We start from the raw sequence: 55661 nt of genomic DNA on the forward strand, positions 1-55661 counted from the left end.
GAGCGGGGGTATGCCACGCGTTGGCAGCGCATCCGACGCGCCTACCTGTACCGGAACCCGTGGTGCTTGCTGTGTGGTCGTCAGGCCACGGTGGCCGACCATTTCCCGTTGTCTCGACGCCAGTTGGTCGCTCAGGGCGTGGCCGATCCGGACGCGTGGCACAGGCTTCGGCCGCTGTGTACTCAGTGTCACAACCGAGAGACCGCGAGGCATCAACCAGGTGGCTGGGCGGCCGAGAGGATCAAGCCCACCCGTTCCTAATGTCCGATTTAGACCAAGGGGGTACCCCCCACCCCTCCCCGCGCTGATCGGCAGGGAGATGAAGAGCCCGCGCCGGGGCTGCGGGCGTTTTTGGAAAGCCGTTGCAGGATCCCACCGACAGAAAGCGAGAACGGATGGCCGATAGATACAGACCTAAACCTGCTTTTCAGCGGGTCCGCGAAGGGGATCCATCGAAAACTACCGTTCGAGAAGGCGTGATCGTGCCACGTGCGATCCTCGCCGAACCGGATTGGTCCGGGGTATTCAAGCACTCGCCCGACCCCACCGTTGAAGCAGCCAACATCAGATGTCGGGAAGTGGCATCAGCGGAGTGGTGTCGCGTCGTGCCTGTCCTAGAAGTCGCAGTTGGCGTCGGCGAAGTGGACCACGCGACCGTCAAGGACTTGTGCGTGTGTGTCGCCCGCATTGACCAGGCCGAGCGGGATCTATCGGAACGCGGACTGATGGTGACCGCCGAGCGTGGGACTGTGAAGAACGGGGCCGCCACGATCGCCGGCCAGTACCGCACACAGCTTGCCCGGTACATCCGGGAGCTGGGCCTATCGCCAAGCGCCCGAGCTGGATTTCAGCCGCCGGATGACGCAGACGCCAGCTCGGATATCTGGGACTGAATCCCAAGACTCAGGTTCGCCTTTATAAAGGAGAAAAATCCATGACTCTTACCCTTGCTGAATCCGCAAAGCTGTCCACGGACATGCTCCAGCGCGGCGTGATTGAGGTGTTCGTTCAGGAATCCCCGATCCTTGACCGGCTGCCGCTAATTCAGATCCAGGGCAACGCCTACAAGTACAACGAGGAGTCCACGCTTCCCGGGGTCTCCTTCCGCGCTGTGAACGAGGCGTACCCGGAGAGCACGGGCACGCTGAACCAGCGCATTGAAACGCTGGCAATCCTCGGCGGCGACGCGGACGTGGACAAGTTCATCGTCCAGACCCGGGGCAACCTCAACGATCAGCGCGCCATTCAGACCGAACTCAAGGTCAAGGCTGCGTCGGTTCACTTCGCCGACCAGTTCTTCAACGGTGACGTGGAGGTCAACCCCAAGGGCTTTGACGGTCTGCGCAAGCGACTGCTGGGCACTCAGGTGCTGGACGCCAAGGGTGTCGGGCCGGTCGCCAATGGCCACGACTTTTTCGACCTGCTGGACGCGCTGACCGCACAGGTGCGCGGCATCAGCGGCGCCAATGGCGCGCTGTACATGAATGCCGCTCTCCGGGCCAAGGTTGAGTCCGGGTTCCGTCGGCTCGGTGGCGGCGAGTTGCTGCGTGAGGAGATCGCGGGCAAGCGTAGTGTCACGTGGAAGGGCATCCCGCTGCTGGACGCCGGGCAGAAGCTGGACGGAAGCGATGTCTTGCCCCTCACCGCAGGCACGGGCGGGAAGCAGACCGGCGACATCTACGCGGTGCGCTTCGGAACCAGCGAGGCCGATGCCGGGGTGTCCGGGCTGACCAACGGCGGCGTCCAGGCCACCGATCTGGGTGAGTCCCACGACAAGCCCGTCTACCGAACCCGTATCGACTTCTACTGCGGCCTTGCCCTGTTCGGCGGCAAGGCTGCCGCCCGCCTGACCAACGTTCTCGTCGGCTGACCTGCCCAAATCCCCGAGCCTCCGCCCTTGCTGGTCGGCGGCTCGGGGATTTTCGCGTATCCCCGTGCAGCACTTGCGTTCGATCTAGAGTCCACTCGACGCCGGTCAGGGCGTAGCGTCGGGCACATGGCGAATGAGCACCTGGGCGATCGCGTGGGCAGGCTTCGCAGGATGGCTGACCTGACGCAGGAGGGTTTGGCCGAGCGGTCGGGCGTGTCGGTGGATGTCGTGCGGAAGCTGGAGCAGAGGCGGAAGCACTCGGCGCGGTTGCCGACGCTGCATGCGTTGGCCAAGGGGCTGGGGGTGGAGGTCACTACCTTGTTGGGTGATCCGCCGGGGGTTCCGTCCACGGGAGAGGCTGATCCGCCCGCGCTGGTGGCGGTGCGGCGCGCCATCATGCCGCCTCTGTTCGCTGCGCCGCCTGAGCCGGATGGGGTGGAGTCTCTGTCGCTGGAGTTGCTGCGGGACGAGATCGCGGCAGCGTGGACCCTGTACCACGCGGCGGACTTCGCACGGCTGATGGAGAGCCTGCCGGGGGTTATCGCAGATGCACGCTTCGCCGCCGCCGTGGGTGGCAATGATGAACGCGATGCCGGACAGGGGGCTTTGGCCAAAGCGCTGCAATTGGGTGGTCATCTGGCCATCCGACTGGGCAAGACCGACCTTGCCCTGTCGTCTCTCGAACGGGCGCTGACTTCTGCCGAAGCGGCAGCGGATCCGCTGCTGCCCGCGATGATCTGCAACTCCGTGGCCTGGGCGTACCAGCGTCAGAACCGGCTGGACGACGCCGAGAACCTGGCGGTGCATGCCGCCGATGGAGTTGAACGCCGCCACACGCACAGCGCTGAGGGCGTCCGTGTGTGGGGCGGGCTGCTGATGTCGGCCGCGACCAGCGCCGCCCGCTCCGGCGACTACGACACGGCCAACGACATGATGCGCACGGCGGAGCAGGCAGCCGGCCGACTGGCCACCATGCCTCCAGCCGTCAACGGCAAGCTCGTCAGCGTCTTCAGCAAGTCGTCCGTCCGCATCGAGCGCGTCCGCCTGGCCGTACAGCACGCACGCCCCGAGGAAGCGCTACGCCTGGCCCGCGGAATGCGGCTCAGCGCGGACACTCCGCCCTCCTGGCGAACCTGGCTCCTGCTGGACGTCGCCCGCGCTTACGCGGACGTCGGGGACACGGAGGGAGCTGTCAGAACCCTTGAGAAGCTGCGCCGTGTGGCCCCGGCGTGGATGCGGCATCACACCCTCGCCGTCGCCATCGTCAGCGATCTGTGGGCCCGCCCTGCCCGCCCCCCCGGCCTGCGCCGACTCGCAGAGCTGCTTGGAGTCGCCAACTAGCGCTCGAAAACTGGGACGTTGCGTCCCTGTGGCCTCACTGGCATGGGCGGCAGTCTTCCGGCATGGCCAACAGCGAGCAGCCGTCGCTTCTGGACAAGGGGACCGCCCTGATGACCCTGCGGGTGAGCAGGGACAGCGGACGGACCTACGGCGGCATACGCGCAGTCCGTGTGGGGGATCCGATAGTGATCCTGGAGAATCCCGTGCGCTTTCCGCCGTGCGAATGCCCCCGCTGTGCCCCTGAGCAGCAGGCGATACGGGCGGTATCGGCGCGATCGCTGCGGCCCGCATAGCCGCTCGCCCGGTACTCGCCCTCACCCATTCCCTGGCGAGTGACCGGGGCGGGCTCACGTCCGAGCACCACCCGACGCAGGAGGCAAGGCCGTGATCATCGTCAAGGAACGCCCCGTCGTCGACGCCGGAACCCTGGTCAGCGCGGACTTGCGCGCGACCATCGCCGCCGACGTCCGAGCGAAGTACGACCACATCACCGCCGACATGGCACACCGGGGTGTGGGGCAGATGCTGGCGTTCGTGGCCGCCAGCGCCACCAGTGAGAAGCCGCTGAGCCCGTCCCCGCTGGTGGACGACTTCTGGCACGCGTTCGTCCTGCGGACAAAGGCGTACGCCGACTTCTGCCAGGACACGTTCGGGAAGTTCGTCCACCACCAGCCCGGGTTCCTGGATCGTGAGGAGCACGGCGGGGGCAAGGCGCTGCGCGCCCGGACCGTGGACGCCATCCACGCGGCCGGATACGCCGTGGATCTGGAGTTCTGGCCGGAGCTGGATATCGCCGACTGCTCGCAGTGCCACGCGAACTGCCACAACAGCCCGAAGCGCAACACCGCCAAGACCGGCTGATCAGAGCGCAGGCACCGGGCTGGCCGTACCCGCGTGGTGCGGCTGGCCTGGCCAATGGAGATGACGGAGGGGCACGTGAGCGACACGACGGCGTGGGACACCTACGCCCGCAGGAAGCCCGGCGGTCGGCGGGAGAAGAACGCCAGGGGTGAGACCACCTGGTTCAACTGGACCCAGTACCCCGACCACGGCCCCGGGGTCGAAGTCCTGGGCGCCGGGAACAGCGCCTCTGTCCTGGAACTGGGATGCGGCTCCGGCGGGAACCTCGCCCACGTCGCCACCCTCGGACACCGTGCCGTCGGCGTCGACGTCTCCCCCGTCCAGCTCAAGGCCGCTCGCGAGCGCTGGGGCGACCTGCCGGGCCTGGAGCTGCACCAGCGCGGCGCCCTCGACTTCATGAGCGAGACGCCCGAGCGCTTCGACGTCGTGTACTCCGTCTTCGGCGCCGTCTGGTTCACCGACCCCAACCAGATGCTCCCCGCCATCCGCCAGGCCCTGAAGCCCGGCGGAGTGCTCGCCTTCTCCCAGCGCCCCCCGGTCGAAGGCTGCTACGGCTGCCAGGCGTCCTACATCAACCAGGCCGACGACCCCAACCCCCTGGTCGTCAAACGCTGGGACCACACCCCCGACGAGTGGACCACCATGCTGAGCCAGCACGGCTTCGAGACTCCCATGGCCGTGGAGATCACCCCGCCCGAAGGCTGGAAGACCGGCACGCTCCTCGTCCGCGCGCTAGCGCCGACTCCCTGATCACCCAAGCACGGAACGAAGCCCCTGGACGTTGCGTCCGGGGGCTTACCGTGTGTCCGGCCGTCCCCGGTCTTCCACGAATGAGCCCATGCCGGACGTAGTGGTGATCAGACCTTCATCGCGCAGAGCCCGCGTCGTCTTTCGCATCGTGTCCCTGTTGACGCCGAATTCCCGAGCCAACTGGACCTCGGAGATCAAGTAGTGCGGTGGGTACTCACCGGACTCGATCCGCGTACGGATCACGTCGGCAATCTGCTGCCACTTCGGGTGCCTCGGGTCGAACTCCACACCGGAGACCGTACACAAATCAGCCTGTGGCGCTCACCCGTCCCCGCCCGCCCCGAGGGGTGGACAGGGGTCAGCAGGCTGGATAGCGTTCGAAAACGAAGCGCCCCGGACGACCGATTGCAGCGGTCATTCCGGGGCTTAGCCGACCAGCTTGTCTAGGAGCTGATCAACTCATGCGCGATCGTATCGTCCGCGCCCTCTTATGGGCGCTCCGCCTGCTGCTGCCCGCCCACGGACGCCACAGCCGAAGCCACATCATCGCCTCCGTGCCGCGCCCGCCGACCCGACCGCCCTACGTCATCTGCGGCGGGCACCGGCCGATCCCACCGCATCACCTCACCCGGCACGTCATGCCGCCGGACACACGCCCGCTGATCCCCAGGTACCTGGTCGAGTGGGAACGGAAGCAGACTGACGAACGGCGACAGCAGCGCGAGCGGCGCCGGGCCGTCGAAGCAGCGTGGGAAGGCCAGGACTACCCCTACACCTACGCGGGATCCCACTTTGACGCCCTGGCGGTGAGCGCATGAGCGCCGCACCCTGCTGCCGCTGCGGCAGATGGACGGAAGCCCCCGTGACCGTCGGATGGCGCGACACCGGAAGCAACTCCGGAGCCACCATCAGCGCGTGCCCCGACTGCGTCCCCATGGTCCCCGTCGGACCATCCCCCGAGGACACACAGAGCGTCCTCAACCCGCGCTGATCAGCACCACCCAGCCCCGCCTGGCCACACGCCGGGCGGGGCACTACATGTCCGAGCAACGCACAATGGACGGGTGAACCGCCCCGTGAGCCCCGCCATAGCGTTGCAGACCCGGCCGCCCTCCCCTCTGGAAGAGATCCACGACGAACGGTTCGCCCGCCGGGGCGTACGCCTACTGCTGAAGCGGGATGACCTCATACATACGACGCTGCCGTGGGACACGGAGACACTTGGACCAGTGGACCTGTACCCTCCGGGCAACAAGTGGCGCAAGCTGGAGCCCAACCTGCGCGCGGCGGCAGCGTCCGGCGCCCGGACGCTGCTCACGTTCGGAGGGGCGTACTCCAACCACCTCCGGGCCACGGCGGCGGCCGGCCGCCTGCTGGGCTTCGCCACGATCGGCGTCGTCCGGGGCGACGAACTGGCCGGCCGGCCCCTCAACCCGTCCCTGGCCCGCTGCGCGGCGGACGGCATGCGGCTGCGCTTCGTCGACCGCGCGACGTACCGCCGCAAGGCGGAACCGGAGGTCCTGGCGTCCCTGGCCCCGCCGGACGCGTTCGTCATCCCCGAGGGCGGCAGCAACGCGGCGGCCGCCCTCGGCTGCACCGAGCTCGGCCGCGAGCTGCGCGGCGTCGCGGACGTGATGGGCGTGGCCTGCGGCACGGGCGGGACGCTCGCGGGTCTGGCGGCGGGGCTGTCCGCCGGACAGCGGGCGATCGGCTTCCCGGTCCTTAAGGGGGGCTTCCTGGAGCAGGAGATACTCCGCCTCCAGGACGAGGCGTTCGGAGGCCGCCGGGGCAACTGGACCCTGGACGACCGCTTCCACGGCGGCGGCTATGCGAAGAGCACGCCCGAGCTGGACGCATTCACAACGGATTTCACCGACCGGCACGGCATCGCGCTGGAACGCGTGTATGTGGCGAAGATGCTGTACGGGCTGACGACGCTCGCCAGCGAGGGCGCGTTCGCACCCGGCACACGGGTGGTGGCCGTCATCACGGGGGCGCCGTAAGGGCCTCAGCCCTCACCCTCCCCTTCCCGGTACGCCGCCGCCTCCTCCAGGTCCAGCCGCCGCAGCAGCGTCCGCAGCATCTCGTCGTCGATGCGGCGCGCGTCCCGCAGCGCCACGAAGACCTCCCGCTCCGCCCCGATCACCTCGCGCGCCAGCCGCCGGTACGTGTCGTCCACCGACTCCCCCGTCCGCTCGTCGACCGCCCCCAGCCGCTCCCACACCGCGTTGCGACGCCGCTCCAGCACGGCCCGCAACCGCTCGGCCAACGGCTGCGGCAGCGCGTTCCGCTCGCCGTCGGCGAGGAGCTCCGCCAGGCGCCGCTCCGCCGCCGCCGACGCCTCGCTCTGCGCCTGCGCCTCCACCAGCGTCTCCGCGCCCACGTCCCGCGCGGGCAGCCGCAGCCGCCGGATGAGCGGGGGCAGGGTGAGCCCCTGCACCACCAGGGTCCCGATCACCGTCGTGAACGTCAGAAAGAGGATCAGGCTCCGGGCGGGAAACGGCGACCCGTCGTCGGCGGCGACGGGAATGGAGAAGGCGATGGCCAGCGAGACCACACCCCGCATCCCGGCCCACCCCACCACCGTCGGCGCCTTCCAGTCCGTGTCGGGCTCCCGCTCCCGGATCCGCGGGAACAGCATCCGCGGCACGAACGTCCCCGGAAAGACCCACACGTACCGCGCGACGACGACCGCGGCGAACACCACCGCCGCGTACCCCAGCGCCTCCCCCACCCCGTACGCCCCCAGGTCCCGCAGCACGATCCGCAACTGGAGCCCGATGAGGGCGAAGACGGCCGACTCCAGCAGGAACGAGACGACCTTCCACACGGCCGCCTCCTGCAGCCGCGTGGCGAAGTCGACCTGCCAGGACCGGTGCCCCAGGTACAGCGCGACCACCACCACCGCGAGCACCCCGGACGCGTGCACCTGCTCGGCCGCGGCGTAGGCGACGAAGGGGATGAGCAGCGAGAGGGTGTTCTGCAGCAGCGGGTCCCGCAGGTGGGTGCGCAGCCAGTGGATGGGCACCATGAGGATCAGGCCGACGCCGATGCCCCCGACGGAGGCGAGGACGAACTCCCGGATGCCGTCGGCCCAGGTCGCGCCGGTGCCGACGGCGGCGGCGAGGGCGACCTTGTAGGCGGTGATGGCGGTCGCGTCGTTCACCAGGGACTCGCCCTGGAGGATCGTGGTGATCCGGGACGGCAGCCCCAGCCGCCGGGCGATGGCGGTGGCGGCCACCGCGTCCGGCGGGGCCACCACCGCGCCCAGGACGAGCGCGGCGGCGGGCGGCAGCCCGGGCACCGCGCGGGAGGCCACATAGCCGACGGCGAGGGTGGCGAAGAGGACGTACCCGACGCTGAGCAGCGCCACGGGCCGCAGGTTGGCCCGCAGATCGAGGTAGGAGCTCTCCAGGGCGGCGGTGTGCAGCAGGGGCGGCAGCACCAGCGGCAGCACGATGTGGGGATCGAGGGTGTAGTCCGGTACGCCGGGGACGTACGAGGCGACGAGGCCGGCCGCGACGAGCAGCAGCGGCGCGGGCACGGGGGTCCTGCGGGCGGCTCCCGCGACCGCGGCGCCGCCCGCGATCAGCGTCAGCAGCGGCATGACGTCCATGGCTCCTCCACCCTCTCCGCCCGGCGCTCCGCACGCGCCTTAACCTGGCCATCATGATCGAGTGTTCGCATGTGGACGAGATGCCGCGCCCCGAACCGGCGCCGCTGACCCCGACCTGCCCGGAGTGCGAGGCGGCGGGCAGCCACCCGGTGCAGCTGCGGCTGTGCCTGGTGTGCGGGCACGTGGGCTGCTGCGACTCGTCCCCGTACCGCCACGCCACCGCGCACTTCGAGGAGACGGGGCACGCGGTGATGCGGAGCTTCGAGCCGGGCCAGAGCTGGCGCTGGTGCTACGTGGACGAACACATCGTCTGAGATCATGCCCGCATGATCCGACCCGCGACTCCGGCCGACGTCCCCCGCATCCACGCGATGGTCCGCGAACTGGCGGAGTACGAAAGGGCGCTGGACGAGGCGCGGGCGACCGAGGAACAGCTGCGCGACGCCCTGTTCGGCGCGGACCCGGCGGTCTTCGCACTGATAGCGGAGAGTGACGCGGACCGTCGGGAAACGGTGGGCTTCGCCCTGTGGTTCCGCAACTTCTCGACCTGGACGGGTACGCACGGTATCTACCTGGAGGACCTCTACGTGCGCCCGCACGCCCGCGGCGGCGGCCACGGCAGGGCGCTCCTGGCGGAGCTCGCCCGGATCTGCGTGGAGCGGGGCTATCAGCGTTTCGAATGGTCAGTGCTGGACTGGAACGCGCCGTCGATCGCCTTCTACGAATCGCTGGGCGCGGAGGCGATGGACGAGTGGACGGTCCGCAGGTTGTCAGGAGAACCGCTCCAGGCCCTTGCGGCGCTCGCACAGAGTGACGAAAATCCCAACAGGCCGACCTCGCTTTCGATTTGAGGCCGCACAGCCCTACCCACCGTCTGTGCTTACGGGTTTACCATGAGTGACAGTCGTGGGCCTGCGGCGCGGAACCGCAGATCGCGATAGCGTCTCAGCCGGACCATGTGCCGCACCGGCCCGCGCCGCCCTCGTCCGGGGGCCGTGGGACCGGCGCTCCCGACAGCTCAATGAGCTTGTGCCACCTTGGAGGTGAGGGTGTCCCCAATCGCTGGCGAGCCTGGGACGACCCAGGACTTCGTGGAAGTCCGGCTGCCCGCTGCGGGTGCCTACCTGTCGGTGCTGCGGACGGCGACAGCCGGACTCGCGGCCCGGCTGGACTTCACCCTCGACGAGATCGAGGACCTGCGCATCGCCGTGGACGAGGCCTGCGCCATCCTGTTGCAACAGGCCGTTCCCGGTTCCGTGCTCAGCTGCGTCTTCCGCCTCGTCGGGGACGCGCTGCGGGTGACCGTCTCGGCGCCGACGACGGACGGCCGCGCCCCCGAGCGCGACACCTTCGCCTGGACGGTGCTCTCCGCCCTGGCCGGCGAGGTCGACTCCACCGTCGCGGAGGACCGGACGGTGAGCATCAGCCTGCACAAGAAGCGCGGCGCCGGCCCCGGGCAGCCGTGACGGAAGAGGGGGCTCCGTGAGTACTGCGTCATCGCGGGGAGTGCGCGCTCCGGCCATCCCGCAGCAGCCTGCCCGGCCCGATCCGGAAGACCTCGATCCGGCCACCGCGCCGGACCTGGCGGCCCCGGTGACTCCGACCGACCCGGCCGCTCCGGCCGACCCGGCGGCTCCGGCGACCCCGGCGACGCCCGTGGAGCCGGTGACTCCCGTGGATCCGGCCGACCCGGCGCCGGAGCGGGTGGCCGAGCGGGTGAGCGACCCATCAGAACGGGCGGACCACCGGGCGGACCACATGGATCAGCACCAGCGCCGGCAGCGCCACCAGCACGGGGATCCGCACGACCGCAGCGGCGCCCGCGCCCTGTTCATCGAGTTGCGGCAGCTCCCCGACGGCTCCGTGGAGCGGGCCGAGCTGCGCAACCACCTGGTGCGGATGCATCTGCCCCTCGTGGAGCACCTGGCCCGGCGCTTCCGCAACCGCGGCGAGCCGCTCGACGACCTCACCCAGGTCGCCACGATCGGCCTGATCAAATCCGTGGACCGCTTCGACCCGGACCGCGGGGTGGAGTTCTCGACGTACGCCACCCCCACGGTGGTCGGCGAGATCAAGCGGCACTTCCGCGACAAGGGCTGGGCGGTGCGGGTCCCGCGCCGGCTCCAGGAGCTGCGGCTGTCGCTGACGACGGCCACGGCCGAGCTCTCCCAGCGGCACGGCCGCGCCCCCACCGTCCACGAGCTGGCGGAGCACCTGGGGATCTCCGAGGAGGAGGTGCTGGAGGGCCTGGAGTCGGCCAACGCCTACTCGACGCTCTCGCTGGACGTCCCCGACACGGACGACGAGTCCCCGGCCGTCGCGGACACCCTGGGCGCGGAGGACGAGGCGCTGGAGGGCGTGGAGTACCGGGAGTCCCTCAAGCCGCTGCTGGAGGACCTGCCGCCGCGCGAGAAGAAGATCCTGCTGCTGCGCTTCTTCGGCAACATGACGCAGTCGCAGATCGCGCAGGAGGTGGGCATCTCCCAGATGCACGTCTCCCGGTTGCTGGCCCGCACGCTCGCCCAGCTCCGGGACCGCCTGCTGATCGAGGAGTAGCCGAGGAGCGGTAGGGGAAAAGGCTCAGGACTCGCGCGGGCCGACGCCGAGCGCCTCGGTCGCGGTGGGGTTCACCAGCAGGACGAGCGTGGCCACGGCGGTCAGCGCGAGCGCCACCGCGCCGGCGATCAGCGTGCCTGCGCCGCCGTTGTAGAGCGTCCAGGCGACCGGCAGCGCCATGATCTGCGTGATCATGGCGGGGCCGCGGCTCCAGCGCCGCAGCAGCCACAGGCCGCGCGCGGCGAGGAGCGGCAGCGCGGCCAGCGCGAGGACGGTCAGCCCGCCCGTCTCGGCCTGCTGCGGGCTGTCCGGCTTGCCCAGCAGGCCCATGATCAGCAGATAGAGGCCCGAGCCGGCCAGGGCCAGCCCCTCCAGGGCGACCAGAGCGGCGGCCGCCGTCAGCCGGGCGGGCCGGAGCCGGGGCGCGACCGGGGCCGGGGAGGCTCCCTGGGACGCCCCCTTGGACGCACCCTTCCGGGCGGATTTCGACGCGGACTGCTTGCTGCTCACCCCTGCAGGGTATCGGTACGCAAATCCTTCGAAGCCGGGCCTGGGACGGGCCGTGTACCGACAGGTAGGTAGGCTGGCGCGCATGCGTGCGCTTCTTGTGGTCAATCCTTCGGCCACCACCACCAGTGCCCGTACTCGCGATGTCCTGGCGCACGCCCTGGCCAGCGACCTGAAGCTGGACGTCGCCACGACCGAGTACCGGGGTCACGCACGCGACCTGGCGCGCCGGGCGGCCGAGAGCGGCAATGTCGAGCTGGTCGTCGCGCTCGGCGGGGACGGCACGGTCAACGAGGTCGTCAACGGACTGCTGCACTCCGGGCCCGACCCGGAGGGCCTGCCGCGGCTCGCGGTGGTGCCGGGCGGCTCCACCAACGTCTTCGCCCGCGCGCTGGGCCTGCCCAATGACGTGGTGGAGGCGACGGGCGCCCTGCTGGACGCGCTACGGGAGGACTCGGAGCGGACCGTGGGACTCGGCCTCGCGGCCGGGACGCCGGGCTCGGAGGACGAGGCGGTGCCGGCTCGCTGGTTCACGTTCTGCGCGGGCTTCGGGTTCGACGCGGGCGTCGTCGGCCGGGTGGAGCAGCAGCGGGAGCGCGGCAAGCGTTCGACGCACTCCCTGTACGTGCGACAGGTGATGCGCCAGTTCTTCGGAGAAACGAACCGGCGGCACGGCACGATCACCCTCGAACGGCCTGGCGAGCAGCCACTCGAGAATCTCGTCATGTCGATAATCTGCAACACGGCCCCGTGGACGTACTTCGGCAACCGGCCGATGTACGCGCTGCCGCAGGCGTCCTTCGACACGGCGCTTGACGTGCTGGGATTCACCAAGCTGTCCACTCTGGCGGCCACCCGCTACGGCACCCAGCTGCTGACGTCGACGCCGGAGCGCGGCCCGCAGGGCAAACACGCTGTGTCACTGCATGACCAGGACTCGTTCACCTTGCATTCCCAGGCCCCCCTGCCCTTCCAGATGGACGGCGACCACCTCGGACTGCGCACGAGCGTGACGTTCACAGGCGTTCGCCGTGCACTGCGTGTGATTGTGTGAGTGCTAGGGCCTAAAGTCCTTCCACTCGAACGTTTAGACTGGGTTCCACCCCCTGGAATGACGGCTGTGACCTAGCCGACACCGAGGAATCAAAAAAAACTTTCCAGAAGGGGTTGTATCCGTCGCCGAGGTTTGCGAGTCTTTTCGTGGCGATCGGGACAGCCCGCCATCAAGGCTTCCCCGAAGAGCCCGAACCCCCTCCTTTAACTCCTTGGACCGCACCAGTCTGCCTGGCTGGAGGTCGGCCCTTCCCTTGCGGGGGGATTCGTGAAAGCGTTCACATTCACAAGCCACGTAGCCGTAACACGAGGAGATGGAGCAGCCATGGACTGGCGTCACAACGCCGTTTGCCGCGAGGAAGACCCCGAGCTGTTCTTCCCCATCGGCAACACCGGTCCTGCGCTGCTGCAGATCGAGGAAGCCAAGGCCGTCTGCCGCCGCTGCCCCGTCATGGAGCAGTGCCTGCAGTGGGCGCTCGAGTCCGGCCAGGACTCCGGCGTCTGGGGTGGCCTCAGCGAGGACGAGCGCCGCGCCATGAAGCGCCGTGCCGCTCGCAACCGGGCGCGTAACGCGACCGCCTGACACCCCTCGGCCCCCGAGCCGCAGCGCGCAGCACCCCCCACCCGTGCGCTAAGCACAACAAAGCTTTGAGCCCCGGCCCTCTCCTCATGGAGAGGGCCGGGGCTCAGTGCTTTTCCCCCGCTTTCCGCGCTTTTCCCCGCGAAGGCGTTACGGCTTCTCCGCCACCACGGGAAGGTCGAGCACCACGCGCGTTCCCTGCCCGGAAGCGGGCACCATGTCGAACGTTCCGCCCAACTCGCCCTCCACCAGGGTGCGGACGATCTGGAGTCCCAGATTGCCGGCGCGCTGGGGGTCGAAGCCCTCGGGGAGGCCACGCCCGTCGTCCTGGACGGAGATCAGCAGCCGGGCGTCCCGGCGGGTGCCCCCGCGGACCGCGGTGACCTCGACCGAACCCTGCTCCCCCGGCCCGAAGCCGTGCTCGAGGGCGTTCTGCAGCAGCTCGGTGAGGACCATCGACAGCGGCGTGGCGACCTCGGCGTCCAGCACCCCGAAGCGGCCCGTGCGCCGCGCCGTGACCCGGCCCGGGGAGATCTCGGCGACCATGGCGAGGACCCGGTCGGCGATCTCGTCGAATTCGACCCGTTCGTCAAGGTTCTGCGACAGCGTCTCGTGGACGATCGCGATGGAACCGACCCGGCGGACCGCCTCCTCCAGCGCCTCGCGGCCCTCGGCGGAGCCGATCCGGCGCGCCTGGAGGCGCAGCAGGGCCGCCACGGTCTGGAGGTTGTTCTTCACCCGGTGGTGGATCTCCCGGATGGTGGCGTCCTTGGTGATCAACTCGCGTTCGCGCCGTCGCAGTTCGGTCACATCGCGCAACAGTACGAGCGAACCGATGTGGCTGCCCTTGGGTTTGAGCGGGATCACCCTCAGATGAATGACCCCGTCATTGGCCTCCACCTCGAACTCGCGGGGCGCCCAGCCGCTGGCGAGCTTGGCCAGGCCCTCGTCGACGGGTGCGCGCGAGGGTGCCAACTGAGCGGTGGTCTCGCCCAGATGATGGCCGACGAGATCGGCGGCGAGGCCGAGCCGGTGGTAGGCGGAGAGGGCGTTGGGGCTGGCGTACTGGACGACGCCGTCGGCGTCCAGCCTGATCAGCCCGTCCCCGGCGCGGGGCGAGGCGTCCATGTCGACCTGCTGGCCGGGGAAGGGGAAGGTGCCGCCGGCGATCATCTGCGCCAGGTCCGAGGCGCTCTGGAGGTAGGTGAGCTCCAGCCGGCTGGGCGTCCGCACGGTCAGCAGATTGGTGTTCCGGGCGATGACCCCGAGCACCCGCCCGTCCCGGCGGACCGGGATGGACTCGACCCGCACGGGGACCTCCTCCCGCCACTCCGGGTCGCCCTCCCGGACGATCCGGCCCTCGTCGAGGGCGGCGTCGAGCATGGGGCGGCGGCCGCGCGGGACGAGGTGGCCGACCATGTCGTCGTGATAGGAGGTCGGCCCGGTGTTGGGCCGCATCTGGGCGATGGAGACGTACCGGGTGCCGTCCAGGGTGGGCACCCAGAGGACCAGGTCGGCGAAGGACAGGTCGGAGAGCAGCTGCCACTCCGAGACCAGCAGATGCAGCCACTCCAGATCGGAGTCGTCGAGTGCGGTGTGCTGGCGTACGAGGTCGTTCATGGAGGGCACGGTGGTGAGCCTAGTTCTTTTCCGTGGGGCGTGGGACGGGCCGGCGGGCGGAGGACACATGATGATCGGCATACCCAGGGAGTCCGTGCGGCAACAGCATGGACAGCGATGAATGGTCTAGTCCACAATGGGCGCCAAGACGTCCGCCCTCCCCGCACAGGAGGGCGGAGCGAGGCCCGGCCCGCCCCACGGCGGCCGGGGCCTCCCGTCGGCCGACCCGGCCGTGGGGCCCGCACACCCCACGCGCGCCGGTCCGGCCGATTCGCTCCGGGCTGCGGTGCCGGCTGGGTTGAGGGTCCCGGCGGGCGCCGCGGCCCGTAGTCGTTTCCGGGGGCGTTTTCGGGGGCCTTGTCCCCGCCCGACCACCCCGCGCGACCACCCCCGCCGACCGGGCCGGGAGGCGGCCATTCTGCTAAATTGGTCTATACCACCACCCTCTCCAGATCGGCAGGCCCAGCGTGGAAGTTGTCATCGTCCCCGACGCCCAGGCAGGCGGCGAGCTCATCGCGGAGGCCATGGCCGCCCTGCTGCGCCGCAAGCCCGAGGCGCTGCTCGGCGTTGCCACCGGCTCGACCCCGCTGCCCGTCTACGAGGCGCTCACGGCCAAGGTCCGCGCCGGCGAGGTGGACGTCTCGCGCGCCCGCGTGTGCCAGCTCGACGAGTACGTCGGGCTGCCCGCCGACCACCCCGAGTCCTACCGCTCGACGGTCCTGCGCCAGGTCGTCGAGCCGCTGGGGCTGCCGGCGTCCTCCTTCATGGGCCCCGACGGCACCGCCGAGGACGTCCAGGCCGCGTGCGAGGCGTACGACCGGGCGCTGCGGGCGGCCGGCGGCGTGGACCTCCAGCTGCTGGGCATCGGCACCGACGGGCACATCGGCTTCAACGAGCCGTGCTCCTCCCTGGCCTCCCGCACCCGCATCAAGACGCTGACGGAGCAGACCCGCGTCGACAACGCGCGCTTCTTCGACGGCGACATCGACCAGGTGCCGCACCACGTCATCACCCAGGGCATCGGCACCATCCTGGAGGCCCGCCACCTGGTGCTGCTGGCCACGGGCGAGGGCAAGGCCGACGCGGTCGCCGCGTCCGTCGAGGGCCCCGTCGCCGCCCTCGTCCCCGCCTCGGCCCTCCAGCTCCACCCGCACGCGACGGTCGTCGTCGACGAGGCGGCGGCGTCGAAGCTGAAGCTGGCCGACTACTTCCGGCACACGTACGCGAACAAGCCGACCTGGCAGGGGCTGTAAGCCGAACGCCGGACGGGCTGATTTCAGCCCGTCCGGCGTTTGAGGACAAGGGGGTGCGAGGGGGCGCAGCCCCGCTCGGAAACGGCGAAGGGGCGGGGCTGGGGCTACTCCCCCGCGCCCACGATCGCCTCAGCGGCAGCGACCCCGCAAACCCGCGCCGCCCCATGCGTAGCGATATGCAGCGCCCCACTGGCCGGCGCCTCGTTCAGCCCCATCTCCACGACGATCGTGTCCGGCCGGGCCGCCAGCAGAATGCCGAGCGCCCGCGCCATCCACGGGTGCCGGTGGACGTCCCGTACGACCGCGACGATCCGCCGCTCCCCCGCCGCCGCGAGCACCGCCTCCGCGCCGGCCGACTCGGGCCCGTACGTCTCGGTGAGCGTTCCCGGCCGCAGCCGGGTCAGCTCGGCGCCCACGCCCCACGGCGTCTCGTCGCCGACGGCGATGTTGGCGACGGGCGTGAACGCGGCGACGTACACCGGCCCGGCGGGCGGCTCGTACGCCGGGCCCGCGCCGGAGCGCGTGACCCGCAGCGCGCGCCGCGCCGCCACGAGCCCCACCTCGGGGTCGGACGCCGAGGCGTCCGAGCCGGCCACCGACGAGGTCCAGCCCGCCAGCGCCCGCACCCGCGCCGCCGCGTCGGCGAGCCGCTCCTCCGCCAGCTCCCCGTCGCGCACGGCGGCGACGAGCGCGTCGCGCAGCCGCAGCACCGTCCCCTCGTCGGCCAGGCCGCCCCCGACGCAGATCGCGTCGGCGCCCGCCGCGATGGCCATGACGCTGCCGCGTTCGATGCCGTACGTACCGGCGATCGCCCGCATCTCCATCCCGTCGGTGACGATCAGGCCGTCGAAGCCGAGGCCGCCGGCCGTGACGGGCGCGCGCAGCAGCCCGTGGAGAGCGCGAGGGCTGAGCGTGGCGGGCAGGGCCGGGTCGAGCGCGGGCAGCAGGATGTGCGCGCTCATCACGGCCTTCGTGCCGGCCGCGACGGCCGCCCGGAAGGGCACCAGCTCACGGGCGTGCAGCGTCGCGAGGTCCGCGTCGATGCGGGGCAGGTCGTGGTGGGAGTCGACGGCGGTGTCGCCGTGGCCGGGGAAGTGCTTGGTGCAGGCGGCGACCCCGGCGGCCTGGAGCCCCTCGACGTACGCGGCGGTGTGCCGGGCGACGAGCGCCGGGTCGGCGCCGAAGGACCGGACGCCGATGACGGGGTTGTCGGGGTCGGAGTTGACGTCCCCGGAGGGCGCCCAGTTGAGGTTGACGCCGCAGGCGGCGAGGCGGCGGCCCAGCTCGTGGGCGACGGCCCGGGTGAGCCCGGTGTCGTCGACGGTGCCGAGGGCGAGGTTCCCGGGGAAGGAGGAGCCCGTGCGGACCTCCAGCCGGGTGACGTCGCCGCCCTCCTCGTCGATGGCGACGAGGACGTCCCCGCGCTCGGCGCGCAGCCGCTCGGTCAGGGCGGCGAGCTGTTCGGGGGAGGTGATGTTGCGGCCGAACAGGCCGACGGAGGAGAGCCCTTCGCCGAGCCGGCGCAGCAGCCAGTCTGGGGCGGTCGTCCCGGTGAAGCCGGGCTGGAGGACGGTCAGGGCGTCCCGGGTCAGGGTGTCCGGGTGCGGGGACCGGTGCTGGGTGAGGATGGTCATGTCGTTGCTCCTAGCCCTTCACTGCGCCGGACGTGAGGCCTCCGACCGCCTTGCGCTGGAGGATGACGAACAGGACGAGGATGGGGATCGCGAAGAGCGAGGAGGCGGCCATGGTGGCGCCCCAGTCGTCGCCGAAGGTGGTGCGGAAGCCGGTCAGCCACAGCGGGAGGGTCTGCGATCCGGGGTCCTTGTTGAGGATCAGGACCATCGGGAACTCGTTCCAGACGGTGATGAAGCCGAAGAGCGAGGTGGCCATCAGACCGGGCGCCAGCAGCGGGAAGATGACCTTGACGAAGGCCTGGGTGCGGGTGCACCCGTCGACCATGGCGGACTCCTCCAGTTCCTTGGGCACGGCGGCGACGTAGCCGCGCAGCGTCAGGACGGTGAAGGGCAGCACCATGACGGTGTAGATGGCGATGAGCGGCGGCAGGCTGTTCAGCATGTCCGCGTCGCGCACGATCATGTAGTACGCGATGACCATCACCTCCCAGGGCGCCATCTGGGCCATCATCATCACGAGGACGAAGCTCTTGCGGCCCTTGAAGCGCATGCGCGCGACGGCGAAGGACGCCAGCAGCGCGATGACGAGCGACAGGGCCACGGCCACCAGGGTCACGGTGAGGGAGTTCCCGACGAACGTCCAGAAGCCGTCGGCGCTCACCGCCTTGTCGAAGTGCTCGAAGGTGGGGCTCGTGGGGAACCAGACGGGGGTGTCACTGACGATGTCCTTGTTGGCCTTGAAGGCCGTGGCGAACATCCAGTAGACGGGGAACGCGAAGCAGGCGAAGAGGACGACCGCCGTCGCCCCCGGCCACACTCGGCTGACGGTTCTGGGCAGCGAGCGCCTCACAGCTCGTCCTCCTCTTGCTTGAGAACCAGGCGCAGGTAGTAGGCCGTCAGCGCCAGCAGGATGACGATGGTGAGGATGGAGATCGCCGCTCCCATGCCGAAGTGCTGGCTGCCCATGCCCTCCTGGAAGGCGTAGACGGGCAGGGTCTCGGTGAGCCGGTCGGGGCCGCCCTCGTTGATCGCGAAGACCTGGGTGAAGGCCTTGAAGACCCAGATGACCTCGAGGAACGTGGTGGCGAGGAAGAACGGCTTGAGGAAGGGGAAGGTCACCGAGGTGAACTGCTTCCAGGTGCCCGCGCCGTCGAGCGAGGCGGCCTCGTAGAGCTCCTTGAGGATCGTGGTCGTGGCGGCGTAGAGGTTTATCGCCACGAAGGGCACAGACTGCCAGACGATCAGCACGGTGATCACGAAGAAGGTGGAGAACTGGCCGCTGGTCCAGTTGTAGCCGGCCATGGAGTGCCAGCCGAGCGCGTCGAGGACGTAGTTGACGACGCCGAAGCGCTGGTCGAAGAGCCACTGGAAGACGGTGGTCGCGGCGACGACGGGCATGGCCCAGGCGAGGACGAGGCCGAGCGAGAGCAGCAGGCGCAGCTTCGTGCCGAGCCGGGCGAGCAGCAGGCCGATCAGACAGCCGACCGCCATGATCAGGACGACGTTGGCGGCGGTGAAGACGACCGAGCGGCCGGTGACGTGCCAGAACTCGGAACTGCGGAGGACGGTGTCGTAGTTGTCGACGCCGGTCCACTCGGTGACGCGCTGGATCAGCTGCCGCTTGTTGAGGTTCTGGAAGGACAGCAGGCCGTTCTTCACCAGCGTCCAGCCGAGCAGCAGGACGACGACGGCGACGGTGGGGAGGATCAGCAGGTAGGGCACGCTTCCGGCGCCGCGTCCCCGGCCGCGGCGGGGCGGCGCGGCGCCGCCTTTGCCGATCCGGGGCGCCGGGCCGGTGGCCGCCGCCTCTTCGATCTGCGCTGACATCGTCGTCCGCCTTCTCCCCTGTGGAACGGTTGTGCGTGGTGCGGGGTCCGTACGGGCCGCCCCCACGGCGGCCCGTACGGGATTCACTGCCGCTCAGGCCCTACTGCTTCTGGGCGAGCCGCTTGTTCATGTCGCCCTCGACCTGCTTGGCGGCCTCCTCCGGCGACTTGCCGCCCAGAACCGCGGTCATATAGGCCTTGATCGGGTTCGGCGCGTTCTCCACGTTGGCCCACTCGGGGATCAGCGGAGTGGTGCCACCGGTCTTGGCGGCGGGGGCGGCGGCCTCGGCGGCCGGCTGGCCCTTCAGGCTGGTCAGCAGCGCGTCCTTGTTGGGGAGCGAGCCGACCTCCTTGGCCAGCGCGCCCTCGTTCTTGTCGGACAGCGCGATCCTCAGGAACTCCTTGGCGAGGTCCTTCTTCTTGCTGCCCTCGGAGATCGCGAGGTTGGAGCCGCCGAGGAAGACGCCCTCGGGCTTGTCGGCGGTCTCACCGGGGATCGTGAAGTAGCCGATCTCCTTCTCGATCTCCGGGTTCGCCTTGACGGCGGTGGCGGCCTCCCAGCCCATGCCGATGAAGGCGCCGGTCTTCCCCTTGGCGAAGACGTCGGCCTGCTGCGGGGTGGCCTCGTCCTTGTCCTTGGGGGCCTTGCTGAAGGACTGGTACTTCTTGTAGATCTCCATGGCCTTGGCGACCTTGGGGTCGGCGAGGTTGGAGACGTACTTCTTGCCGTCCTTCTTCACCAGGTCGGCACCGGTGCCGATGGTCAGGCCGTCGAAGAAGTACCAGTTCTGGCCGGGCAGGTAGAGCGGCTCGGCGTCACCCTTCTGCTGGATGGCCTCAAGGTCCTTGAAGAACTCGTCGCGGGTCTTCGGGGTGTCCTTGATGCCCGCGTCGGCCCAGACCTTCTTGTTGTAGATGACGACGCGGCTGGCGGCGTACCAGGGGGCCGCGTACTGCTTGCCCTCGAAGACGGACGGCTTGTTGAGGGACTCGGTCCAGTCCCCGCCGATCTCCTTCTTGAGGTCGTCCAGCTGGGCGAGGCCACCGGTCTGGGCGTAGGAGGGCGTCTGGGTGTTGCCGATCTCCACGACGTCCGGCGGGCTGGACTCGGAGAGGGCGGTGGTGAGCTTCTGCTGGATCCCGTCCCACTTCTGGACCTGGACGTTGAGCTTCGCACCGGTCTTCTGTTCGAACTCGGCCTGGACGGCCTTCGTCCAACCCGGTGGATTCGAGCCATCCATGAACCAGACCGTGAGGCTCTTGCCCTTGGAACCGCCGTCGGCCGATCCCTTGTCACTGTCGCTGGACCCACAGGCAGCAACACTCACCATCATGGCCACGACACCCGTCGCCGCTATGAGCCCACGCTTCACAGCACTCTCCCTTGAGGACCGAATGTGGTCTTTAATGGTTTAGACCAGTGCCCGCAGCTTGGCCTAGACCTTTTGGGGTGTCAAGGGTGTATAAGAGTCGCTGTCGGCTCCGTTACCGGACCGACACCTCGAGGTCGACGCGGGTATCTCCGGTCTCCTCGGGCTCTGCCCGTGCCACCATGTGACCGCTATAGACGGAGGAGCCGGTGACGGCAGCAGGATCATCGGAGTCGGGAAGGTCGGGAAGGCACGCCATGGCGACCGAGGGCGAGACGGCGGAGGGCGGCAGCACCGCGAGCGGCGGACGGACCGCGCGCGTTCCCAAGTATTACCGGCTCAAACGGCACTTGCTGGATATGACCGAAACCATGCCTCCCGGCACTCCCGTACCGCCGGAGCGCACCCTGGCCGCCGAGTTCGACACCTCCCGCACGACGGTGCGCCAGGCCCTCCAGGAACTGGTGGTCGAGGGCCGGCTGGAGCGCATCCAGGGCAAGGGCACGTTCGTCGCCAAGCCCAAGGTCTCCCAGGCCCTCCAACTCACCTCCTACACGGAGGACATGCGCGCCCAGGGCCTGGAGCCCACCTCCCAGCTCCTCGACATCGGCTACGTCACCGCCGACGACCGCCTCGCCGGGCTCCTCGACATAGTGGCCGGCGGCCGCGTCCTGCGCATCGAACGCCTGCGGCTCGCCAGCGGCGAGCCGATGGCGATCGAGACCACCCACCTGTCGGCGAAGCGCTTCCCGGCCCTGCGCCGGAGCCTGGTGAAGTACACCTCCCTCTACACCGCGCTGGCCGAGGTCTACGACGTCCGCCTCGCGGAGGCGGAGGAGACCATCGAGACCTCCCTGGCCACCCCGCGCGAGGCCGGCCTGCTGGGCACGGACGTGGGCCTGCCGATGCTGCTCCTCTCCCGCCACTCGCTGGACGCGGAGGGCAGGCCGGTGGAGTGGGTGAGGTCGGTGTACCGCGGCGACCGCTACAAGTTCGTCGCGAGACTGCGGCGGCCGGTGGCGGAGTAGGGGCCGGTGACGTAAGTGCCGGTGACGGAGTAAGAGCGGCGTGAGGAATCACCCGTCGACTTCATGACCATTCGATGAGCGTTCCGCAAACACGACCTTGGTGCGGGCCCGTTGTCAGTGGCACCCCCTAGCCTGAGGGCATGTCATGCAACGCGACCCTGACCCCGACCCAGGAGCAGCTCAACCACGAGATACGCACGTTCCTCACGGCCCGCAGCGGCCGCACGCTGACCAGCGCCGAGCGCGGCGTCTACGAGCGGCTGCGGGCCGAATGGCTGGCCGCGGGGCGCCGGGCCCGGTACGGCGCGGCGCCGGCTCCCCGGCCCGCTCGCCCCTCGGCGTGCGGGGCACGTACGGTATCCGAATGAGCCACGCCGTCGACGCGGTCGATGCCGCCGCGATCGCCCTGAACGACCGTTCCTGGACCCCCTCGCACCACGAGCTGACCCTCGCGCGCGACTTCTTCACACGTCGTGACGCCATACCTCAGCGCCTGCTGCCGGGCATGCCCCAGTCCCCCAGCCCCCAGGGCTGGGTCACCCAGCACGTCCTGTGGCTGGAAGACGTCGCCCACCTCGCCGGCGAACTGCTGACCGCCTGGCGCGCCTGGCTCCCGGACGGCCACATGATCGGCCTCCTCAGCGCCTACGGCGGCCTGGCCCGCACCGCCGCCCCCCTCGCCACCCGGCTCGGCCGCGACTGGTCCGCCGAGTGGCAGGCCCCGCCCTCGAAGCAGGACACCTCCTCCTGGGAGGACTGGCACCTCCCGACGGAACAGCGCCAGCAGCTCGACGCGCTGACGGACCGGCTGGTCCTGATCGGCGCCGTCATGGTCATGGCAGTCAACCGCGGCGAGACGGGCCACTGACGGCTACGCACCCCCTCGGGGGCCAATGACATACCCTATATAGGACATTTTCATGATCTTCTATATAAATTTGGGTGCATGTCGCGTGAAGTTGACCCGCGTTTCCGCGGCCGTCGTGGCCGCCGCGCTGGCGCCGGCCGTTCTGTTCTCCTCGCCGGCGATCGCCGACGACGGCGTCAAGGCGGCTGAGGTCGCCGCGCCGGAGAAGGCCGCTGAGGTGAAGCCGGAGGAAGGCGCCGCCAAGAAGCAGGCCGAGGAGGACAAGGCCGCGATTCTGAAGATCCTCGGCGAGAAGAACATCGGCCGCGGCCTCAAGACGCGCGCGGAGAAGGCGCTCAACGGCACCCCCGAGGACATGCGCGCGTTCCTCACTACCGGTCAGTACGCGGCCCGCGACGAGGACAATCGCGTCGCGATCCTGAAGATCCTCGGAGTGGGCAAGGACGTCGGCCCGGGCGTCACGGAAGCCGCGAACAAGGCGCTCGACGGCACCCCCGAGGACCGGGTGAAGTTCCTGGAGACCGGCTACCAGCAGGCCCGGATCGCGGACGAGCGCGTCCGTACCGTGCAGATCCTGAGCGCTGGCGGGCCCGCCGTGCGGGAGGCCGCGAAGAAGGCGCTCAAGGGGACGCCCGAGGACGTCCGGCACTTCCTTGAGGTGGGCCAGTTCGAGGCGCGCGCCAAGGACGAGGCCGCCGAGAAGGCCGCCAAGGAGAAGGAGCAGAAGGAAAAGAAGGAGAAGGAGCAGAAGGACGGCACCGGCGGCGACAAGGGCGGCAAGGACGACAAGCCGTCCACCGGCGACCGCGCCAAGCCGGAGAACGGCGGCGGCAGCGATGCCAAGTCGACGACCGACGTCGCCGGGAAGCCCGTCGCGAAGGACACGGACCAGGGCGGGCAGATGGCCGCCACCGGCGCCGACGCCGCGCTCCCCTGGGCCGTGGGCGGCAGCGCCCTCGCCCTCGCCGCCGGTGCGGGCATGGTCCTGACGGCGCGGCGACGCCGCGCCACGAGCTGACGGCACGGCACCCCCGTGGACGAGCAGGGGGGAGGGGCGGAGCGCCGCCCCTCCCCCCTTTGCGCTACTGCCGGACCCGTACCGCCTCCGTCCCCTCCGCGTTGTGGCGTTCCGCCCACCCCTCAAGGGCCGTGCGGCACGCGTGGTCCAGGTGGCGGACCTCCGACAGGTCGAGTTCGACCGGGCGGTCCTGCGGGAGGGCCTCCAGGGTTTCCAGCAGGCGCGGGAGGCGCAGGAACGTGGCGTGGCCCGTGATCGTCACGACCAGGCGGCCGCCGGTGAGCTCACGGGTCTCGACGTGGACGTGCGAGACCTCCCACGCCGTCTTGACCACCGCCAGCAGCAGCCCCAGCACCACGCCCTCGAACATGCTGGTCGTCACGATCGCGATCGCCGTGGCCGCCAGCACCAGCGCCTCGCCGCGGTGTTCCCGCCACAGCGGGCCGATCTCCTTGACCGGCACCAGCTTGCAGCCCGCGTGCACCAGGACGCCCGCCAGTGCGGCCAGCGGGATGACGCCGATCGCGGCGGGCAGCGCGACAGCGAAAATCAGCAGCCACACACCGTGCAGCACTCGGGAAAGCGATGTCTTGGCGCCCGCCTGGACGTTGGCCGCGCTGCGGACGATGACGGCGGTCATGGGGAGGGCGCCCAGGGCGCCGCAGATCGTGTTGCCCACGCCCTGGGCCAGGAGCTCCTTGTCGTAGTGGGTGCGTGGGCCCTGGTGCATCCGGTCGACCGCGGCGGCGCTGAAGAGGGACTCCGCCGAGGCGATGAGGGTGAAGGCCAGGACCGTGCCGAGGACGGCGACGCTGCCGAGCGAGGTGAGGTCGTTGAGGCCCGGCGGCTGGATGGCGTCGGTGAGGCCCTTGACCTCTACATGGGCGATGTCCAGGCCGGCGGTCGCGGTGACCGCCGTGGCCGCGGCGACGGCCACCAGCGGGGCGGGGACCAGCCGCGCCTTCGCGGGCAGTCGCCGCCACAGGACGAGGACGGCGATCGTGCCCGCGCCCACCGCGCACGCGGCGACGGAGTCGCGGTCGGTCACCGCGTCCACCACCAGGCCCGGCAGGCCGGCGATCTTCGCGAGGCCCGAGCCCGGCTGCCGGGCGCCGGCCAGGGTGTAGAGCTGGCCGAGGACGAGCACCAGACCGATGCCCGCGAGCATGCCCTGGACGACCGCGACGGAGATCGCGCGGAACCAGCGGCCGAAACGCAGCGCGCCCAGGGCGAGTTGGAGCACGCCCGTCGCGAGCACGATGACGCCCAGCGCGCCCAGGCCGAACTCCTTGACGGCCTCGAAGACCAGGACGGTCAGCCCGGCGGCCGGCCCGCTGACCTGGAAGGTGCTGCCCGGCAGGGCACCGACGACCAGGCCGCCGACGATGCCGGTGATCAGGCCGAGTTCAGCCGGTACGCCCGAGGCGACGGCCACGCCCACGCACAGCGGGAGCGCCACCAGGAAGACGACCAGGGAGGCGAGGGCGTCGCGGCGCAGCGCGCCACGGTCGTTCCTGAAAGGGGTGAAGGGGGAGAAAGGGGTGAGGGTGGAGAGCATGGAGGTGGGATTCCTTAAGAGTCCGCGTGCCGTACGTCGTCACAGCGCCCGTCGTGGCGCCCGCCGCTCTCAGAGCGGCCCGAACGTACGGCTGCCACCGCCGGGCCGGTACGCACGGACCGCACCCGTGTGCACCTCGTAGTACCAGGCGTGGAGTGAGAGCAGCCCTTCCTCGATCCGTTCGCGTACGCACGGATACGTGCGCAGCCGGTCGAGCTGGGCCACGGCGTGCCGCTGGACCGCGTCGGCGAGGTCGGCGCCGAAGGAGGCGCCGGCCGCCTGTGTCGCGAGCCAGTCGCGGACGGCGGGGGCGGCGGAGAGGTCGTCGCCCTGGACGAGGGCGCTGATCGCGCCGCAGTGGGAGTGGCCGCAGACGACGATGTCGCGGACGCCGAGGACGCGGACGGCGTACTCGATGGTGGCGGTCTCGCCCATGGGACGGCCGCCGCCGTACTCGGGAACGATGTTGCCGGCGGTGCGGAGTTCGAAGAGCTCCCCGGGCCGGGCGCCGGTGATGAGGGAGGGGACGACGCGTGAGTCGGAGCAGGTGATGAACAGCGCCTCCGGCGACTGGCCGGCTTGGAGGGCACGGAAGCTCTCGGCGCGTTCGGAGTCCGCGACGTGGGCCGCGAAGGAACGGGCGTGGGCTATGAGCGACTTCATGATGGGCCTGCCTCCTGCGCCCGTGACGCGTGTGGGGACGCGCCGGGCACGGTGTGGTCGGGTCGGATCAAGAGCGACGGACACCGGGGGGACCCGGTGTCCGGACGCGGCGTGCCGGGGCCACTGCTTCGGGGCACACCGGCTGCCGGGCCCGATTCTGCCCGGCCGCCACGACGAACACTTTACCTGCGCATTACCCGTCGATGACAGCTTGAAGTTTCGTCAAATACCGGACAACCCGGTTCGGCGCAAGGCGACTTGACGCCATATGAACAGCGGCCCGTCGTCAACCCACCTCCGGACGATGGGATTCCGCCCGTACCCCTGCTGGTGTTGCCATTCCGATATCCGGAAAGGGGGTGACGCCCGGAGGGGCCCTCACCTAGATTTCCAGCGCATTACCGCAAGTGATCGCACAGGGGACGGAGTCACCGCATGTCGGAACCACCCGAGCATCCACCCGGCCGCACGGCCGCACAAGCCTCCGCGGACGGCCATAAACCACTCTTGACCGTAGGCAACCCGGTCTTGACCGTCCCGCTGATCGTCGCGGGAGCGTGCCTCGCCATCCCCTTCGTGGCGATGCTGTGGGTGGACTCCTACGCCCGGCTCACCCCGGCCCTCATCGGCATCCCCTTCTTCTACTGGTACCAGATGCTCTGGGTGCTGGTGTCCACCCTCCTTACGGTCGTCGCCTACGTCATCGTGCGACGACGCGAGGAGACGGTGCGGCGGGAGCGGCACGCGGGAGGTGAGGAGGGGTGAAGGACGGTGTGAACGGCGTGGCGCTCGCCGTCTTCCTCTTCTTCTTCGTCGTCGTCACGGCCATGGGCTTTCTCGCCGCCCGCTGGCGAAAGGCGGAGAACGCCGACAACCTCGACGAATGGGGCCTGGGCGGCCGGTCCTTCGGCACCTGGGTCACCTGGTTCCTGCTGGGCGGGGACCTCTACACCGCCTATACGTTCGTGGCGGTGCCGGCGGCGATCTACGCGGCGGGCGCGGCCGGCTTCTTCGCCGTGCCGTACACGATCATCACCTATCCGCTGGTCTTCACGTTCCTGCCCCGCCTGTGGTCGGTGGCGCACAAGCACGGCTATGTGACGTCGTCGGACTTCGTCCGGGGCCGGTTCGGCTCCCGGGGCCTCTCCCTCGCCCTCGCGGTGACCGGGATCCTGGCCACGATGCCGTACATCGCGCTGCAACTGGTCGGCATCCAGGCGGTGCTCGACGTCATGGGCGTGGGCGGCGGCGAGGACGCCAACTGGTTCGTCAAGGACCTGCCGCTCCTCATCGCCTTCGGCGTGCTCGCGGCCTACACCTACTCCTCCGGGCTGCGCGCCCCCGCGCTGATCGCCTTCGTCAAGGACGCGCTGATCTACATCGTGATCATCGTGGCGATCATCTACATACCGATCAAACTGGGCGGCTTCGAGAGCATCTTCAGCAAGGCCGGTGCGGCGTTCGCGGCCGAGAATCCCGCAACGGGCAAACCCCGTGGTTCGCTGGTGCCGGGGGCGGACGCCCAGTGGTCGTACGCGACGCTGGCGCTCGGCTCGGCGATGGCGCTCTTCCTCTATCCCCACTCCGTGACGGCGGTCCTCTCCAGCAAGAGCCGCAATGTCATCCGCCGGAACACCACCATCCTTCCCCTCTACTCCCTGATGCTGGGCCTGCTGGCGATGCTCGGCTTCATGGCCATCGCCGCCGGGGTGAAGGTGAAGAACGGCCAGCTGGCGATACCCCAGCTGTTCGAGGACATGTTCCCGGACTGGTTCACGGGCGTGGCCTTCGCCGCGATCGGCATCGGCGCGCTCGTACCGGCGGCCATCATGTCGATCGCCGCAGCAAATCTCTTCACCCGCAACATCTACAAGGACTTCCTCAAACCGGACGCCTCCCCCGAACACGAGGCGAAGGTGTCCAAGCTCGCGTCCCTGCTGGTCAAGGTCGGCGCGCTCGTTTTCGTCCTCACCCTGGACAAAACGGTCGCCATCAATTTCCAGCTCCTCGGCGGCATCTGGATCCTCCAGACCGTGCCCGCGCTCGTCGGCGGGCTCTTCACCCGCTGGCCCCACCGCTGGGCGCTGCTCGCGGGCTGGGCGGTCGGCATGACGTACGGGACGTGGCGGGCGTACGCCACACCGAGTGCCACCCAGGATCACTTCGGGAACACCAATCTCATCCCTCTCATCGGCGAAAAGGGCTATATCGGGCTTACCGCCTTTGTCCTCAACGTGATCGTCGTCATCGTCGCGACCTTCGTCCTCAAGGCGCTGAAGGTGCCCGACGGCGAGGACCTGACCCGGCCCTCGGACTACACGGCCGACGCCGGCGACCCGGGCGTCCGCGCGGAGCTCCCGCCGGCCACCGCAGGGGCCCCCGGCGGCCACTGATCCACCGCTCCCGGGACCACCGTCCGGGGCCCCTCCGGAGGGCCGCCACATCCCCGTCCAGGGGGCGTGGCGGCCCTCTTCTCCTGCCCTGCCAGGGACGCCCGTTAGCACATTCCGCGACCGTCTCATGACGCGACGACACAACATGTGGGGGCGCGTGCGAGGCCCGGCACTAGATGTATGCTCGTCTCCGCTGTCGTCGCAGGGGAATCCGGTGGAAATCCGGAACTGTCCCGCAACGGTGTATGTGTGCGCATATACCCAGCGCACCTGAAGTCCGACGACCTGCCGACAGCGCGCCCACCACCGAGCCTGCCCCGGCTCGGCCATGGGCGTTGAATTCGTCCGGGCCTCGCGGGTTGGGCCGATGGACGCCTACGAGGCATGCCCTGGTGCAAGAGGCATGCGCGTGCGCGCTCATCGCTCTCCCGCCCGGCCCACCCAGCCGAGCGAGGGAGAGCCTCAGTGACCATCGCGCCCGCAGATCCGGCTTCAGCACCGGTCTCAGCGAACGCGGAAGCGACCGGCGGCCCCGGGACCGCGCTCCTGCGCACCCTGACCGACCTCACCGCCGACCTTCCGGCCACCGACCCGGGCAAGGTCGCCGCCGCCGCGCTGCGCGGCCGCAGCGCCGCCGCGGACGACGCCGAGCTGCGCTCCCTCGCCACCGAGGCCGCCGCCGGCCTGATCGCCGAGGAGCCCGAGTACTCCAGGCTCGCCGCGCGCCTGCTCACCCTGGCCATCGCCGACGAGGCGGCCGGCCAGGGCGCGACCTCCTTCTCCGCCTCCGTCGAGGTGGGGCACCGCGAGGGCCTCATCGCCGACGAGACGGCCGCCTTCGTGCGCACCCACGCCGCGCGCCTGGACGCCCTCGTCGAGGCCGCCCTCGCCGACGGCGCGGACGACCGCTTCGGCTACTTCGGCCTGCGCACCCTGCACAGCCGCTACCTGCTGCGCCACCCGATCCACCGCGACGTGATCGAGACCCCGCAGCACTTCCTGCTGCGCGTCGCCTGCGGCCTCGCCGAGGACCACTCCGAGCGGGCCCTGGACGACGTGGCGGAGCTGTACCGGCTGACGAGCACCCTCTCGTACCTGCCGTCCTCCCCGACGCTGTTCAACTCCGGCACCCGCCACCCTCAGATGTCGTCCTGCTACCTGCTGGACTCCCCGCTGGACGAGCTGGACTCCATCTACGACCGCTACCACCAGGTGGCGCGTCTGTCGAAGCACGCGGGCGGCATCGGCCTGTCGTACTCGCGCATCCGCTCGCGCGGCTCGCTGATCCGGGGCACCAACGGTCACTCCAACGGCATCGTGCCGTTCCTGCGCACCCTCGACGCCTCCGTCGCCGCCGTCAACCAGGGCGGCCGCCGCAAGGGCGCGGCCTGCGTCTACCTGGAGACCTGGCACGCCGACATCGAGGAGTTCCTGGAGCTCCGCGACAACACCGGTGAGGAGGCCCGCCGCACCCACAACCTCAACATCGCGCACTGGATCCCGGACGAGTTCATGCGCCGCGTCGAGACGGACGCGGACTGGTCGCTCTTCTCCCCCGCCGACACCCCGGACCTGGTCGACCTCTACGGCGACGAGTTCGACGCCGCGTACCGCGCGTACGAGGCCGCCGGCAAGGCCGTCAAGACCATCCCGGCGCGGGTGCTCTACGCCCGGATGATGCGCACCCTCGCGCAGACCGGCAACGGCTGGATGACGTTCAAGGACGCCGCCAACCGCACGGCCAACCAGACGGCCGAGAAGGGCGCGGTCGTCCACTCCTCGAACCTCTGCACCGAGATCCTCGAGGTCACGAACGACGGCGAGACCGCGGTCTGCAACCTGGGCTCGGTCAACCTGGCCCAGCACCTGGGCGCCGACGGCGAGATGGACTGGGAGAAGCTCGACCGTACGGTCCGTACGGCCGTCACCTTCCTCGACCGCGTCGTGGACATCAACTTCTACCCGACCGAGCAGGCCGGCAGCTCCAACAGCCGCTGGCGCCCGGTGGGCCTGGGCCTGATGGGTCTCCAGGACGTCTTCTTCCGGCTGCGCCTGGCCTTCGACTCGGCCGAGGCGAAGGCCCTGTCCACCAAGATCTCCGAGCGGATCATGCTCGCGGCGTACGAGGCCTCCGCCGACCTCGCCGAGCGCCACGGCCCGCACCCGGCCTGGGAGGCCACCCGCACCGCCCGCGGCGTGCTCCACCCGGACCACTACCCCAACGCCGTCGCCGCGTGGGAGGACCGCTGGGAGGCGCTGCGCGCCCGCATCGCCGCGGTCGGCATGCGCAACTCGCTGCTGCTCGCCATCGCCCCGACGGCGACCATCGCCTCCATCGCCGGCGTCTACGAGTGCATCGAGCCGCAGGTCTCCAACCTGTTCAAGCGCGAGACGCTCTCGGGTGAGTTCCTCCAGGTCAACACCTACCTGGTCGAGGACCTCAAGAAGCTCGGCGTGTGGGACCGCGCCACCCGCGAGGCCATGACCGAGGCCAACGGCTCGATCCAGGACATGAAGTGGATCCCGCAGGACGTCCGCGACCTGTACCGCACGGCCTGGGAGATCCCGCAGCGCGCCCTGATCGACATGGCCGCGGCCCGTACGCCGTACCTGGACCAGAGCCAGTCGCTGAACCTGTTCATGGCGTCGCCGACCATCGGCAAGCTCAGCTCGATGTACGCGTACGCCTGGAAGCAGGGCATCAAGACGACGTACTACCTGCGCTCCCGCCCGGCCACCCGGATCGCCCGCGCGGCCTCCGCCTCCACCGGCGCCGCCACCACCATCCCCGTGCAGCAGGCCGCGCCCGACGCGGACGCCATCGCCTGCTCCCTTGAGAACCCCGAGTCCTGCGAGGCGTGCCAGTAATGTCCACCGAACGCCAGAAGAACCTGCTCGACCCGGGCTTCGAGCTGACCCTGCGCCCCATGCGGTACCCGGACTTCTACGACCGCTACCGCGACGCGATCAAGAACACCTGGACCGTCGAGGAGGTCGACCTCCACTCGGACGTCGCCGACCTCGCCAAGCTGTCCCCGGGTGAGCAGCACATGATCGGCCGCCTGGTCGCCTTCTTCGCGACCGGCGACTCGATCGTGTCCAACAACCTCGTGCTGACGCTGTACAAGCACATCAACTCCCCCGAGGCGCGCCTGTACCTGTCGCGGCAGCTGTTCGAGGAGGCCGTGCACGTCCAGTTCTATCTGACGCTGCTCGACACCTACCTGCCCGACCCGGACGACCGCGCCGCGGCGTTCGACGCGGTGGAGAACATCCCCTCCATCCGCGAGAAGGCCCAGTTCTGCTTCAAGTGGATCAACGAGGTCGAGAAGCTGGAGCGCCTGGAGACGAAGGCCGACCGCCGTCGCTTCCTGCTCAACCTGATCTGCTTCGCCGCGTGCATCGAGGGCCTGTTCTTCTACGGCGCCTTCGCCTACGTGTACTGGTTCCGCAGCCGCGGTCTGCTGCACGGCCTGGCGACGGGCACCAACTGGGTGTTCCGCGACGAGTCCATGCACATGGACTTCGCGTTCTCCGTCGTGGACACCGTCCGCGAGGAGGAGCCGGACCTCTTCGACGACGAGCTCCAGCAGCAGGTCACGGACATGCTCAAGGAGGCCGTCGAGTGCGAGCTGCAGTTCGCCCGCGACCTGTGCGGTGACGGCCTGCCGGGCATGAACACCGACTCCATGCGCGAGTACCTGCAGACCGTCGCCGACCAGCGTCTGCAGCGCCTGGGCTTCCCGCCGGTGTTCGGCTCGGAGAACCCCTTCTCCTTCATGGAGCTCCAGAACGTCCAGGAGCTGACCAACTTCTTCGAGCGCCGCGCCTCCGCGTACCAGGTGGCGGTCGAGGGTTCGGTCTCCTTCGACGACGAGTTCTAGCCACGACATGACGAAGGGCCCGTACGGAACACGTTCCGTACGGGCCCTTCGTCGCGCTGCAGGTCAGTCGTTGGGGACGACCTCGTATCGCGGCGTGCCCTCCGCCATCTGCCGCAGCGCGTCCTTGCGGTCGCGCTTGGAGAGGCGGTCGATGTACAGGTAGCCGTACAGGTGGTCCGTCTCGTGCTGGAGGCAGCGGGCGAAGTAGCCGGTGCCCTCGACGGCGATCGGGTTGCCGTGCATGTCCTGGCCGCGCACGACGGCGTAGTCGGGACGGGCGAGCGCGGCGTAGGCCGTCGGCACGGACAGGCAGCCCTCGTTGGAGTCGTCCAGGACGCGGCGGTCGGCCGGCAGGTCGTCCAGCACGGGGTTGATCACATGGCCGACGTGGCGGACGCCCTCGTCGTCGGGGCAGTCGTAGACGAAGACCTTCGCGTCGACGCCGATCTGGTTGGCGGCCAGGCCGACGCCCTCGGCGGTGCGCTGGCTGGCGAACATGTCGTCGATCAGCTGCGCGAGCTTCTCGTCGAACTCCGTGACGTCCTGGCACTCCTTGTGGAGGACCGGGTTGCCGACGACGGTGATCGGACGGGAGGTGCCCCGCTCGCGGTGCGCGCGCTCGCGCTCCTCGCAGTCCTCGGTGTCCACGATGAACTCGCTCTTCGGCTCGTCGTTCACCGACTGCTCAGTGTCTTGCTGCGACATCTCCGCCGTACGCCTCTCTCACAACCCGAAAGCAATATTTTGCCCTGAACCCACGGGGCCCCATACAGGGTACGGGGGCCGGGGCGAGACCTCAGCAGACCTCTTCGAGATCCCGCCACTCGCGGGTGTCGGGGCTGTCGGCGACCCAGCCGTCCAGCAGGCCGCGCACCAGGCCGGGCGGGGCCGCGATGCCGCACTCGCGCTCGGGCACCCACAGGGAGCCGGAACCGGAGCCGGCCGTGCGGTGGCCGAGCGGGCCGGGGTGGCCGGGCTCGCTGTGGTCGTGGGGGTCGAGGTGCTCGCCGTCGCCCTCGTCGCTGGGCATCCGGCTCTCCGAGCACGTACGGCACAGCAGGCGCACGGAGGAGGACCAGTCCTCGGCGGCGAAGCCCGCGTCGGCCGCGAGCCGCTCCAGGGCGTCCCGGTCGGCCTCGGTGGCGGCCTCCAGCAGCACGACCCAGGTGGGGACGGGCGAGGGGGCCCACAGCTCGATCTCGTCGAAGACCGGGAAGGCGGGCCCGGCGGCGGTGACGCGCTCGCCGTGCGGGACGCCGTCGTGCAGCACGACCTCGCCCCAGCGGCGGCCGGAGGACGGCAGCGGGATGGAGAGCACCTCGATGCGCGCCGGGTCGAGCCGGCGGCCCCAGACCACCTCGGCCTCGCCCTCCGGGGAGAGCCGCACGGCCGCGCTGCCCAGCTCCATGCCGACGGGCTCACCGGCCGGGCCGCCCTCGCCGGGCACCTTGAGCCCGTAGGCCTGCCAGGCGCGGCGGGCCAGCGGCCAGTCCTGGAGGGCGGTGGCGGCGATGCCCACGTTCCACCAGTCGGGCGCGCCCGCCTCGCGGTCGAGCAGGGCCACCGCGCGGAGGCCGGCGGCACGGGCCTGTTCCCAGTCGTGCCGGAACTTGTGGAGCAGGGCGAGGTTGAACCACGACTCGGAGAGCCAGGGCTCCATGTCGGCGGCCCGCGTCAGCAGCGCGCCCGCGTCCTCGTACCGGCCGTCGCCGATGAGCGTGAAGGCACGGTCGGTGGCCTGCCGCCACGAGGCGGAAGGCCGGTGCCGTACCCTGCCGAAGATCCTCACGATTCCCGCCTGCCGGTTTCTGCGTGCGACCACGCCGGATGGACCGGGTGGCGACCGCCGTCCTCCCCGACGACTGCCCGCCACACCCCATGGGTTCCGGGGAGCGCTGCCGCCCTCCCCGTCTCCTTGCCGACGACGGCGCGCATGACACCCCCCGATTCCCGCGTTCTCGCCATTCTCTTTGTCTTCTTCGCATCCAACCATGCCCTTCCGGACGCCCGCTCATTACCCGTGGGTTCGGCGGGCTAGTCCCGGTTCGCCCGCACTCCCGCGAGTGCGGTGGTGCGGGCCGCCGCGCGCGAGCACCCTCGCGAGCGCCTCCACCACCCGGGGCTCGTGGTCGTGCGCGGTGGCCAGGCGCAGCCGCTCCAGCGCGCGCAGCGGGCCGCACGCCGGGTCGCCGGCGAAGTCGTCGTAGGCGTTGACCGTCCGGACGATACGGGCGGTGAGCGGCTGGTCCCGGTACGGGTCCGCCTGGCGCTCGACCACCAGTGCGACTTCTGGCGGTACGCCGGTGCGGCGCACCACGGCGCCGCCCAGCAGGGCGATCCGGCGGCGCTCCTCGGTGGGCAGCGGCTCGGTGGCCCCGGCGGGCACGGGTTCGAGGAGGGAGAGCTGGCCGATGTCGTGCATCAGCGCGGCCTCCTCGACGACGGCGAGGTCGGCGGCGGACAGGCCCAGTTCCCGGCCGACGGCCCGACCGAGCGCCGCCACGCGGCGGGCGTGGCCGACGGGGGTGTAGCCGGCGATCTCGGTGGCGCGGGCGAGGGAGGCGACGGTCTGCCGGCGGGTGGCCCGTACCGCCTCGTAGCGGTGCACGGACAGCTGGGTGACCAGCATCGGCAGGCAGAAGACGGGCAGCGCCCAGAGGCCGGCGACGGCCACGGCCAGCGCGATGACGACGCCGGTGGCGCCGATCGCCGAGCCGATGCCGGGCAGGGCGCGCAGCTCCTCGCGGAGCGCCGGGCCGTACGGGCCGCCGGTGCGGGCACGGGCGAGGACGGCCGCCAGGACGGCGTCGCACAGGGCGGTGAGGGCGAGGAGGAGCAGCAGGAACAGGGGGTAGTACGGGCCGTGGGCGAACCGGGGGCCGAGCGCGCCGGAGGCGTGGAGGGGCTGGAAGCAGACGGCGGCGAACCCGGCGTTCAGCACGCGGCGGGCGAGCCGGTCCAGGGCGGGGGGCCTGCCGACGGCTCCGGCGAGGGTGGCGCCGAGGACGACGGCCACGACCTGCGCGGCCCCGTGCGAGGCGGGCTCGCCGCCGATCTCGCCGAGCAGCGCGTACGCGAGGGTCCCGGCCGATCCGACGGGCGCGGTCTCGCGCACCCCGCCGCCCCCGCCCGACCGCCGCCGCGCGGCCTCCCCCAGCGCGATGAGCGCCCCATAGGCGAGCGCCACCCCGGGCTGTGCGACCCCGCGCCACGCGGTCCACACGAGCGCCCCGAGCGCGGCGCCCCCGGCGAGGGCGTGCACCCCCCGCACGAGCGCCGGGCGCCCCCGCGAGGGGGCGCGACGGCCGGCCGCCCGCGCCGGCCCGCGTTCGGGGCGGGCGGGGGGCGGCGGGGCCGCCGCGGGGCCGCACGAGGCGCCCGGTGGCTTGCCGGCCGGGGCCGCGCCTACGGGGTGCCCGCTCCGGCCGTCCCGGGGTGCGGAGCCGGACGCTCTCCGGGCGCTCGGCAGCGCCCGTGGGGACCGGCCGCCCTGGCCGCCGGGGGCCGGGGCGCCACCGGGCGCGGGGCCACGCCCCGTCGGCGGCAGGTCCCGGGCCGTCGGGCGGGCCCGGGTCATGTCGGGCCGCCCGGGTGCGCGAAGCCCGCCGCAGGCGAACCCGCCGGCGAACGGTGATCAACAGGGACGTTTCGGCTGGGCGGAACGACGTCTTCCGGGGAGCGTTCCCGCGCGCTCGCGGGGCACCAGCCGTGGCGGTCGAGGGCGCGGGTGAGGGCGGCGACCATGCGGGGGTCGAACTGGGAGCCCGAGCAGCGGTGGAGCTCGGCCAGGGCCACCGGGACGGGGCGGGCGCGGCTGTAGCTGCGGGTGGAGGTCATCGCGTCGAAGGCGTCGGCCACGGCCACCACCCGGGCGAACTCGGGAATCTGATGCCCTATCAGCCCATAGGGGTAGCCGCTGCCGTCCAGCCGCTCGTGGTGGTGGAGGATCGCGTCGCGCGCCTCGCCGAGGAAGCCGATGCCGCGCACCATCTCGTGCCCGAACTCGGGGTGGAGCTCGATCACGCGGCGTTCCTCCGGGGTGAGCGGGCCGTCCTTGCGCAGCAGCCGGGTGGGGACGCCGAGCTTGCCCACGTCGTGGAGGGTTCCGGCGAAGCGGACGGCCTCCAGGCGGTCGCCGGTGATGCCCAGCTCGCGGGCGATCAGCACGGACGCGCGGCCGACGCGCTCGCTGTGGCCGCGCGTGTAGCGGTCCTTGAGGTCGACGGCCTGGACCAGCGCCCGGACCGTCGCCTGGTGCGCGGCGCGCTCGCGGCGGCAGCGGTCCAGGACCCAGGAGGAGACGGACATGGGCAGCAGCACCAGCAGGGCCGCCACGGGCCCGTACGCGCTGTGCCACAGGAGGGCCGTCATCAGGCCCGTCGGCCCGTGGAGCAGCGGCGGCACCAGCGCTCCCGGCAGCGGCGCGCCCCAGGCCGCGCGCGGGGAGCGGCCCTCGGCGGCGACCAGGACGCCGCCGTCGAGCGCGGTGACGACCAGGGCGAGCGTCAGCGCCGCGGCCAGCGCGGGCAGCAGGGCGTACGGGAAGGGGGGCGGCGGGGCGCCCGGCGCCGTGCACAGCCCGTGGACGTAGGAGGCCGCGCTCGCGGCGAGGGAGAACTGCGCCGCGTGCCACAGCCGCCGCACCCACACGGGCCGCCGGCCGACCCGCCCCAGGAGCGCGCCGGGCACGGCCACCAGCCCGGCGGCCCCGGGCGGCAGCAGGAAGACCCCGGCGAGCAGCACGGGCACGGTGAGCGGGCAGCGCGGCAGGCGCTCGGAGACGACGCAGAGGGCCGCGAGGAGCGCGACGGCGCCCCAGGGCACGGCGGAGGCGTCCCGCACGGTGGGCACGGCGCACAGCGCGGCGGCGAGCACGGCCCCCGCGATGTACGCGCGAGCCGCCGCCGGAAGTGCCCCCATGGCGCGTCCTCCCCGACCTCGGACCTGGCGTCTGGATGGGGAGAATAGGCTCAGCCGAGCCTCGAAAACCGCCCTGTCGGTATTGCGCCGTCCGTTCGGGTGACGTTCCCGGGTGCGGTGGTTTGGATCAACGGCGTCGGCCTACCGCCGACGCCGGAGCGGCGGTCAGTCCTGCCGCGCGGCGGCCTCGGCGGCCGCGGCCGCCCGCGCCTCGTCGACCACGTCCTGGTCCGGCACGGACTCCCCGGCGCGGATCAGCTCGATCCGGCCCATGACCTTCGAGCGGAGGTCGGCCGGCACGTCGTCGTGGCCGCAGCAGCGCTTGACGAGCTTCTTGACGGCCTGTTCCAGGCCGTACTTCTCCAGGCAGGGCGAGCACTCGTCGATGTGCACCTCGAACTCGGCGCACTTGCCGTCGGGCATCTCGTGATCGAGGAACTCGTAGAGATGGTCGAGGACTTCAGAGCAGTCCGTCTCGTGCGGGTCTCCGCAGCTCATGAGTCCGACCCTTTCCGGTTGTGCGACGCGTCGGGCCCGTTCGGCGCGGAGGCGGCACCGGCCGGGACCAGTCCGCGCTCGCGGGCGTAGTCCTCCAGCATGCCGCGCAGCTGACGACGGCCGCGGTGCAGCCGGGACATCACCGTGCCGATGGGGGTACCCATGATGTCCGCGATCTCCTTGTACGCAAAGCCCTCGACATCCGCCAGGTAGACCGCGATGCGGAACTCCTCCGGAATGGCCTGGAGGGCCTCCTTGACATCGGAGTCGGGGAGGTGGTCGAGCGCCTGGGACTCGGCGGAGCGCAGCCCCGTCGACATGTGCGACTCGGCGCGCGCGAGCTGCCAGTCCTCGATCTCCTCCGACGCGCTGCGCAGCGGCTCGCGCTGCTTCTTGCGGTAGGAGTTGATGAACGTGTTGGTCAGGATGCGGTACAGCCAGGCCTTGAGGTTGGTGCCGTCACGGAACTGGTGGAAGGACGCGTAGGCCTTGGCATACGTCTCCTGCACCAGGTCCTCGGCGTCGGCGGCGTTGCGCGTCATGCGCAGGGCGGCCGAGTACATCTGGTCGAGGAAGGTCAAGGCGTCGCGTTCGAAGCGCGCGTTGCGCTCCGCCGTGGTCTCGGCGTCCCGCCCGCTCGCGGTGTTCTCCGCGTCGGTCCCAGTGACCGGACCCACCTCCTCCAACACCATGGCGACGTCCTTGCCGGACCCGCTCGAATCGGAGAATAGACGACGATCCGGTCCGCCCGCCGCTCCAGCCACGGCCGGCTCCGCCATGCTCAGGACCGCCCATCCCGGGTCGGCCGTGTGCGGGCGGGACGGGCATGCGATCGAACCCATGCGGGGAGCTCCCATTCCTTCGTCTGTGCCGGTACCTGACTACAGACCGGACAACAGCACGCTCTCGTGGATCATTCCCGGCGGTAGGAAACTTCTCCCGAAGATTCTCAGGAGCCTCAAGAACCTCAAGTTTCCCGGCAGATCCTCAGATCGCCTTCAGCCACATCCCCACGGCGTCGGTGATCACGGCGAGGGCCTCCGTCTGGGTGATGTCCGCCTTCTTGGGCACCGCGAAGCCGTGGTCGCCGGCCGGCACCGCCACCGGCTCGGTGCCCGGCGGGAACTCCTCCGGCCTGCCGAAGGGGTCGCGGGCGCCCTGCACCACGAGCGTGGGCAGGCCCGCGCCGGTCAGCTCGTCGGCCCGGGACTTCTCCGGTCTGCCCGGCGGGTGGAGCGGGAAGCCGAGCGCGAGCACGGCCGCCGCCCCCAGCTCCGCGGCCGTCCGGCACGCCACGCGGGCCCCCGCGCTGCGGCCGCCCGCCACGACGGGCAGCCCGGGGGCGGTGAGCGCCGGCCACAGCGCCCGCCATGCCTCGTCCAGCGCCTTGGGGGCCGGGGCCACCCTCTTGCCGGCCACCCGCCACGGCTGCTCGACGAGGGCCACGGTGACCCCGTCCAGGGGCAGGGCGGCGGCGAGCGCCCGCAGGTCGCGGGCCTCCACTCCCCCGCCCGCGCCATGGCCCAGGGCGAGCACGAGGCGGGCGTCGGGCGCGAGGTACCAGTGGACGCGGGCGTCCCCGGCGGGGGTCGGTACGTCCTGCACGGTCTCGGCGATCTTTGTCGTCACGGGGTCCATCCTGCCGCCCGCCGCCCTCAGAACAGCGTCGTCTCCTCCGGCGCCGCCAGCTCGGTCAGCAGCTCGGGCCCGTTGTTGCGGACGTCGCTGACCGCCGTGGCGACCGGGTACGCCCGGACGAGCCCGGGGGCCGGGGGCGCCAGCAGGGCGCGCAGCTCCTCCGGGTCCGTACGGGCGGGATCCAGCCAGGCCGCCCACCGGTCGGGGGTGAGCAGCAGCGGCATCCGCGGATGGATCTCCGCCAGGGAGCGGGGGCCGGGCTCGGCCGAAACGGAGGGTGTCGCCATGGCGAACGGCTCCGTTTCCGCCTCGGTGGTTATCACCGAGCAGGTCGCCCACCAGGCCTGCGGATGGTCCGGCGGGAGCGTCGGGTCGCGCCAGAACTCGTACAGCCCGGCCATCGCCATCACCGAGCCGTCGACGGGCGTGACGAAGTACGGCTGCTTCCGGGCGCGCTTGCGGCGCCCTTTCTCCTCCAGCTCGCGCTCCTGCGCGCCGGTGACCCACTCGTAGTAGCCGTCCGCCGGGAGCAGACAGCGCCGGGATTCGAAGGCCCGCCGGAAGGACGGCTTCTCGTGGACCGTCTCCGCCCGGGCGTTGATCATCTTCGCGGCGCCCTCGGGCGACTTCGCCCACGACGGCACCAGCCCCCACCGCAGCGCCCGGAGCTGGCGAACCGGACGGCGGTCCGCTGCGTCTTTCAGAGGACGTTCGAGCACCGCGTACACGCTCTTCGTCGGCGCCACGTTCCAGTCCGGAGCCAGCGTCTCCTCCGGTACCCACTTCTCCACCTCGAAGAGCCCGGCCAGGTCCTCCGGCCGCCGGCTCGCCGCATATCGCCCGCACATGGGTGCCACACTGCCACGACGACGCCAGGAGCGGCTCACAGATGGACAGCAGCACCACCGCCACCCAGCTCTGGGACCGCGTCGTCGGCAACCAGCCCCACCCCCCGCTCTGGCTGGTTCTCGCCACCGGCGTCATAGCCCTCGCCGCCGTCACCCCCTACCGCGTCTGGCGCCTCACCCGCAACGCGATCACCATCGCCCACGAGGGCGGTCACGCGCTCGTCGCCCTGCTCAGCGGGCGCCGCCTGGACGGCATCCGGCTGCACTCCGACACCTCCGGGCTGACCGTCTCCCGGGGCCGGCCGACCGGCCTCGGCATGGTCCTGACCGCCGCGGCCGGCTACCCGGCCGCCTCCCTGCTGGGCCTGGCCGGCGCCGCCCTGCTGTCGGCCGGGCACATCACCGCGCTGCTGTGGGGCGCGACGGCGCTGCTGGCCGCGATGCTGGTGATGATCCGCAACGCCTACGGGGCGCTGACCGTGGTGCTCGCGGGGGCGGCGTTCTTCCTGGTGTCCTGGCTGGCCGGGCCGCAGACGCAGGCGGCGTTCGCCTACGGGGTGGTGTGGTTCCTGCTGCTGGGCGGCGTGCGGCCGGCCTTCGAGCTCCAGCGCAAGCGGCGGCACGGCGGCGCCCCGGACTCGGACGCGGATCAGCTGGCCCGGCTGACGAACGTGCCCCCGGTGGTGTGGCTGGGCCTCTTCCACCTCGTGGCCCTGTGCTCCCTGGCGGGCGGCGGCCGCTGGCTGCTCGGACGGTGACCGGCGGCGAACCACTAAGGTGAGGGCATGACCGAGAGCCCCGCGCACACCGACCTCTGGCCCGCCCCCGTCGCGAACGGGGCCGTCGACGCGACCGTCACCGTGCCCGGATCGAAGTCGGTCACCAACCGGGCTCTGGTGCTGGCCGCCCTCGCCGCCGAGCCCGGCTGGGTGCGCCGCCCGCTGCGCTCGCGCGACACCGTCCTCATGGCCGACGCGCTGCGCGCCATGGGCGTCGGCATCGAGGAGACCGTGTCGTCCAGCTCCTCCGTCGCGGGCGGCCCGGACCACACCGGCGAGGCCTGGCGGGTGATCCCCGCCCGGCTGCACGGCCCGGCCGAGGTCCTGGTGGGCAACGCCGGCACGGTCATGCGCTTCCTGCCGCCCGTGGCGGCCCTCGCCGACGGCCCGGTCCGCTTCGACGGCGACCCCCGCAGCTACGAGCGCCCCCTCCACGGCGTGATCGACGCGCTGCGCGCGCTGGGCGCCCGCATCGACGACAACGACCGCGGCGCCCTGCCGCTGACCGTGCACGGCGCCGGCGCCCTGGACGGCGGCCCGGTGGAGATCGACGCCTCCTCGTCCTCCCAGTTCGTCAGCGCGCTGCTGCTGTCGGGCCCGCGCTTCAACCAGGGCGTCGAGGTCCGCCACGTGGGCGCGGCCCTGCCGTCGCTGCCGCACATCCGGATGACCGTGGACATGCTGCGCGCGGCCGGCGCCCAGGTCGACACCCCGGAGTCCGGCGGCGAGCCGAACGTCTGGCGGGTCTCCCCCAGCGCCCTCCTCGGCCGCGACCTGGTCGTCGAGCCGGACCTGTCCAACGCGGCGCCGTTCCTGGCCGCCGCCCTGATCACCGGTGGCCGGGTCACCATCCCGGACTGGCCCGAGCGCACCACCCAGCCCGGCGACTCCCTCCGGGAGATCTTCACCGCCATGGGCGGCCGCTGCGAGCTCACCGACGCCGGCCTGACCTTCACCGGCACCGGCCGGATCACCGGCATCGACGTCGACCTCCACGACGTCGGCGAGCTCTCGCCGGTGATCGCGGCGGTCGCCGCGCTGGCCGACTCCGAGTCCGTCCTGCGGGGCATCGCCCACCTCCGGCTGCACGAGACCGACCGTCTCGCCGCCCTGGCCAAGGAGATCAACGAGCTCGGCGGCGACGTCATCGAGACCGAGGACGGCCTGCGCATCCGCCCGCGCCCGCTGCACGGCGGCGTCTTCCACACCTACGAGGACCACCGGCTGGCCACCGCCGCCGCCGTCATCGGCCTCGCCGTCGAGGGCGTCCAGGTGGAGAACGTGGCCACCACCGCCAAGACCCTGCCCGACTTCCCGGAGCTGTGGACCGGGATGCTCGGCTCCGTCGCGGGGGCGACGACGGCGCCGAGAAGCTGAGAGACCCTGGAAGCACCATGCGCCGCTACGGGAAGCACACCGACGAGGACGACGTCCGCGTCCGCCCCAACCGCAAGGGCAACCGCCCTCGCACCAGCATCCGGCCCAAGCACGAGGACGCCGCCGAGGGCCTCGTCCTCACGGTCGACCGCGGTCGGCTGACCGTCCTCATCGAGGACCGGAGCATCGTCGCGATGAAGGCCCGCGAGCTGGGCCGCAAGAGCGCCGTCGTCGGCGACCGCGTCGCGGTCGTCGGCGACCTCAGCGGCGCCAAGGACACCCTCGCCCGGATCGTCCGCGTCGAGGAGCGCAGCTCCGTGCTGCGCCGCACGGCCGACGACGACGACCCCTACGAGCGGGTGGTCGTCGCCAACGCCGACCAGCTGGCGATCGTCACCGCCCTGGCCGACCCCGAGCCGCGCCCGCGGCTGATCGACCGCTGCCTGGTCGCGGCGTACGACGCCGGGCTGGAGCCGCTGCTGGTGCTCACCAAGTCGGACCTGGCGTCCGCCGAGACCCTGATGGAGTCCTACGGGTCCCTGGGCGTCAACTACGTGGTGACCAACCGCGAGGAGTTGGCGGACGGAGAAGCCGCCGAGCGGGTCCGGGAGCACCTGGAGGGGCGGGTCACCGCCTTCGTCGGGCACTCCGGCGTCGGCAAGACGACGCTGGTCAACGCGCTCGTCGAGCGGCAGCGGGCCACCGGCCACGTCAACCGGGTCACCGGCCGGGGCCGGCACACCACCACCTCGGCGCTGGCCCTGCCGCTGCCCGACGGCTCCGGCTGGGTGATCGACACCCCGGGCGTGCGGTCCTTCGGGCTGCACCACGTGGACCCGGCGCGGGTCATCCACGCCTTCCCGGACCTGGAGCCCGGCACCGAGGGCTGCCCCCGCGCGTGCAGCCACGACGAGCAGGACTGCGCGCTGGACCAGTGGGTGGCCGACGGCCACGCCGACCCCCAGCGCCTGTACTCCCTGCGGCGGCTGCTGGCGACCAGGGAGCGCCGCGAGGGCGACTGACCGGCCGTCCGCCGACCGCGTCCGCGATCGCCCACGTTTGCGAGTGACCTCCAGCGGCAAGGGCATGCAAGGACATCCACAGCACCGGTGCGCACGGGGCGGTCCGCGGAACGGGAGGCAATCATGGCGTGGCTGCTGGTCGTCGTCGCCGGAATCCTGGAAACCGGCTTCGCCGTGTGCCTCAAGCTCTCGCACGGCTTCACCCGGCTGTGGCCCACGATCGCGTTCGCGTCCTTCGCCCTCGGCAGCTTCGGCCTGCTGACGCTCTCGCTGAAGAAGCTGGACGTGGGCCCGGCGTACGCGGTGTGGACGGGCATCGGCGCGGCCGGGACGGCGATCTACGGCATGGTCTTCCTGGACGACCTGGTCTCCACCCTCAAGATCGTCTCCATCTCCCTGGTGATCGTCGGGGTGATCGGGCTCCAGCTGTCCGGCTCGTCCCATTGAGCCCGTCCCGCGCTCACCCTTGGGTCAGCAGCGCCCGGACCAGCCCGGCGACCTCCGCCGCGACCTCCTCGTCCGAGGGGGCGGGGGCGACGACGTACGAGAGGGTCAGCCGGACCGCCGCCTCGCAGGCGCGCAGGACGGCGTCGGGGGGCAGGCCGGGCGCGTCGGCGCCCACGGCACCGGCCACGCTGTCGCGGATCCGTCCGACCAGGGCGCCCGGTGAGAGCGTGCCCCTGGGCGGGCGCGCCTCGCGCCCGGCGCGGGGCGCCGGTACGGACGGCGCGGCGGCGGGCGGCAGCCGGTCGCCGCGGCAGCCGGTGAGCGCGGCGCGGACGAAGGGGTTCGCCCGCGCCGTCCGGAGCGTCCACAGGGCCACGGCGGCGCAGCGGTCCCCGGCGTCGGCGGTGTCCGGCACGGCGGCGAGGGCGTGCTCCACCCCGGCGAGGAACGTCTCGGTCTCCCGGCGCACCAGGGCGCGCGCGAGGCCGTCCTTGCTGCCGAATTCGTTGTAGAGGGTCTGCCGGGAGACCCCGGCGGCGGCCGCGACGTCGACCATCCGGACCCCGTGCCAGGGCCGGGTGACGAGCGCCGTGAAGGCCGCGTCCAGCAAGAGCTCTCGTGCCGCGGGCATCGTCGCCTCCCCGGCCGTACGGCCGCACGACTGTGGATGGCCAGGGCACAGAATTGACGCGCCGCCAGACGGTGTCAAGAGCCTTCACAAGTCGTGCCGCGCACGCCCCGGCCGCGGCCACGGGTAGTGTGCGTGGCATGTCCGATTACCACGATGATCTGCGTCTGGCCCATGTCCTGGCGGACGCCGCCGACGCGGCCACCATGGACCGGTTCAAGGCCCTCGACCTCAAGGTCGAGACCAAACCGGACATGACCCCGGTGAGCGAGGCGGACAAGGCCGCCGAGGAGCTGATCCGGGGCCAGCTCCATCGCGCCCGGCCGCGTGACGCGGTGATGGGCGAGGAGTTCGGCAGCGAGGGCACGGGCCCGCGCCGCTGGGTGATCGACCCGATCGACGGCACCAAGAACTATGTGCGCGGAGTGCCGGTCTGGGCGACGCTGATCTCCTTGATGGTGCAGACGGAGTATCAGGGCGAGATCGGTTACGAGCCGGTCGTGGGGCTGGTGTCGGCTCCGGCGCTGGGCCGCCGCTGGTGGGCGGCGAAGGGGTCGGGCGCCTACACCGGGCGCAGCCTGACCTCGGCGCAGCGGCTCCAGGTCTCCCGGGTGGGCCGGATGGAGGACGCCTCGTTCGCCTACTCCTCGCTGAGCGGCTGGGAGGAGCGCGGGATGCTGCCGGGCTTCCTGGAGCTGACGCGCGCCTGCTGGCGGACGCGGGGCTACGGCGACTTCTGGCCCTACATGATGGTCGCCGAGGGGTCGGTGGACATCTGTGCCGAGCCGGAGCTGTCGCTGTGGGACATGGCGGCGAACGTCGTCATCGTCGAGGAGGCGGGCGGCCGCTTCACGGGCCTGGACGGGCGTCCGGGGCCGCACAGCGGCAACGCGGCGGCGTCGAACGGGCTGCTCCACGACGAGATGCTGAATTACCTGCGGCGGTAAGCGCTTCGGACCGTTTTAAACCCACAGACGGTCGTAAAAATCTGGCAAAAATCATCCCCGTCCGGGCCTTGTTAGCGCTCTTGACGGTGTGTGACGATGACAGCCTCCCCGGTTTGTGAACTTGTGAAGTCCGGTGTTTCCTGCTGGAGTTCACGGTTCCGGGAACGCGTTCGCAGCCCACCAAGGAGGTGGCCACGGCCATGCTCGTCCGCGACGCCATGAGCACGCTGGTCCTCACCATCGGCCCCGCGCACACCCTCCGCGAGGCCGCCCGTCTGATGTCCGCCCGCCGGGTGGGCGCGGCGGTCGTCCTCGACCCCGACACCTATGGCCTCGGGATCCTCACCGAGCGCGACATACTCGACGCGGTCGGGGCGGGCCAGGATCCCGACCGCGAGACCGCCCACGGCCACACCACCACCGACGTCGTCTTCGCGACCCCCGAGTGGACGCTGGAGGAGGCCGCGGCCGCGATGGCGCGCGGCGAGTTCCGGCACCTGATCGTCCTCGAGCGCAGCGAGGCGGTGGGCGTGGTCTCGGTGCGCGACATCATCCGCTGCTGGCTGCCCGCACGCCGGCGCGCCCAGGCGGCCGCGGTCTCCGCGTGAGCGGAGGCGGAAGACGCCGGGAGCGTGCGCCGGACGGGCCGGGGGCGGACAGGCCGAAGAGGCCGGAGCCCCTTGGCGTCCGGCCTCTTCGGTTGGTACGGCAAGCGTCCAGGGTCGTCAGCCGCGCAGGGCCTGGACGGCGGCCTCCAACCGCTTGCCGTAGTCGGGGTCCGCCTGGCGGAAGTTGTTGATCGCGCGCTCGGCGATGTCGTCGCGCGACACCTTGGCGATGAAGCCGGCGAGGTTGGCGATCAGGCGCTCCTTCTCGGCCTCGGACATCAGGCGGTAGAGGTTGCCCGCCTGGACGAAGTCGTTGTCCTGGGCGTGCGAGGGAGCGGCGTGGTTTCCGGTGTCCCCGGCGACGGTCACCGGCTGCCACAGCGGCCGGTCCGTCTGGAAGGGGCCGCCGAAGCTGTTCGGCTCGTAGTTCTTCGCGCCCTTGTGGCGGCCGTCGTAGAGGAAGCCGTCACGGGAGTGGGTGCGCGCCTCGGTGGCGTGCGGGCGGTTCACCGGCAGGTGGTCGGCGTTGATGCCGACGCGGTAGCGGTGGGCGTCGCCGTAGGCGAAGAGCCGGCCCTGGAGCATCTTGTCGGGGGACGGGCCGATGCCCGGCACGAAGTGCGCCGGCGAGAAGATCGACTGCTCGACCTCGGCGAAGATGTTCTCGGGGTTACGGTTGAGCTCCAGCTTGCCGATCTCGATCGGCGGGTAGTCCTCGTGCGGCCAGACCTTGGTCAGGTCGAACGGGTTGAAGCGGTAGTTCGCCGCCTCGTCCGCCGGCATGATCTGCACCTGGACGGTCCAGCTCGGGAAGTCGCCGCGCTCGATGGACTCGCGCAGATCGCGCTGGTGGCTGTCGGGGTCCTCGCCCGCGAGCCGGTTGGCCTCGTCCTGGGTGAGGTTCTTGATGCCCTGGTCGGTCTTGAAGTGGTACTTGACCCAGAAGACCTCGCCGGCCTCGTTGTTCCACTGGTAGGTGTGCGAGCCGTAGCCGTTCATGTGGCGGTAGGAGGCGGGGATGCCGCGGTCGCCGAAGAGCCAGGTCACCTGATGGGTGGACTCGGGCGACAGGCCCCAGAAGTCCCAGACGTTGTCCGCCTCCTGCGAGCCGGTGTACGGGTCGCGCTTCTGGGTGTGGATGAAGTCGGGGAACTTGATGGCGTCCTTGATGAAGAACACCGGGGTGTTGTTGCCTACGAGGTCGTAGTTGCCCTCTTCGGTGTAGAACTTCAGCGCGAAGCCCCGGGGGTCGCGGACCGCGTCCGCCGCGCCGAGGTTGCCGGCGACCGTCGAGAACCGCAGGAAGGTCTCGGTCTGCTTGCCCACCTGGGAGAGGAACTTCGCCCGGGTCCAGCGCGTGACGTCGGCGGTGACGGTGAAGGTGCCGTAGGCACCGGCGCCACGGGCGTGCACGACGCGCTCCGGGATCCGCTCGCGGTTGAAGTGCGCGAGCTTCTCCAGCAGCAGCTGGTCCTGGATCAGCATGGGGCCGCCGGCACCCGCGCTCTCGCTGTTCTGGTTGTCCGCGACCGGAGCACCGGACTCCGTGGTCAGCGGGCCCGTCACCGTTGCCGCCTCGCCGTTCGTCGACACTTACGCCTCCGTCGTCAGATCGTCTGTCCCTTGGCCTGAGCCGAGATCGATCCTACATTGGACTTTGTCTAAGTCAAGATGTGAACGACACCAATATGGGATCCAGTGGTGGACAAGGCTCGCTGCTACGCTGGTCCTATCTGACTGATAGGTGAATGGCATGAGTGACCTGCTGGAACGACTCCGGGGCCGCGGCTGGCGGCTGACCGCGCAGCGACGGGTCGTCGCCGAAGTGCTCGACGGGGACCACGTGCACTACACCGCCGACGAGGTGCACGCCAAGGCCGCCGATCTGCTGCCGGAGATCTCGCGCGCCACGGTGTACAACACGCTCGGCGAGCTGGTCTCCCTGGGCGAGGTCCTCGAGGTGAGCACGGACGGCCGCGCCAAGCGCTACGACCCCAACGCGCACCACGCCCACCAGCACCTGGTGTGCTCCCGGTGCGGCACGATCCGCGACGTCCACCCCGCCGGCGACCTGCTGGCCGACCTCCCGTCAGAGGAGCGCTTCGGCTTCCAGGTCTCCGCCGTCGAGGTGACCTACCGCGGCGTCTGCCCGAACTGCGCCACGGCATGATGAAAGGCCCGGATCCCAAGGATCCGGGCCTTTCGTATCAGTAGCGGGGACAGGATTTGAACCTGCGACCTCTGGGTTATGAGCCCAGCGAGCTACCGAGCTGCTCCACCCCGCGTCGATGCACTTACTCTAACCCGTTCGTGACCGCCGACGCAAACGCCCTTACGAGCCCGCTTACGTCGTGGTGCGGCCACCGAGCCCCCGCCTACGCACTGAGTTCCTGCTGGAGCGCGTCCCGCAGCCGGGCCGCGCGCTCGGCGACCTCCGCCGGACCCAGCTCGACCGCCTGCGCGCACCACAGCCGCCCCTCGGCCAGATCGCCGCGCCGCGCCGCGAGCAGCGCGAGCCGCAGCGCGGCCCGGCCGTGCCCGGCCTCGGCGGCCCGGGCCCACCACAGCGCGGCCTCCTGCTCGCTGCCCTCACGGGCCAGCAGCAGCCCCAGGTTGAAGGCGCCGTTGCGGCTGCCCGCCTGGGCGGCCGCCCGGTACCAGTGGGCGGCCGCGGCCACGTCGCCCCGCTCGGCGACCAGCATGCCCAGGCGCACCTGGGCCCGCCGGTGGCCCTGCCGGGCGGCGCGCTCGTACCACTCCTCGCACTCGCCACGGGTCTCCTCGTCGCGGTCGAGCAGGGCGCCCAGCCGGAAGGCCGCCTCGGCGTTGCCGCCCCTGACGGCGATCCGCAGATGACGCTCGGCCTCGTAGGTGTCCTCGGCGCCGCCGTCGCGCAGCAGGGCCATGGCGACCTGGAGAGCCGCGTCCGTGTGGCCGGCGGCCGCGGCGCGCTCGTACCACTGGAAGGCCAGGTCCTCCTCGTCCCGGCCGGTGTAGAGGATGCCCAGGTTGAAGGCGGCGTCCACGCTGCCGGCCTCGGCGGCCTTGGAGAACCACGGCTCGGCGCCGGCCGCGTCGCCGTTCTGGAGCAGCAGGACTGCCAGCGCGTTGGCGGCCTCCTTGTGCCCGGCATAGGCGGCGCGGCGGTACCACTGCTCGGCCTGGGCGTTGCGGCTCTGCTCGGCGCAGAGCAGGCCGAGGTTGTACGCGCCGTTGATGTCGCCAGCGTCCAGTGCCGCGCGGTACCAGCGCTCGGCCTGCTGGGACTCGCCCCGGTCGGCGTGGAGGGCGCCCAGGGCGTTGGCGGCGTTGCCGTCGCCCTCCTGGGCCGCGCGGCGCCACCAGACGGCGGCGCTGTCACTGTCCCCGGCGTCGCGCAGCAGGAAGCCCAGGGCGCAGGCGGCGCGCGGCTCGCCGTCCTTGGCGGAGGTCAGGTACCAGCGCGCGGCCTCCTGGGTCTCGCCACGCCCCTCCAGCAGGGTGCCCAGGTGGAGGGCGGCACGGCGGTGGCCGCGGGCGGCGGCCTGCCGGTACCACTGCTCGGCCTCGCCGGCGGGGCCGTCCTGGCGGCGGCCGCCCGCGGCCGCGGCGCGCAGCTCGCGCACGGAGGTGTCCCCGCCGCCGGCGCCCACGTGGCGGGTGCCGGTGGGCGGGCCGAGGCCGGCGGCGAGACCGTTCGCCGGCTCCTGGGCGGCTCGTGGCGCCCGGCCGTCGAGTATCCGCGCCAGCCGGTAGGCGGCCTCGCGGTGGCCGCGCTCGGCGGCGGAGCGGAACCAGCGCTCCGCGCCCACGTCGCTGCGGTGTTCCAGCAGGTCGGCGAGGGCGTACGCGCCCAGGGCGTGCCCGGACTCGGCGGACTGGCGCAGCCAGTACTCGGCGGCGGGCTCGTCGCCGCGCTCGCGGTGGTAGCGGCCCAGGGCGTGGGCGGCCGCGGCGGAGCCCGCGACGGCGGCGACGCGCCACCAGCTCGCGGCCTCGTCGGCGTAGCCGCGCTGGTGCAGCAGGACGCCGAGGTTGTTGGCGGCGGAGCGGTCGCCCTCGGCGGTGGCGGCGCGCAGATGGCGCTCGGCGCCGTCGAGGTCGCCGCGGCGCAGCAGCAGGGCGCCGAGCATGCTCAGGGACGCGGGGTCCCCGGACTCGGCGGCGCGGCGGCGGGCCGTCTCCAGCTCCAGGTCGGCCGCCTCGGTGGCACAGGAGGGCTCGGCACCCTCCCGCGCCTCGCTGGTCCTCACCGGCCCCCCCGGGCCGGACGACGACGGGTCCTGATCGTCCCGGTGGCTCCCGTCCCCGGGAGCCTCTACAAGCCGACGTGTTTCCAACAGCCTCGCCTTGTCCCCCATAAGTCCCATCGTCGCACTCCCGCAACCTGCGTACACCACGAATACCGCAGTCAGTGAGGTCACTTCAGCGTTTTGTCGACTTCCCGACTTCCCGACACGGCGGTGCCCCAAACTCTAATCAAAAGCCCCGCACACAACCCGCACAGACCACCCGGACAGCCGACAGCGGCCTCGCGCACGGCACTCGGGCGGCCGTCCCGGCGGCCCGGTACACGAACAAGGCCCGGAGTCCGAGAACTCCGGGCCTTGTCTTTGAGTAGCGGGGACAGGATTTGAACCTGCGACCTCTGGGTTATGAGCCCAGCGAGCTACCGAGCTGCTCCACCCCGCGTCGTTGTGGCACAACCGTACCACGACGACGCGGGGGCGGGGCGGTCAGCTGCCGGGCTTGGTCCCGGCGGGCGCCGCGGCCTCGGCCTTGGCGATCCGGTCGAGGGCGGCCTTGAGATCCTGCTGGGCCTTGCCGTAGGCGGCCCAGTCCTTGTTCTCCAGGGCCTTCTGCCCCGCGTCGAAGGCGTCCTGAGCATCCTTCACGGCCTGCTTGACCGTCGGGTTCTCACTGACCGGGGGCGTGGTGCCGGTGGTGGGCGGCGGGGTGCTGCCGGGCGCGGGGCTCTTCACCTCGAACACGGCGTCGAGGGCCTTGCCGAGGTCGTCCTCGAAGGCCGTCTTGTCGCCGTAGGTGACCAACACCTTCTTCAGGCGAGGGAAGTTGGAGCCCGCGCCGCGCACATAGACCGGCTCCACATAGAGCAGGCCGTCGTCCAGCGGCACGGTCAGCAGGTTTCCGTACTCGATCTCGGAATCGCCGCGCTTCAGAATATTGATCTTATTGGCGATCTCGGGGTCGCCGTTGAACTTGCTCTGCACCTGCTGGGGACCCGAGGTCGTGGTCTCCGACGGCAGCTTCAGAATTCTGATCTTTCCGTAACCGGAGCTCTTGGCATCGGCGTCGACGGCCATGAAGGCGCCCAGGTTCTCCCGGGCCTTCGGCGTGAACGTCGTCGTCAGCGAGAAGGCCGGCGCCGGCTGGCCCGGCATCCGCATGCTCAGGTAGTACGGCGGGACCGCGTTGCCCGACTTGTTGGTCGGGTCGTCCGGGACCTGCCAGCGCTCACTGCCGGTGTAGAACGTGCCGGGGTTGGTGACGTGATAGCGGGTCAGCAGTTCGCGCTGCACCTTGAAGAGGTCCTGCGGGTAGCGCAGGTGGTCCAGCAGACCGGCGCTGATCTCGCTCTTCGCCTTCACCGTGCCCGGGAACGCCTTCATCCAGGTCTTGAGCACCGGGTCCTTGGTGTCCCACTGGTACAGCTTCACCGTGCCGTCGTAGGCGTCCACGGTCGCCTTGACGGAGTTGCGGATGTAGTTGACCTGGTTCTGCTGGGCCACCACCGCGCGCTGACCGGTGGTCAGGGAATCGGCCGTGGTGTCGCCGAGCGTGGTGCGCGAGGCATAGGGATAGCCGTTGGTCGTGGTGTACGCGTCGACGATCCACTGAATACGGCCGTCGACCACCGCCGGATAGGCGTCGCCGTCGATCGTCAGCCACGGGGCGACGGATTCGACGCGCTCCTTCGGGGTGCGGTTGTACAGAATCCGCGAGCCGTCGCCGATGGCGCCCGAATAGAGGATCTGCGGCTCGCCGAACGCCACCGCGTAGGCGGCCCGGTTGACCGGATTGGCGAGGCTGACGCCGCTCTTGCCCTCGTAGCTGTAGCTCTTCTCGCCGCTGTCGCCGGAGTAGTCCAGCTCCTTCTGCGGGCCGCCCACGATGGAGTACTGGGTGGTCTTCTCGCCGTAGTACACCCGCTGCTCGTATTTTCCGAGCGCACCCTTGGTGGGCAGGTCCCGCTCGGTGAATGCGGGGTCGCCCTCGCCGACGGCGGTGGTGCCCTTGGCCGTGATGGCGCCGTAGCCGTGGGTGTACTTGAAGTGGTCGTTGATCCAGTTGCGCTCGGGGATGCCGTTGATGTTCAGCTCGCGCAGACCGATGACCGTGTCCTGCTCCTTGCCGTCGACCTTGTAGCGGTCGACGTCCAGCGTGGAGGGGAACTGGTAGTAGCCCTTCACCTGCTGGAGCTGCTGGAAGGTGGGCGAGACGATGTTCGGGTCGAGCAGGCGGATGCTCGCGGTGGAGTCCGCGGCGGCGCGCAGCCGCTCCTTGTCCTGCTGGCTCTTGCCCTTCAGGTCGCTCTTGCCCACATAGTCCGTCACCTCGGACCCGTCGATGCCGTAGGCCTCACGGGTCGCGGTGATGTTCTTCTTGATGTAGGGCGCTTCCTTGGCCTGCTCGTTCGGCTGGACCTGGAACTTCTGCACGATCGCCGGGTAGAGCCCGCCGATCAGCACCGCCGACAGCACCATCAGGCCGAAGCCGATCACCGGCAGCTGCCAGGTGCGCCGCCAGAGCGTCGCGAAGAACAGCACGGCGCAGATCAGCGCGATGATGAACAGGATCGTCTTGGCCGGCAGATAGGCGTTGGCGTCCACATAGCGCAGCCCGGTCCAGCCCTCGGTGGACTTCAGGCCGCTGGACTTCACGGCGAGCCCGTAGCGGTCCAGCCAGTAGGCGACGGCCTTCAGCGTCACGAAGACGCCGAGCAGCACGGACAGGTGCCCCGTGGCCGCCGCCGTGGCCCGGCCGCCCGGGCTGGTGAGCCGCAGGCCGCCGTAGAGGTAGTGCACCAGGGCGGCGGCGATCAGCGACAGGACCGCCGCCGCGAAGCCGAAGCTCAGCAGGAAGCGGTACCAGGGCAGGTCGAAGGTGTAGAAGGAGATGTCCTTGTGGAACTGCGGGTCCCGCTGCCCGAAGGACACACCGTTGACCCACTGGAGCCAGGTGCGCCACTGGCCGGCGGCGGACGCGCCCGCGACCAGGCCCACCAGCGACGTGACCGCCAGCAGCACCCACTTCTTGTAGGGGGCGATGCTCATCCGGTAGCGGTCGAGGCTCTGCTGCTCCACGGACATCGCGCTCAGCGGCGGCCGCAGCCGGTGCGCCAGCCAGATGTTCGTTCCCACCGCCAGGGCCATCAGCACGCCGAAGACGGCGAACAGGCCGATCTTGGTGCCGAGGGTGGTGGTGAAAACGGAGGAGTAGTCGACCGAGCGGTACCAGAGCCAGTCGGTCCAGAACCCGGCGAACATGACGAAGAGCATGGCCAGCACCGCCAGCACGCCCAGGGTCATCAGCAGGGTCCGGACACGCCGGGACGGTCGGCCGACTCTGATCCGTGGCCCGGACGGGCCTCCGCCGCGGTCCGGCATCTGGAAAGCCAAGGTGCGCACCTCGAAGTTCGCTGTCGATGAAGCTGGTGATCGAGCTCGACCGAGCCGCTGTGAAGCTTATGGATCTTGTGGAACGAGCTGTCGATCAGGCCCACGCGATAGTAGGACCCACTGTGGCAACTTACCGACGCTTTACTCGGTTCCCGTTTTCGGGCTCGGTCAGGGCACGATATTGACCATGTCCAGCAATACCGGTTCGAACCTTCCCGGCTCCCAGGAGCCCAGCGTCCCCATGGCGGCCAGCCCGCTCACCCGTGCCGTGCTCGAGATCGACGAGTACGCCTCCACCCTGGGCTGGGATCAGCCCGCGCGCCTGTTCGCCCTGGTCGACACGGCCCGGCTGCGAGCCCAGGAGCCCGGCCTGGCCGCCCAGCTCGGCCTCGACGACGAGGCGGCGGCCAGCGCCTCCTACACGCCCGTGGAACAGGAGGAGCTGCCTCCGGGCACCGCCCTCGACAAGTTCCTCGGCACCATCGCCTGGCCCGACGCCGTGGTCGGGTGCGCCCTGACCGTGGAGCGGCTGATGCTGCCGCCGTCGGCCGAGGCGTCCGTGCCCCACGGCATGAAGGACAAGCAGCTCGCCGCGTGGGTCGCCAAGCACCCGGACCGCCAGGAGGTCCGGATGACGGTGGCCGTGCTGCGCGACGGCGCGCGCGAGTCGGCCGTCCGGCTGCGCGAGAAGGACTCGTCGACCGAGGTCCTCACCGGCGCCGACCTGGTGCCGGGCCTGGCCGAGGCACTGGCCGCCACCTTCGAGGACTAGCCCCGTCCGAGGTCCGGGCCGGCCCGAGGACCGGCCCGGACCTGAAGGCTCCGTGGGGCCCGGTCAGCCTGCCTTGCACTGGGGCAGGCCGGCCGTGTCCCCCTTGCGGAGCTTCTCCAGCGACTGGAGGGCGTCCTTGATCGTCTCGACCTTGATCAGGGTCAGGCCCGACGGGGTGTCCTTGGCGGCGGCCGCGCAGTTGTCCTTGGGCGTGAGGAAGTAGCGGGCGCCCTTGGAGCGCGCCCCGACCGTCTTCATCTCGATGCCGCCGATCGGGCCGACCTTGCCGTCGTCGTCGATCGTGCCCGTGCCCGCGATGAACTTCCCGCCGGCCAGATCGTCCGGCGTCAGCTTGTCGACTATCCCCAGCGCGAACATCAGCCCGGCGCTGGGCCCGCCCACGTCCGCGAGCTTGATGTTGATCGTGAACGGGAAGGTGTGGTCCGTACCGGCCTGGATGCCGACGATCGCCCGGCTGTCGTCGGGGGCCTTGTTGGTGACGAGGGTGACGGTGTCCTCCGTCCTCGGCTGCCGCTTCTCCTTCTCCGCGGCGGCCGCCTCCTTGACGGGAACGACCCGGAACGTCACCTTTTCGCCGGGCTTGTGGCGGGTGACCAGCTTGGCCACGTCACCCGGCTGCTTGATCTCCGTGCCGTCGACCGCCTTGATGACGTCCCCGGCGTGCAGCGTGCCCTCGGCGGGGCTGCCCTTGACGACGGACGACACGACGACCCGGGTGCCCACCGGGATGTCCAGCTGCTTCAGGGCGGCGACCTTGGCGCTCTCCTGGGACTGGCTGAACTCCTCCGCCGTCTCCTGGTTCAGCTCGTCCGGGGACTTGTCGTCCGGGTAGAGCGTGCTGTGCGGGACGACCAGATTGTCGTGGGCGAGCCAGCCCCAGACGGCCTCCACCAGGTTCATCCGGTACTGGGAGCCGGTGACGCGGACCGTCGTCATATTGAGATGACCGGTCGTCGGATACGTCTTGTGCCCCGAGATCTGGAGCACCGGCTCACCGCCGTGCTCGCCCAGGGTGTTCACCGTCGGCCCCGGGGACATCTCCGCGTAGGGCACGGGGATCAGCACGCCTGCGCAGAGCAGCGCGATCAGCATCAGAAGGGAGGCGAGCATCGTCGCTGTGCGGCGGGGCATGGAACGACAGTACGGGACCGGTCCGGCAGTCCACCGCCGGGGCGGTCCGTCCGGGGCGGACATGGAGAACCCTCCGGCGCCTCGGGTCAGCTCGCCGGACCGGATCCGGACTCGGCCCGTTCCATCGCCTCACGGAACTTGGCGTAGCCGGCCAGTT

54 protein-coding genes, 2 tRNA genes and 1 riboswitch (1 of these 57 running past the window's edge) are annotated in these 55661 nt (G+C 71.0%); of the genes, 30 read left to right on the forward strand and 26 right to left on the reverse strand.

Annotated features, from left to right (window positions below):
• Positions 1–476 precede the first annotated feature (476 nt).
• From ACX9I7_RS16160 to ACX9I7_RS16180, 5 genes are all read left to right on the forward strand, one after another.
• The gene (locus tag ACX9I7_RS16160; RefSeq protein WP_459387751.1) at positions 477–893 is read left to right on the forward strand and encodes a P27 family phage terminase small subunit; all 417 of its coding nucleotides are present in this window, start codon (positions 477–479) and stop codon (positions 891–893) included.
• Between the two features lie 41 nt (positions 894–934).
• Positions 935–1870, forward strand: a complete 936-nt coding sequence (locus ACX9I7_RS16165) for a major capsid protein (RefSeq protein ID WP_459387752.1) — start codon at positions 935–937, stop codon at positions 1868–1870.
• 126 nt (positions 1871–1996) lie between these two features.
• Positions 1997–3211 (forward strand): helix-turn-helix domain-containing protein, encoded by a 1215-nt coding sequence (locus tag ACX9I7_RS16170; RefSeq protein ID WP_459387753.1) that lies wholly within the window; start codon positions 1997–1999, stop codon positions 3209–3211.
• Between the two features lie 384 nt (positions 3212–3595).
• Entirely contained in the window at positions 3596–4072 is a 477-nt protein-coding gene (locus ACX9I7_RS16175; RefSeq protein WP_459387754.1) for a glycine-rich domain-containing protein, read from the forward strand.
• A gap of 75 nt (positions 4073–4147) precedes the next feature.
• Entirely contained in the window at positions 4148–4822 is a 675-nt protein-coding gene (locus ACX9I7_RS16180; RefSeq protein ID WP_459387755.1) for a class I SAM-dependent DNA methyltransferase, read from the forward strand.
• Positions 4823–4867: 45 nt separating this feature from the next.
• Here the strand turns inward: ACX9I7_RS16180 and ACX9I7_RS16185 are convergent, their stop codons facing one another.
• Positions 4868–5110 carry a GntR family transcriptional regulator gene (locus ACX9I7_RS16185; protein ID WP_459387756.1) on the reverse strand — a complete coding sequence of 81 codons (243 nt, stop codon included), beginning with the start codon at positions 5108–5110 and terminating at the stop codon, positions 4868–4870.
• Between the two features lie 173 nt (positions 5111–5283).
• Between ACX9I7_RS16185 and ACX9I7_RS16190 the strand changes: the two genes are divergently transcribed.
• Together ACX9I7_RS16190 and ACX9I7_RS16195 are read left to right on the forward strand one after the other, a co-directional pair.
• Complete coding sequence (locus tag ACX9I7_RS16190; protein ID WP_459387757.1) at positions 5284–5640, forward strand: hypothetical protein; 357 nt, start codon at positions 5284–5286, stop codon at positions 5638–5640.
• Between the two features lie 246 nt (positions 5641–5886).
• Positions 5887–6825, forward strand: coding sequence for a 1-aminocyclopropane-1-carboxylate deaminase/D-cysteine desulfhydrase (locus ACX9I7_RS16195; protein WP_459387758.1), 939 nt, complete (start codon positions 5887–5889; stop codon positions 6823–6825).
• Positions 6826–6830: 5 nt separating this feature from the next.
• Here ACX9I7_RS16195 and ACX9I7_RS16200 read toward each other — a convergent pair whose 3' ends face one another.
• A complete protein-coding gene (locus ACX9I7_RS16200; RefSeq protein ID WP_387566373.1) occupies positions 6831–8438 on the reverse strand; it encodes a Na+/H+ antiporter in 1608 nt (535 codons plus the stop codon).
• A 53-nt stretch (positions 8439–8491) separates the two neighbouring features.
• On the opposite strand from ACX9I7_RS16200, the gene ACX9I7_RS16205 reads away from it, so the two are divergent.
• The 4 genes from ACX9I7_RS16205 (at position 8492) to ACX9I7_RS16220 (ending at position 10994) form a co-directional block, all read left to right on the forward strand.
• Complete coding sequence (locus ACX9I7_RS16205; RefSeq protein ID WP_387566375.1) at positions 8492–8752, forward strand: UBP-type zinc finger domain-containing protein; 261 nt, start codon at positions 8492–8494, stop codon at positions 8750–8752.
• A gap of 12 nt (positions 8753–8764) precedes the next feature.
• Complete coding sequence (locus ACX9I7_RS16210; RefSeq protein ID WP_358626893.1) at positions 8765–9289, forward strand: GNAT family N-acetyltransferase; 525 nt, start codon at positions 8765–8767, stop codon at positions 9287–9289.
• Between the two features lie 198 nt (positions 9290–9487).
• Complete coding sequence (locus tag ACX9I7_RS16215) at positions 9488–9904, forward strand: ATP-binding protein (protein WP_126915983.1); 417 nt, start codon at positions 9488–9490, stop codon at positions 9902–9904.
• Between the two features lie 208 nt (positions 9905–10112).
• Positions 10113–10994, forward strand: coding sequence for an RNA polymerase sigma factor SigF (locus ACX9I7_RS16220; RefSeq protein WP_459387793.1), 882 nt, complete (start codon positions 10113–10115; stop codon positions 10992–10994).
• Positions 10995–11018: 24 nt separating this feature from the next.
• Here the strand turns inward: ACX9I7_RS16220 and ACX9I7_RS16225 are convergent, their stop codons facing one another.
• Positions 11019–11504, reverse strand: coding sequence for a hypothetical protein (locus ACX9I7_RS16225; RefSeq protein ID WP_459387759.1), 486 nt, complete (start codon positions 11502–11504; stop codon positions 11019–11021).
• Positions 11505–11586: 82 nt separating this feature from the next.
• Between ACX9I7_RS16225 and ACX9I7_RS16230 the strand changes: the two genes are divergently transcribed.
• Both ACX9I7_RS16230 and ACX9I7_RS16235 read left to right on the forward strand, forming a co-directional pair.
• Entirely contained in the window at positions 11587–12555 is a 969-nt protein-coding gene (locus ACX9I7_RS16230) for a diacylglycerol/lipid kinase family protein (protein WP_459387760.1), read from the forward strand.
• Positions 12556–12879: 324 nt separating this feature from the next.
• Positions 12880–13137 (forward strand): WhiB family transcriptional regulator, encoded by a 258-nt coding sequence (locus tag ACX9I7_RS16235; RefSeq protein ID WP_004937597.1) that lies wholly within the window; start codon positions 12880–12882, stop codon positions 13135–13137.
• A gap of 147 nt (positions 13138–13284) precedes the next feature.
• Here the strand turns inward: ACX9I7_RS16235 and ACX9I7_RS16240 are convergent, their stop codons facing one another.
• The gene (locus ACX9I7_RS16240; protein WP_387566385.1) at positions 13285–14754 is read right to left on the reverse strand and encodes a sensor histidine kinase; all 1470 of its coding nucleotides are present in this window, start codon (positions 14752–14754) and stop codon (positions 13285–13287) included.
• 467 nt (positions 14755–15221) lie between these two features.
• On the opposite strand from ACX9I7_RS16240, the gene nagB reads away from it, so the two are divergent.
• Positions 15222–16007 carry a glucosamine-6-phosphate deaminase gene (nagB, locus tag ACX9I7_RS16245; protein WP_459387761.1) on the forward strand — a complete coding sequence of 262 codons (786 nt, stop codon included), beginning with the start codon at positions 15222–15224 and terminating at the stop codon, positions 16005–16007.
• A gap of 104 nt (positions 16008–16111) precedes the next feature.
• Here nagB and ACX9I7_RS16250 read toward each other — a convergent pair whose 3' ends face one another.
• The 4 genes from ACX9I7_RS16250 to ACX9I7_RS16265 all read right to left on the reverse strand — a co-directional run bounded on the left by ACX9I7_RS16250 (position 16112) and on the right by ACX9I7_RS16265 (position 20840).
• Positions 16112–17641 (reverse strand): glycoside hydrolase family 3 protein, encoded by a 1530-nt coding sequence (locus ACX9I7_RS16250; protein WP_459387762.1) that lies wholly within the window; start codon positions 17639–17641, stop codon positions 16112–16114.
• Positions 17642–17651: 10 nt separating this feature from the next.
• Positions 17652–18491, reverse strand: coding sequence for a carbohydrate ABC transporter permease (locus tag ACX9I7_RS16255; protein ID WP_387566394.1), 840 nt, complete (start codon positions 18489–18491; stop codon positions 17652–17654).
• A complete protein-coding gene (locus tag ACX9I7_RS16260) occupies positions 18488–19468 on the reverse strand; it encodes a carbohydrate ABC transporter permease (protein ID WP_459387763.1) in 981 nt (326 codons plus the stop codon). The genes ACX9I7_RS16255 and ACX9I7_RS16260 overlap by 4 nt, the downstream gene beginning before the upstream one ends.
• Before the next feature lie 100 nt (positions 19469–19568).
• Entirely contained in the window at positions 19569–20840 is a 1272-nt protein-coding gene (locus ACX9I7_RS16265; RefSeq protein ID WP_459387764.1) for an extracellular solute-binding protein, read from the reverse strand.
• 254 nt (positions 20841–21094) lie between these two features.
• Between ACX9I7_RS16265 and ACX9I7_RS16270 the strand changes: the two genes are divergently transcribed.
• The 4 genes from ACX9I7_RS16270 (at position 21095) to ACX9I7_RS16285 (ending at position 23751) form a co-directional block, all read left to right on the forward strand.
• A complete protein-coding gene (locus ACX9I7_RS16270; protein ID WP_189451501.1) occupies positions 21095–21865 on the forward strand; it encodes a GntR family transcriptional regulator in 771 nt (256 codons plus the stop codon).
• A 140-nt stretch (positions 21866–22005) separates the two neighbouring features.
• Positions 22006–22233, forward strand: coding sequence for a hypothetical protein (locus ACX9I7_RS16275; RefSeq protein WP_358626878.1), 228 nt, complete (start codon positions 22006–22008; stop codon positions 22231–22233).
• A complete protein-coding gene (locus ACX9I7_RS16280) occupies positions 22230–22733 on the forward strand; it encodes a hypothetical protein (RefSeq protein WP_387566405.1) in 504 nt (167 codons plus the stop codon). The genes ACX9I7_RS16275 and ACX9I7_RS16280 overlap by 4 nt, the downstream gene beginning before the upstream one ends.
• An 85-nt stretch (positions 22734–22818) precedes the next feature.
• Positions 22819–23751 (forward strand): ALF repeat-containing protein, encoded by a 933-nt coding sequence (locus ACX9I7_RS16285; protein WP_459387765.1) that lies wholly within the window; start codon positions 22819–22821, stop codon positions 23749–23751.
• A gap of 64 nt (positions 23752–23815) precedes the next feature.
• Here the strand turns inward: ACX9I7_RS16285 and ACX9I7_RS16290 are convergent, their stop codons facing one another.
• Both ACX9I7_RS16290 and ACX9I7_RS16295 read right to left on the reverse strand, forming a co-directional pair.
• Positions 23816–25309, reverse strand: a complete 1494-nt coding sequence (locus tag ACX9I7_RS16290) for a SulP family inorganic anion transporter (RefSeq protein ID WP_387566428.1) — start codon at positions 25307–25309, stop codon at positions 23816–23818.
• A gap of 69 nt (positions 25310–25378) precedes the next feature.
• Entirely contained in the window at positions 25379–25972 is a 594-nt protein-coding gene (locus tag ACX9I7_RS16295; RefSeq protein WP_387566431.1) for a carbonic anhydrase, read from the reverse strand.
• A gap of 507 nt (positions 25973–26479) precedes the next feature.
• On the opposite strand from ACX9I7_RS16295, the gene ACX9I7_RS16300 reads away from it, so the two are divergent.
• The 4 genes from ACX9I7_RS16300 (at position 26480) to ACX9I7_RS16315 (ending at position 32249) form a co-directional block, all read left to right on the forward strand.
• Positions 26480–26737, forward strand: coding sequence for a DUF3311 domain-containing protein (locus tag ACX9I7_RS16300; RefSeq protein ID WP_268248305.1), 258 nt, complete (start codon positions 26480–26482; stop codon positions 26735–26737).
• Positions 26734–28365 (forward strand): monocarboxylate uptake permease MctP, encoded by a 1632-nt coding sequence (gene mctP / locus ACX9I7_RS16305; protein ID WP_459387766.1) that lies wholly within the window; start codon positions 26734–26736, stop codon positions 28363–28365. The genes ACX9I7_RS16300 and mctP overlap by 4 nt, the downstream gene beginning before the upstream one ends.
• Positions 28366–28545: 180 nt before the next feature.
• Positions 28546–28672, forward strand: a riboswitch (cobalamin riboswitch).
• A 158-nt stretch (positions 28673–28830) separates the two neighbouring features.
• On the forward strand, positions 28831–31233 hold the full coding sequence (locus tag ACX9I7_RS16310) for a ribonucleoside-diphosphate reductase subunit alpha (protein WP_387566437.1): 2403 nt from the start codon (positions 28831–28833) through the stop codon (positions 31231–31233).
• Positions 31233–32249: a ribonucleotide-diphosphate reductase subunit beta gene (locus tag ACX9I7_RS16315; protein ID WP_126915959.1), complete on the forward strand. Its 1017-nt coding sequence runs from the start codon at positions 31233–31235 to the stop codon at positions 32247–32249. The genes ACX9I7_RS16310 and ACX9I7_RS16315 overlap by 1 nt, the downstream gene beginning before the upstream one ends.
• A gap of 63 nt (positions 32250–32312) precedes the next feature.
• Here the strand turns inward: ACX9I7_RS16315 and def are convergent, their stop codons facing one another.
• The 8 genes from def to ACX9I7_RS16355 form a co-directional block, all read right to left on the reverse strand.
• Positions 32313–32954 (reverse strand): peptide deformylase, encoded by a 642-nt coding sequence (def, locus tag ACX9I7_RS16320; RefSeq protein WP_387566441.1) that lies wholly within the window; start codon positions 32952–32954, stop codon positions 32313–32315.
• Positions 32955–33045: 91 nt separating this feature from the next.
• Complete coding sequence (locus ACX9I7_RS16325; protein WP_126915957.1) at positions 33046–34038, reverse strand: tetratricopeptide repeat protein; 993 nt, start codon at positions 34036–34038, stop codon at positions 33046–33048.
• A gap of 225 nt (positions 34039–34263) precedes the next feature.
• Positions 34264–35511 (reverse strand): HD-GYP domain-containing protein, encoded by a 1248-nt coding sequence (locus tag ACX9I7_RS16330; protein WP_387567290.1) that lies wholly within the window; start codon positions 35509–35511, stop codon positions 34264–34266.
• Between the two features lie 311 nt (positions 35512–35822).
• The gene (locus ACX9I7_RS16335; RefSeq protein ID WP_459387767.1) at positions 35823–37169 is read right to left on the reverse strand and encodes an HD-GYP domain-containing protein; all 1347 of its coding nucleotides are present in this window, start codon (positions 37167–37169) and stop codon (positions 35823–35825) included.
• Between the two features lie 165 nt (positions 37170–37334).
• On the reverse strand, positions 37335–37667 hold the full coding sequence (gene rsrA / locus ACX9I7_RS16340) for a mycothiol system anti-sigma-R factor (RefSeq protein WP_358624134.1): 333 nt from the start codon (positions 37665–37667) through the stop codon (positions 37335–37337).
• On the reverse strand, positions 37664–38344 hold the full coding sequence (locus ACX9I7_RS16345; protein WP_189451773.1) for a sigma-70 family RNA polymerase sigma factor: 681 nt from the start codon (positions 38342–38344) through the stop codon (positions 37664–37666). The genes rsrA and ACX9I7_RS16345 overlap by 4 nt, the downstream gene beginning before the upstream one ends.
• 310 nt (positions 38345–38654) lie before the next feature.
• A complete protein-coding gene (locus ACX9I7_RS16350; RefSeq protein ID WP_387566448.1) occupies positions 38655–39305 on the reverse strand; it encodes an alpha/beta hydrolase family protein in 651 nt (216 codons plus the stop codon).
• A 17-nt stretch (positions 39306–39322) separates the two neighbouring features.
• The gene (locus ACX9I7_RS16355; protein ID WP_459387768.1) at positions 39323–40153 is read right to left on the reverse strand and encodes an SOS response-associated peptidase; all 831 of its coding nucleotides are present in this window, start codon (positions 40151–40153) and stop codon (positions 39323–39325) included.
• Between the two features lie 41 nt (positions 40154–40194).
• Between ACX9I7_RS16355 and ACX9I7_RS16360 the strand changes: the two genes are divergently transcribed.
• The 4 genes from ACX9I7_RS16360 (at position 40195) to ACX9I7_RS16375 (ending at position 43778) form a co-directional block, all read left to right on the forward strand.
• Complete coding sequence (locus ACX9I7_RS16360) at positions 40195–40911, forward strand: M50 family metallopeptidase (protein ID WP_459387769.1); 717 nt, start codon at positions 40195–40197, stop codon at positions 40909–40911.
• Between the two features lie 27 nt (positions 40912–40938).
• Complete coding sequence (gene aroA / locus ACX9I7_RS16365) at positions 40939–42309, forward strand: 3-phosphoshikimate 1-carboxyvinyltransferase (RefSeq protein WP_189451523.1); 1371 nt, start codon at positions 40939–40941, stop codon at positions 42307–42309.
• 17 nt (positions 42310–42326) lie between these two features.
• On the forward strand, positions 42327–43331 hold the full coding sequence (rsgA, locus tag ACX9I7_RS16370; protein ID WP_459387770.1) for a ribosome small subunit-dependent GTPase A: 1005 nt from the start codon (positions 42327–42329) through the stop codon (positions 43329–43331).
• A gap of 123 nt (positions 43332–43454) precedes the next feature.
• A complete protein-coding gene (locus ACX9I7_RS16375; RefSeq protein WP_126915949.1) occupies positions 43455–43778 on the forward strand; it encodes a DMT family transporter in 324 nt (107 codons plus the stop codon).
• A gap of 13 nt (positions 43779–43791) precedes the next feature.
• On the opposite strand, the gene ACX9I7_RS16380 is transcribed toward ACX9I7_RS16375, so the two are convergent.
• Positions 43792–44409: a TetR family transcriptional regulator gene (locus ACX9I7_RS16380; RefSeq protein WP_387566463.1), complete on the reverse strand. Its 618-nt coding sequence runs from the start codon at positions 44407–44409 to the stop codon at positions 43792–43794.
• Positions 44410–44546: 137 nt separating this feature from the next.
• On the opposite strand from ACX9I7_RS16380, the gene hisN reads away from it, so the two are divergent.
• On the forward strand, positions 44547–45353 hold the full coding sequence (gene hisN / locus ACX9I7_RS16385) for a histidinol-phosphatase (protein WP_189451526.1): 807 nt from the start codon (positions 44547–44549) through the stop codon (positions 45351–45353).
• Between the two features lie 200 nt (positions 45354–45553).
• Positions 45554–45961: a CBS domain-containing protein gene (locus tag ACX9I7_RS16390; protein WP_387567292.1), complete on the forward strand. Its 408-nt coding sequence runs from the start codon at positions 45554–45556 to the stop codon at positions 45959–45961.
• Positions 45962–46078: 117 nt separating this feature from the next.
• Here the strand turns inward: ACX9I7_RS16390 and ACX9I7_RS16395 are convergent, their stop codons facing one another.
• Positions 46079–47554 (reverse strand): catalase, encoded by a 1476-nt coding sequence (locus ACX9I7_RS16395; protein WP_387566467.1) that lies wholly within the window; start codon positions 47552–47554, stop codon positions 46079–46081.
• A 160-nt stretch (positions 47555–47714) separates the two neighbouring features.
• On the opposite strand from ACX9I7_RS16395, the gene ACX9I7_RS16400 reads away from it, so the two are divergent.
• Complete coding sequence (locus ACX9I7_RS16400) at positions 47715–48131, forward strand: Fur family transcriptional regulator (RefSeq protein ID WP_126915945.1); 417 nt, start codon at positions 47715–47717, stop codon at positions 48129–48131.
• Between the two features lie 41 nt (positions 48132–48172).
• On the opposite strand, the gene ACX9I7_RS16405 is transcribed toward ACX9I7_RS16400, so the two are convergent.
• The 4 genes from ACX9I7_RS16405 to ACX9I7_RS16420 all read right to left on the reverse strand — a co-directional run bounded on the left by ACX9I7_RS16405 (position 48173) and on the right by ACX9I7_RS16420 (position 53568).
• Positions 48173–48246 (reverse strand) — tRNA-Met (locus ACX9I7_RS16405).
• A 90-nt stretch (positions 48247–48336) separates the two neighbouring features.
• Positions 48337–50310, reverse strand: coding sequence for a tetratricopeptide repeat protein (locus ACX9I7_RS16410; protein WP_387567294.1), 1974 nt, complete (start codon positions 50308–50310; stop codon positions 48337–48339).
• A gap of 248 nt (positions 50311–50558) precedes the next feature.
• Positions 50559–50632, reverse strand: a tRNA-Met gene (locus tag ACX9I7_RS16415).
• Positions 50633–50676: 44 nt separating this feature from the next.
• Positions 50677–53568 (reverse strand): UPF0182 family membrane protein, encoded by a 2892-nt coding sequence (locus ACX9I7_RS16420; RefSeq protein WP_387567296.1) that lies wholly within the window; start codon positions 53566–53568, stop codon positions 50677–50679.
• Positions 53569–53767: 199 nt separating this feature from the next.
• Between ACX9I7_RS16420 and ACX9I7_RS16425 the strand changes: the two genes are divergently transcribed.
• Positions 53768–54352: a PPA1309 family protein gene (locus ACX9I7_RS16425; protein WP_229820130.1), complete on the forward strand. Its 585-nt coding sequence runs from the start codon at positions 53768–53770 to the stop codon at positions 54350–54352.
• A 63-nt stretch (positions 54353–54415) separates the two neighbouring features.
• Here the strand turns inward: ACX9I7_RS16425 and ACX9I7_RS16430 are convergent, their stop codons facing one another.
• Positions 54416–55504 (reverse strand): YlbL family protein, encoded by a 1089-nt coding sequence (locus ACX9I7_RS16430; RefSeq protein ID WP_387566471.1) that lies wholly within the window; start codon positions 55502–55504, stop codon positions 54416–54418.
• A gap of 86 nt (positions 55505–55590) precedes the next feature.
• Positions 55591–55661, reverse strand: the final stretch of a protein-coding gene (locus tag ACX9I7_RS16435; protein WP_164737834.1) for a hypothetical protein. The gene runs 103 nt beyond the window's last position; the window shows 71 of its 174 coding nt (coding positions 104–174); its start codon lies beyond the right edge, outside the window; its stop codon occupies positions 55591–55593.

The organism is Streptomyces sp. L500, from assembly GCF_054551825.1.

Bases quoted from the DNA above. Each gene is read 5' to 3' on its own strand.
- ACX9I7_RS16165 (WP_459387752.1), top strand. From the start codon at position 935: ATGACTCTTACCCTTGCTGAATCCGCAAAGCTGTCCACGGACATGCTC.
- ACX9I7_RS16170 (WP_459387753.1), top strand. From the start codon at position 1,997: ATGGCGAATGAGCACCTGGGCGATCGCGTGGGCAGGCTTCGCAGGATG.
- ACX9I7_RS16190 (WP_459387757.1), top strand. From the start codon at position 5,284: ATGCGCGATCGTATCGTCCGCGCCCTCTTATGGGCGCTCCGCCTGCTG.
- ACX9I7_RS16200 (WP_387566373.1), bottom strand. From the start codon at position 8,438: ATGGACGTCATGCCGCTGCTGACGCTGATCGCGGGCGGCGCCGCGGTC.
- ACX9I7_RS16205 (WP_387566375.1), top strand. From the start codon at position 8,492: ATGATCGAGTGTTCGCATGTGGACGAGATGCCGCGCCCCGAACCGGCG.
- ACX9I7_RS16210 (WP_358626893.1), top strand. From the start codon at position 8,765: ATGATCCGACCCGCGACTCCGGCCGACGTCCCCCGCATCCACGCGATG.
- ACX9I7_RS16230 (WP_459387760.1), top strand. From the start codon at position 11,587: ATGCGTGCGCTTCTTGTGGTCAATCCTTCGGCCACCACCACCAGTGCC.
- ACX9I7_RS16235 (WP_004937597.1), top strand. From the start codon at position 12,880: ATGGACTGGCGTCACAACGCCGTTTGCCGCGAGGAAGACCCCGAGCTG.
- ACX9I7_RS16240 (WP_387566385.1), bottom strand. From the start codon at position 14,754: ATGAACGACCTCGTACGCCAGCACACCGCACTCGACGACTCCGATCTG.
- ACX9I7_RS16250 (WP_459387762.1), bottom strand. From the start codon at position 17,641: ATGACCATCCTCACCCAGCACCGGTCCCCGCACCCGGACACCCTGACC.
- ACX9I7_RS16260 (WP_459387763.1), bottom strand. From the start codon at position 19,468: ATGTCAGCGCAGATCGAAGAGGCGGCGGCCACCGGCCCGGCGCCCCGG.
- ACX9I7_RS16270 (WP_189451501.1), top strand. From the start codon at position 21,095: ATGGCGACCGAGGGCGAGACGGCGGAGGGCGGCAGCACCGCGAGCGGC.
- ACX9I7_RS16275 (WP_358626878.1), top strand. From the start codon at position 22,006: ATGTCATGCAACGCGACCCTGACCCCGACCCAGGAGCAGCTCAACCAC.
- ACX9I7_RS16280 (WP_387566405.1), top strand. From the start codon at position 22,230: ATGAGCCACGCCGTCGACGCGGTCGATGCCGCCGCGATCGCCCTGAAC.
- ACX9I7_RS16290 (WP_387566428.1), bottom strand. From the start codon at position 25,309: ATGCTCTCCACCCTCACCCCTTTCTCCCCCTTCACCCCTTTCAGGAAC.
- ACX9I7_RS16295 (WP_387566431.1), bottom strand. From the start codon at position 25,972: ATGAAGTCGCTCATAGCCCACGCCCGTTCCTTCGCGGCCCACGTCGCG.
- ACX9I7_RS16315 (WP_126915959.1), top strand. From the start codon at position 31,233: ATGTCCACCGAACGCCAGAAGAACCTGCTCGACCCGGGCTTCGAGCTG.
- def (WP_387566441.1), bottom strand. From the start codon at position 32,954: ATGTCGCAGCAAGACACTGAGCAGTCGGTGAACGACGAGCCGAAGAGC.
- ACX9I7_RS16335 (WP_459387767.1), bottom strand. From the start codon at position 37,169: ATGGGGGCACTTCCGGCGGCGGCTCGCGCGTACATCGCGGGGGCCGTG.
- rsrA (WP_358624134.1), bottom strand. From the start codon at position 37,667: ATGAGCTGCGGAGACCCGCACGAGACGGACTGCTCTGAAGTCCTCGAC.
- ACX9I7_RS16350 (WP_387566448.1), bottom strand. From the start codon at position 39,305: ATGGACCCCGTGACGACAAAGATCGCCGAGACCGTGCAGGACGTACCG.
- ACX9I7_RS16355 (WP_459387768.1), bottom strand. From the start codon at position 40,153: ATGTGCGGGCGATATGCGGCGAGCCGGCGGCCGGAGGACCTGGCCGGG.
- ACX9I7_RS16360 (WP_459387769.1), top strand. From the start codon at position 40,195: ATGGACAGCAGCACCACCGCCACCCAGCTCTGGGACCGCGTCGTCGGC.
- aroA (WP_189451523.1), top strand. From the start codon at position 40,939: ATGACCGAGAGCCCCGCGCACACCGACCTCTGGCCCGCCCCCGTCGCG.
- rsgA (WP_459387770.1), top strand. From the start codon at position 42,327: ATGCGCCGCTACGGGAAGCACACCGACGAGGACGACGTCCGCGTCCGC.
- ACX9I7_RS16375 (WP_126915949.1), top strand. From the start codon at position 43,455: ATGGCGTGGCTGCTGGTCGTCGTCGCCGGAATCCTGGAAACCGGCTTC.
- ACX9I7_RS16380 (WP_387566463.1), bottom strand. From the start codon at position 44,409: ATGCCCGCGGCACGAGAGCTCTTGCTGGACGCGGCCTTCACGGCGCTC.
- hisN (WP_189451526.1), top strand. From the start codon at position 44,547: ATGTCCGATTACCACGATGATCTGCGTCTGGCCCATGTCCTGGCGGAC.
- ACX9I7_RS16390 (WP_387567292.1), top strand. From the start codon at position 45,554: ATGCTCGTCCGCGACGCCATGAGCACGCTGGTCCTCACCATCGGCCCC.
- ACX9I7_RS16400 (WP_126915945.1), top strand. From the start codon at position 47,715: ATGAGTGACCTGCTGGAACGACTCCGGGGCCGCGGCTGGCGGCTGACC.
- ACX9I7_RS16410 (WP_387567294.1), bottom strand. From the start codon at position 50,310: ATGGGACTTATGGGGGACAAGGCGAGGCTGTTGGAAACACGTCGGCTT.
- ACX9I7_RS16420 (WP_387567296.1), bottom strand. From the start codon at position 53,568: ATGCCGGACCGCGGCGGAGGCCCGTCCGGGCCACGGATCAGAGTCGGC.
- ACX9I7_RS16425 (WP_229820130.1), top strand. From the start codon at position 53,768: ATGTCCAGCAATACCGGTTCGAACCTTCCCGGCTCCCAGGAGCCCAGC.
- ACX9I7_RS16430 (WP_387566471.1), bottom strand. From the start codon at position 55,504: ATGCCCCGCCGCACAGCGACGATGCTCGCCTCCCTTCTGATGCTGATC.